Consider the following 57,671-nt stretch of genomic DNA (forward strand, 5'->3'; position numbering starts at 1 on the left):
CAGCCTGATCGAGGTTAGCTTGCCAATAAGCATCCAATGTACCTACATCACGCCAATAATCAGGGGCATCGGGTGAGGTGGAAACACAAGAGAGCGAGAACGGATGTGCCCAAACATAGCCTTGTTCAGTGATCTTCGGCAAGATATCTTTGCCAAAATCGTGGCTGCTGTTCTCATCGATATGATCATTTGTGAGTAATTCGAACAGGAATTCAGCGTTAAAAACATAAATCCCCATACTGGCCAGGCTGCGATCTGGTTTACCGGGCAGGGTTGGTGGCTCTTGCGGTTTCTCCCAAAACATCTTCACTTTCAGCTCTTCGGAAACCTCCATCACGCCGAAGGCATGAGTGTCCTCTTTCGGCACCTCAATACAGGCTACGGTGCAGGCCGCACCGCTTTCCGAATGGTCTAATAGTATGCGTGAGTAATCCATTTTATAGATATGATCCCCGGCCAAAATCACAATATATTCAGCTTTATAGCGGCGGATAATATCCAGGTTTTGGAAAACAGCATCGGCGGTACCGGTATACCAGTGTTCTCGCCCTTGGCGCTGTTGCGCGGGTAATAAATCAACAAACTCATTCATTTCTTCGCTAAGAAATGACCAGCCATGTTGAATATGTTGTACCAAAGTATGAGATTGATACTGCGTAATTACCCCGATACGGCGGATGCCTGAGTTGAGGCAATTAGATAATGCGAAGTCGATAATGCGGTATTTTCCGCCGAAGTGAACTGCGGGTTTCGCCCTGACGGATGTAAGATCTTTAAGACGTGAGCCACGACCACCCGCAAGAATCAGTGCTACGGCTTTGTTTGGAAGTTGTCTTGCCGACATGACTCTGTCGATATCGCCTGTTTTCCGCATGTCAAACTCCTTATGATTTATATGTATAGCCGTCGAATTAACGAGCTACACTCAACAATCCTAATATGACAAAGGCTTTCCGATGAGTAACCGGAGGGGATTTCTGCGTTATACCTCCTTATATGTATAAATGCTGTTAATACCATAATCAGCCAAATGCCAATCTCACAATGAGAAGAGAATCAAGTTTAGTGCAATTTATACTGTTTTTTGTCGTTCAACCGCGTGAGGAGGGATATTTTGCCGGGTTCGTTAAATATGTTAACTGCATAACTTTTTTCTGCTGCCATCTGACGGTTTGTTATTTCTGTGCATTGTTGGCCTAACGTTCGTCGACCATACTCGAACAGGTGAAAATATTGGCAGTTTTAATAAGGACATAAAATTATGACAGTATTAAAGAACAGCCTACAACTTTCCGGGCTGGTGTTGATGTTGAGCGGTTTCACAGTGACGGCGGCCCCGGCAGTAGCACAACCAGCCGGTTATACCTTAGAGCGGGTGGTTATCTTGAGTCGTCACGGTGTGCGCTCTCCGACCAAACAAACTCAGTTGATGAATGACGTCACACCGGATAAGTGGCCGCAATGGCCGGTAAAAGCAGGGTATTTAACGCCTCGCGGCGCGCAATTAGTGACGCTGATGGGGCAGTTCTACGGTGACTACTTTCGTAGCAAAGGGTTATTGCTTGCGGGCTGCCCGGCAGAGGGCGTTATCTATGCACAGGCAGATATTGATCAACGAACCCGCTTGACGGGGCAGGCATTTCTTGATGGCGTGGCTCCTGATTGCGGTCTGAAAGTACATTATCAAGCAGATTTGAAAAAAACAGACCCATTGTTCCATCCGGTTGAAGCCGGTGTATGCAAATTAGATGCTGTGCAAACTCAGAAAGCCGTTGAAGAGCATCTTGGTGGGCCGTTAAGTTCGCTGGGGGAGCGCTATACCAAACCTTTTGCTCAAATGGGCGAGGTGCTGAATTTCGCGAAGTCACCTTATTGCAAAACACGACAACAGAATGACAAAGCCTGTAATTTTGCCCATTTTGCCGCGAATGAAATTAAGGTTAATAAAGAGGGGAGTAAAGTGTCGCTCAACGGCCCACTCGCCTTATCATCGACATTGGGTGAAATCTTTTTACTGCAAAACGCGCAAAACATGCCAAATGTGGCCTGGAATAGGCTGAGTGGAACAGAGAATTGGGCCTCACTTCTGTCGCTTCACAATGTGCAATTTGATTTAATGGCAAAAACGCCGTATATCGCCCGCCATAAAGGGACGCCACTGTTACAACAGATTGATGCAGCCTTAACGCTCCAACCTGACGCACTTGGGCAAACGTTGCCGCTATCGCCGCAAAACCGGGTGCTATTCATTGGTGGCCATGATACCAATATCGCAAATATTGCAGGCATGTTGGGTGCCAGCTGGCAACTGCCGCAGCAACCAGATAATACCCCGCCCGGTGGTGGTTTAGTGTTTGAGTTATGGCAGAATCCCGATAATCATCAGCGTTATGTTGCGGTAAAAATGTTCTACCAAACAATGGATCAGTTGCGAAAGGCCGAGATGTTGGATTTGAAGAACAATCCAGCCGGCATGATTTCAGTTGCTGTTGAGGGGTGTGAAAACAGTGGCGATGACAAACTGTGCCAACTTGATACCTTCCAGAAGAGAGTCGCTCAGGTCATTGAGCCGGCTTGCCATATTTAGGGGGAGAGTATCCGGCTGATAGAAATGTCAGCCGGATATATAAAGTGTATTATTAGGTAATATATATGATTAAGCTAAATAGGCCGGGCGTAAATAACTTAGTCGGAGTGCTGTTATTGAAAATCCGCTAATAGTAATAACAAGCTAACCCCGGAAAATAAATGGCAATATTATAAAATAATATTATTTGCAGACAGAATATATTGATGAACAGACAATTAACCTAATCTGACCAAGTCAAAAGGAACATAGCGTTCACCGGTATGTTGCAACTCAACAACTTTTGCGCGTTCAGCCTGAACAGGGGCCAGCCCTTGTGCATGGATAGCCTTGGCAACATCAATCTCCCCGGTTTGTGCAACCATGACACGTTTCCCTGGGATAATCTGGTTTCTATTTCTGTCATAGACTTTAACCATATTAACCTCCAATGATAGGTGCTATTTCACACGGGGGGAAATAATATTAATTTTTATATCGGTGATCAAGATGCTGCGTTAATTTTTTTAGGCGGTTAAGCATATAAATAGTTTGGCAGGACAACCAAGTCTCGTCAAAGAAACCCGCTGATGCAGCGGGTTAGATCGCCAATAATACCTTCGTCGTTATATCAGCGTTTTATTTGTCAATGTTTCCAATATTTTTAGCGGTGAATGTTGGGGGTTTTTCATGCCATCAACTGGCAGTAGGAAGGTCTGCTCTAACATAAACTGCCCCCCCATTGCGGCGTGAGGTGTTTGATCAGAAAAACAGATCCAGCTACTGCCGGAGGGAAAATCAATTGCCTGTTGCAGGCCGTTTTGCTGATAATCCAAATCTGATTTCATTTTATCATGCAACTGAAGCATCAGATGATCGTAATGGCTGCGGCGGCGCTTGGTAATACCGAGCTTATGTTGCAACCAACTACTGAGGGGGGAATAGCGCTCAAGTTGCGGCAAATAACGGCGGGCGAGCTGAGTAAAGTCTTCACCTACGCGCCATGCACGAGGTTCGCCATACGGATTTATATTGGTAAATATGCGAATGATACGTTCACCGTAGTTGGGCCGAGAGGGAAACGCATCAACATGCAGGCGACTATCATCTTTTCGCCATGAGGTTTTGTCGCGCCAGGCTGTCACCGGGTGTAATCTGAGGCTATTGGTCGGGCTGCGCAGTACGGTGGTATATTCCGGCAGTAATTGCTTCACCAGGCTGAGGCAGCTCTGGTAATAACGCTCGAGTAACTGGCGGGTTAACGCAACTTTGCTTTCATCAGTGATACCCGTCAGTACGCCTTCTAATGGTTTGAAGCTGATGTTTTTGCGCTTTACGTCAACCAGTGTCGGGTCAAGCAGTTGTTTCTCCTGCTCACTTAGCCCAAAACAGAGATGCGGCAAAAAGAGTACCTTACCTTGCTCCAGGGGCTCAATAGCACTCAGATTGCCTGTTTCAATGCTCCAACTGTCGTAGGGCAGCGTTTGAATTAACGAGTCTTCTGGCGTCTGATTTAGGATATGGGTACTCATTGTGGGTCCATTTTAAATATCTATATAATTAGGTGAATGATAACTCTTTATTATAGGTAAAGTGAGTTTCATCACACAGATTTTAACTTTTTGTACTCTTTGTTGGCTGCACTAACGGGGGCAAGCGCCTTGTAACAGGCGACTTTTTGACAATCGAGGTATGGGTTTCTGCCTGTTCTGCCCAGCGGTCAATGATTGTATCTAATTGTTCTATCGAGTGAATATAGAGGCGACAGATAAAACAATCATCACCAGTCACCTTGTCGCACTCAATACATTCCGGTGTTTCCTGAATGATTTTCTCTACTTTATTCAGCATTCCTACTAAGGGCGTGACGCGAACAATGGCTTGTAAGCTATAACCGAAAGCTTGGGGATCTAAATCCAGGGTGTAGCTGCGGATAATACTGTGCTCTTCAAGACGACGCAGGCGTTCAGACGTGCTGGGGGAGGAGAGGTTTACCTGCTGAGATAATTCTTTCAGTGAGACTCGCGCATTCCCCACTAAAATTGCAATCAGTTGCTCATCAATTTTATCCATGACTACCCGCCTCTTATAATTAGGTTAAGCAGTGGATTATAGACAAAAATCTAATAAGTTGGCGGTATCTGCCTAACAATTTCTATCTATCAGATAAATCGGCCCACCAGATTTAGTTTTACGGTGGGCGTGAAGAGAGCGATAACGGGGATTATCTGAGGGCAGAAGTGCTGGTGAGTGGTGCATTAGCACTGGGTTCACTGATGTGTTGTGACTTTTTTGGCAGATAGGCCAAGTCGTAAACATCATAGAAATCTATTTCGCCTTTGTTATTAATTATATGTTTAAAACGAAGTTTAAAGTCATCACTGATATTTTTATTATTCAATATTTCATCAATTGCCTGAGCCGATAACGCACGACTAAAGAACCACTCTCCGTTGTAGCAAACACGTAAATCAAGAATACCTATATCTTCAAACTTAAATATCGGCTTGATTTCCATCATTAAAATGGCAGACATCAGTGCAAAGAAAACGGTAAAGGCAATCATATAGCCAGAACCGAAATAGGGCGTTAAGTACATTAAGACCAAGACAAAAACATAGGAAATCAACATCGCCAGACACAGGTAGGGATGTTTGTAGACAAAATCGCTGTTAAATTTTAACCGACCGTCTCTTTTTTCTTTTAGATTTATCCGTGCGATATCGTCGATTAATATTTTTTTAATTATGTCCATAATTATGACCTTGTGATTAATGACTTATTCAAATTAAACCATTACGGCTTGTTATAGATTAGCATGGAAGGTTGAATTCAAAGTATATCAGTTTAATAAATTAGTTAGCTAAACTGTTATAGGTCGTGGTGAGTTTCTATACCATAATACTATTATGTTATAGCTGAATCTGGGGGCAATGTGAATGTCTGCTATGGTCCATCCGATGAGATAATGCTGCTTACGCATTTTTTCTCACCGGCTGAAGGGGGATAGTGATTATCTTATAACGATTAATTTTACCGCTATTAGCCATTACAGCTATTAACGGCGCTAAACTGTCAGAACAATCTTGCCGATATGCGTGCTGCTTTCCATCAATTCGTGAGCTTTTGACACCTGCTCCAACGGGAAGGTGCGGAAGATTTGTGGTTTCATTTTACTCTCGCCCAATAGCGGCCACACTTGTTGCTCCAACTCTCTGGCAATCAATGCTTTTTCCGCAACACTGCGCGAACGTAATGTGGAGCCTGTATGTGTCAGGCGTTTTAGTAACATCAGCATAAGGTTAAGATCTTTAGCATTGCCATTCTGTGTGCCAATTTGAACAATGCGGCCATTCATGGCTGCCGCCTCGTAATTTCGCGCGACATAATCACCGGCAATTAAATCGACAATAACATCCACGCCTTTGCCTGCGGTGGCGTGTTTAGTTTCAGCCACAAAGTCGTGGGTGTGATAATTAATGGCAACATCAGCCCCCAGCGACAGGCAGGCCTGACGCTTCTCCTCCGACCCAACAGTCACGATAACCATCTTTGCGCCAAATGCCTTACTCAGTAGGGTGGCCGTTGTCCCTATGCCAGAAGACCCACCATGAATTAACACGGTTTCACCGGCGGTAAGATGCCCTCGTTGGAACAGGTTAGCCCAAACCGTAAAGAATGTTTCCGGTAAGGCCGCGGCTTCTATGGTAGTAAGCCCGGCGGGAATTCGTAAGGCATTTGTTTCGTGTATCGCGCAAAACTGTGCATAACCTCCTCCGGCGATCAATCCACACACTTTATCACCGATTTTAAAGCGGCTGACATCTGCGGCCATCGCGACAACTTCACCGGCGACTTCTAATCCTGGGATATCTGATGCCCCTGGTGGCGGTGCATAATGGCCACGGCGTTGCATGACATCGGGGCGGTTAACGCCGGCGGCTGAAACTTTAACCAAAATTTCGCCGGCGGCAGGCATCGGTGTTGGGCGAGTTACTGCGTTTAAGACTTCAGGCCCACCAAACTGGCTGATTTCTATCGCGACCATATTCGCCGGGAGATGAGTTAACGATGTCATAATATTCCTCTTATCGCGTGGCGGTGCTCAATCAGACACAATGCTGATGACTGAGTCAGTATCTTAGTCTGGTAAGCGAAACAATTCTGGTGTGAATGTGCGTAAGCTGCGGGAAAGGGCAGTCTGTAAGAACAGTAAGAGGCTAAAAAAAAGCGCCCAACAGTGTGGGCGCAGAAATTTTGCAAAAGAATAATGCATGTATGGCTTACTTGCATCTGACAATCAAGACTAAGAGAGACTTGGGGCACATTGATTGTATGAATATTCTATTTTTATCGATATAGGTATAAATCCGAAATTGCGTTAAGCCATTATAGTTATGTATCAATATGTTACTTATAATTCATTTCAGCTTTTGTATTGCCAGCATACCTGATACTGATAAATCTCATTGGTCAGCAGAGCGTCAGTATGGACACTGGGGCTCCATGAATCGTCACCACCGACCCCCATATGGAAGCCATCAATATTCAACCAGGTGCCTTGTTCTGGTTTTAGCTGATGTTGGTGGCTGGTGTTCATCAATTGCTGGGTGCTGTAACGACCTATCCCGAAATGGAACTGACCTGTTATTGCCCAGTGGCCATAATGCATCGCGTGGGTTCCGCAACGTAAGCCATTCTCGCTGGGGAATGTATATGGTGTATGCATTTGCTCCAGCGATTGTTTCCAATGACTGTACTGTGCTGCAAGCTGGCGGTCAGGGTAGTTCTCATGCGGCCCCATCCCTAACCAGCTCACGTCAGAATTGACCTCAGATAATTGGCAACACATGCCTATTCTGGCCGGTGCAGGCAGTGACGTTGCCACTTGTACATTGACATCAATGGTCATGCGGCCTTGATTATCAAAGGAGTACAACCAGCGGCTACGCAGCAGCTCCTGTTGCTCAAATTCATAACAGTACTCGGCACGAATTTGGATTGACTGAGATAACGTATCAGCCTGTAAAATGGCGCAACGCGGTGCTAATTGATACATACCGGCTTTTTTCCAGCGCTCAACCCAGGCATGGGGATCGATATGCGTTGCTTCACTGATACCGATATCATTATCGAGCGGTGCGCGAACAAACTGATCTTGTAATGGGCTGATTAGCAGCGCTTTGTCGCCCACCCACCATTGTTCTAGCAAGCCACTCTGGCGACTAAAGTGCCAGCGCTGGTGCTGATGAGATACAATAATCGTACTTTCATTGTGATGCAGTTGCAGCTCATTGTGCTCTTCTGCCGGGTTACGTTGTGTTATCGGTGAACGCAGTGGCTGAGGTAAACGCCACTGATGCCAGGCGCACCGATGATTAGCCGCTGACCAAGGCGTCTCTTCAGCCTGCCTTACTTCAACGTTCAGCCATAAGTGGCCTGATTTGTTGAGTGAGGGTAAGTGCTCTGCCAGCAAGTAACTTTGTGAGCTTTCAGGAGCGAGTTTCAGTGGCAGGTTACCCTCCAACACGGATTCACCATCTTGTTCAATTTGCCAATGCAAATGCTCATTGTCGCTGCTTCTAAATAGATATTCGCTGGTTACCTTTATCTGCAACGGGGCGGTACTGAGCAACTCGAACTGGAAGAATTGTTGTGCACACTGCGCTTCATATAAGCTTGGGTGTGGGCTACGATCGGGGAAGACCAATCCGTTCATACAGAATTGGCGGTCGTTAGGGCTATCGCCAAAATCACCACCATAGGCCCAATAAGGCTGGCCATTATCATCTTGGCGCGTCAGGTTTTGGTCGACCCAATCCCAAATAAACCCCCCTTGTAGACGTGGATATTGGCGAAACGCTTGCCAGTAACGGGCAAAACCGCCAAAACTGTTGCCCATTGCATGAGCGTACTCACATAAAATCAGCGGGCGTGATTCATTAGGTAGACCAATCCACTTTTTAATCGACCACTTTGGAACCGCCGGGAATGGCTGGTCTTCATCAACGCGGGCATACATCGGGCAAACGATATCGGTTGCTGGGGTATTCGCGCCGCCGCCTTCGTATTGCACCGGGCGCGTTGGATCGGTCGATTTAATCCAACGGTAAAGGGCATCATGGGTTGTACCGTGACCAGATTCATTGCCCAATGACCAGATAATGATACAAGGATGGTTACGATCCCGCTGCACCATGCGCGTGACCCGCTCACTGAACGCAGAAAACCACTGCGGATCGTCAGCCAACCGACTCATGGGTTGCATACCGTGCGTTTCAATATTCGCCTCATCAATAACATACAGGCCATATTGGTCGCACAGCCGGTACCATAAAGGGTGGTTTGGGTAGTGAGAACAGCGCACGGCATTAAAATTATGCTGTTTCATCAACATGATATCTTGCATCATGCTCGCTTTATCTACTGCCTGGCCTGTTTGTGGATGATGCTCGTGACGGTTTACCCCTCTTATCAAAACGGCTTTACCATTAATTTTGAGCAAACCTTGATCAATCGCCACCTGACGAAAACCGACATCATAAGCCTCCGCTTCTATTAATTCTTGTCGCTCATTGAGCAGCGAAATGACGGCGCGATAGAGTGTCGGTTGCTCGGCGCTCCATAATTGTGGCTGGGTGATTCGCAGCTTCAGGCAGGTACGGTCGCTATAGTGGCCCCGCTCATCAATGGTATCCGTCCCAAGAGGTTGTTGCAGGCTGCCCACTAACTCATCTGCCAACCAAAGCTCGAGGCGAATCTGATAGGTGGCGGTAATTAGTGGGTTATTGATATTCAGAAGGGGGATATTAACCGATGCCATTACCGCTAAATTGGCCGAACTGAATTCCGGAGATAAATGTGTTGTGACGTGAATATCACGTAAATGAATGTCTGGCTTATGCAGCAAACGGACATCGCGGAAAATGCCGCTCATGCGCCACATGTCCTGATCTTCCAGATAACTGCCATCACTCCAGCGTAACACCAAAACCGCAAGACGGTTATTCCCAACCTGCAAATGAGGGGTGAGATCAAACTCGGCCGGCAGGCGGCTGTCTTGTGAGTAACCCACCCATTTCCCGTTACACCACAGATAAAACGCCGAACTGACACCATCAAAAATAATGCGCGTTTGACCTGAGGCTAGCCAATCGGGTTGCAGCGTGAATTCACGCGAATAGCAGCCGGTCGGGTTCTGTTGTGGCACCCGTGGCGGATCAACCGGGATAGGGTACTGCACATTGGTATAAATTGGCGTGTCGTAACCATGCAGTTGCCAGTTGGCGGGAACCGGTATCGTTTGTGCTTCAGCCAAGTCCTGCTCAACCCAGTGGTCGGGCACTAACTCAGGTTGTGTGAAGTAGCTAAATGACCATTGGCCGTTGAGTGATTGCTGCTGTGCTGAGAGAGCATCGCGTTGGGCGTCTGTGGCGTGACGCCAACTGTGAAAAGGCGGGTGTGCTTCGAGGCGATGATAGTGCGTCACCTGCGGATTCTCCCAATCGCGGCGAGATAAAATGTGCGATAGGGGCAGGGCAGTCTGTTGTTGTGCCTGTAGTTGTGACGTCATGATGCGGCCTCATTGCTAAGATGACTGGTAAAACTGTGGTCGCGACATACTCGCGCTACACGCCATAAATTAATTTACAGTAATCCTGCTGATTATTCGGCATAAAAATGTGAAGCAAGTGTATAATAAGTAGCTTTTTTGGTTTCTTTTTAGGCATGAGAACCAGAATCTTCTGTTTGCTCGCTAAAAAGAGTTGCTATTAAAAGCCGGTCATGAGTTAATGCGTCTCGGCCTGTGGTACAGACCTATTTATGCACGACATCTTGAGTAAAGTGGTTCATATTTAAAGCGTTATCGTTGATAGCTCTTCACTGACGAATTTCCTTCATAGTGCCTCCATAAGTAACGACTGATAACCGGCTATAACACGCCCATGGTGGCAAAATTTTTTAATAAAGGAAATACACATGTCTAACATGATGAAAGGTCAAGTAAAGTGGTTCAACGAGTCTAAAGGCTTCGGTTTCATCACTCCAGCTGATGGCAGCAAAGACGTGTTCGTTCACTTCTCTGCAATCCAAGATCAAGGCTTCAAGACCCTGGCTGAAGGCCAGAATGTACAGTTCTCTATCGAGAACGGTGCTAAAGGTCCGTCTGCAGCAAACGTAACTGCAATCTAATTGGCCCTTGGCTGATTATAAAAAAACCCGCTAAGGCGGGTTTTTTACTTTGTACAATAAGCTAAATCTAAAACGCCTCCTCTCTTAGCCTTGTAACGCTCCATTGTCACTGCCCTCTTAGGTAAGAATCCTTTCTTGCTTCCTGATATTTGTTCTAAGAAGTATGTCGTTATCGCTACGTAAACCTTATCATTCTCACCTAATTCTGTACTACACTAGCAGCATTAATTGATTCAAAGGTAATAGCATGAAAGTTAATGATCGGGTGACCGTAAAAACCGACGGCGGCCCTCGGCGCGAAGGGGTTGTTTTAGAGGTAGAACAGTTTAGCGAGGGTGTCATGTATTTGGTTTCATTGGAAGATTATCCGGCAGGGGTCTGGTTCTTTAATGAAATTGATAGCCATGATGGCACCTTTGTTGAACCGCTACACAAGTAGCACTCATTCCTCTCTCTGTTTGTGCACAACCTGGCGCATTACATTGCCTTTTGTACTGAAATAAAACCGGAGGATGGTTTTCACCTTATCCTCCGGTTCTGCCTGGTACTCTTTCAATTTAGCTGGACTGATTTTTTGTTAACTCAGAACTTTTCCCAATTGAATGAATCATCATCTGTCTTCTTATTCACGCTGGTACTCTTCAGTTTGGTTGATTGTTTAACCGTTGGCGCAGGGCGATGGCCGTTTAGACGAAATACTGCGACAGCCTGAGTCAGTATTTCACCTTGTTGTTCCAAAGAGGCCGCCGCCGCTGAAGCTTCCTGAACCAAAGAGGCATTTTGTTGCGTAACGTCATCCATTTCAGATATTGCCTGCGCAACCTGGCTGATACCACGACTCTGCTCATCGGATGCTGATGCTATTTCGCCCATAATATCAGTAACATGAATAACAGCCGTCACGATCTCATTCATTGTTTTACCGGCATCTGAAACCAAAATGGAGCCATCACCAATGAGGTCAACTGACGCTTCAATCAAAGATTCGATCTCTTTGGCGGCATCTGCGCTGCGCTGTGCCAGATTGCGCACTTCACTGGCCACAACCGCGAATCCACGCCCTTGCTCACCGGCTCTTGCTGCCTCTACCGCTGCATTCAGTGCCAGGATATTTGTTTGAAAAGCGATGCTATTGATAACATTGGTTATTTCAGCAATTTTCATTGAACTGAGAGAGATTTTGTCCATCGTGCTGATAACATCATTCACAATATCGCCCCCTTGAACCGCTTTGCCTGACGCATTGGCTGCGAGTTGGCTGGCGTGATGGGCATTTTCAGCGTTCTGCTTCACGGTCGCGGTCAATTGTTCCATGCTGGCAGCAGTTTGCTCCAGTGCTGCCGCTTGTTGTTCGGTGCGAGCAGAAAGGTCGGTATTGCCTAATGCTATTTCGCTGGACCCCTTATAGATAGATTCAGCACTGCTACGAACGGCTTCAACCGTGGTAGATAAAGAGTCTTGCATCTGCTGAATGTTCTTACCTAACACCCCAATTTCATTACGACCAAATGAGCCGCAGGCTTGTGTCAGGTCACCTTGAGCAATGCGTTGAATACGTTCAACCAACCAATTAATCGGGTTGATAATAACTTTACTGATCACCAAAAAGGCAATGGCCGTCAGTACGATAGCCAGAATAAAGGCACTGCCCATCAGAATATAACCGAGGCGTGCTTCCTGTTGTGCGGTCTGATTAATCAGATTAGCTTGTTCAGTACGATATTTTACCGCTTTCAGCAATGGTTCATCATAAGCCTCATCCAGCGGATTGAGTTTTTCTGCCTCAAGTGAGATAACTTCTTCGAAATGGCCTTCTTTAGTCGATGCGAGCATGGGTTTTATCCCATCATCACGATACTGCTCGTAGGCTTTTTTCAGTGGGACATCCAAAGCGGTGTCAGTTTCAGATTTAATGGGGCGGTTATAGTAGAGATCAAACATTTGTTGTGACTGTGCAATGCGTTCTCCTGCATTCTTCAAACCCTGTTGATAACCGGTAGTGTCACCAATACGTGCGGATGATGCAGCCTGAATCAAGATCAGGCGGGCTGTGCGCAGATGATTTGAACTGTTAGACAGCCCCAAACGGATGTCCAGTTCTTGCGTCGCTTGCGCCAGTGATTGGTTACTCTGTTTTAAAAAGTAGCCAGAGGTACCGATTGCTGCGGCAAATAACAGCAGTATTCCCGCCAATATAGCGATAAACAAAGTAACCAGACGCATGTTATTAACAAATAATACTTTCGTATTATTAGGCTCTGGGGCTATTTTTATGTCCAATGGCTGATGTGTACTTCCACTTTTCATTGTTAGTTCCGTTTCTATAATCGCTGGAGGAAAATCCCTTGTCTGACGGGTATCGCTAGGTAAAGTTAATCCACCTCTTATCTTAAATTTTCTTAACAATCCTTTAAGAACCTATCGGCAACGGTCCTAAAATAGTTAGGGTTATAAATGAGATCTCAGTCGCAATTTGGCTTAATGATTCACTCTATTTCTGTAATTACGTCAATGACTTGATATGAGTCGTTGCCGACAGCGCGTGTGGTGGCAATATTTACTGCTGCTGTTGGGTAGAGAAGGGACGTTAGGTACACCAACACGGATTAGCTCAATAGATTACGATATCTTTTTCTGCTGCAACGATGGCATTAGGATGGCTCGATGAGATGATCCTTTGGCTGCGGCAAACGCAATTTAGTTTGCTTAAGGCATCGATGGTAATGCCAATTATTTTGACTATATATTCCTATGGTTAATACTATTATTTAATTTGTCCTCGCTGGTTTAAGCTTTGTTTAGAAATATAACCTTTACATAATTATCACTCGCAATTATACTCTTGAAAAATTTCGGTGGAGAAACTAATGGACACGCAAAGTACTAGTCAAATAAGCAAGGCAAGCTAACCGATCTTTCTTCTGATTTGTTGCTTGCCGAAAAATGGCGGGCAGCACCCTCTCTTATTCCCTGAGTTGTGCAACCCCAAATGACGATTTAACTCGATAATCATTTATCGAGGGTGTTAATTTGGAATTTTATTATGTTATTTAACAGCCACGCACTATTTCCTCCAGATAACCACACTGGTTACTGCTGAGTAATACCCTAGGGTATATAGCTCGGCACAATTACCTGTGTGCTAAATAGCACATGATTATTCTACCAATGATTATTTCATGGAGAGAATCATGGCATTAACTCCTTTTGTTGTGAATTTATTACTGGCGATGTGCTTGGGCGCATTAATTGGTGCCGAAAGACAATGGCGTCAGCGTATGGCGGGTTTGCGCACTAATGCATTAGTTGCTACCGGTGCCGCCGTCTTTATTCTTAGCTCTTATGCGACATCACCCGATAGCCCCGGTCGCATTGCTGCACAAGTTGTCTCTGGTATTGGCTTTCTGGGGGCCGGTGTCATTATGCGTGAGGGCATGAATATCCGCGGTCTTAATACGGCAGCTACGCTGTGGTGTTCTGCGGGTATTGGTGTGCTTTGCGGCCTTGGCTTGTATTGGAATGCGGTGGTTGCGACCGGTGTCATCCTGTGTGCCAATATATTATTACGTGAGGCTGCGCAGCGTATTAATATGCAGCCGCAGCAGCAAGCTGTGGATTTAGAAGTGCGTTATCGGATTCAGGTTACTTGTGGTGCCGAAGATGAAGTATTGGTTCGTACTCTAATATTACAAGCGCTAAATGGTATGGCATTACGGCTACAGTCACTCTGTAGTGCTGATATTGCCCGGCCTGGGCAATTGGAAGTCTGCGCTGAAATAATGGCGACACCAGCAGCACAAAAAGAAATTGAAAATATTGTTTGTCGCGTGAGTTTGGAACGCAGTGTTAGTGCTATTCATTGGCGTATTGCGTCTGAACTGCCTGTTTGACGGAGAATGAAATAGAGTACGAAAGTACGGTTCTATTTAATCGTAATTTCATTAGGTTATTTAAAATAACACTAACCCTTGTGGTAGTAAGGAGTTGTTATGGACGAGCACCCCGGAGTTAATTTAACTAGCTGCTGCTAATTAAATATAATATTGGCAGCGCAATGATAGTTCAGCACATTTACCTCTCAATAATAGAGCGGGTAAGTCCTGTGCGTTTAGAATTAAAAGAGAAGCGTTATGACCAAATTTAAAAAAACAGGAACCAGCCACAGTAATAATAAAAAGCCTTTTGTTATTGCGCGGGAGGCTAAAAATAGTCTGGATCAAACATTATCCAAACTGAATGCGAATTTAACCGGGCTGACAGAAGAAGATGCCAGAGAGCGGTTGGAGTTATACGGAATTAACGAAGTTGCTCATGAGAAAGCGCCGCCCGCACTGATCCAGCTTCTGGCAGCATTTAATAATCCTTTTATTTTTGTGTTAATGATTTTAGCGGCGATCAGTTTCTTTACTGATTATTGGTTACCGCTACAGAAAGGTGAAGAAACAGACTTGGTTGGCGTTAGCATTATTGTGACGATGGTGCTAATCAGTGGGCTGCTGCGTTTTTGGCAAGAATACCGGACGAATAAAGCGGCAGAAGCGCTAAAGTCAATGGTACGCACCACCGCAACAGTACTGCGTCGTAGTAGCCACAGCGCCCAACCGGTCAAACAAGAAATAGCCATTAAGGAGTTGGTACCGGGCGATATCATTCTGTTATCCGCCGGGGATATGATCCCTGCGGATTTACGCTTGATTAAATCCAGAGATTTATTTATCAGCCAGGCTATTCTGACCGGGGAAGCCATCCCGATCGAAAAGTATGATGCAATGGCTTCTATCAGCCACAAATCAGTCGATGGGGTGGCCAATAGTGAAAGTGAATTACTTGAGTTATCGAATATTTGCCTAATGGGAACCAACGTGGCCAGCGGAACCGCGATGGCAGTGGTGGTCGCCACGGGAGGGCATACTTATTTCGGGTCGCTTGCTAAGTCAATTGTCGGCAACCGCGCTCAAACCGCATTTGACCGTGGTGTTAACAGTGTTAGTTGGTTATTGATTCGTTTCATGTTGGTGATGGTACCAATTGTATTACTGATTAATGGTTTCACTAAAGGGGATTGGACTGAAGCGGCATTGTTTGCACTGGCGGTTGCCGTTGGGCTGACACCAGAAATGCTGCCGATGATTGTAAGTTCCAATCTGGCCAAAGGTGCCATTGCGATGTCACGGCGAAAAGTTGTGGTTAAGCGGCTGAACGCAATACAGAACTTTGGTGCTATGGATGTACTGTGTACAGATAAGACCGGCACCTTGACCCAAGATCGCATCATTCTGGAACACCATATAGACGTCTTTGGTAGTAATGACAGCACGGTGTTACAACTTGCGTGGCTGAATAGTTATCATCAAAGCGGTATGCGCAATCTGATGGATCAAGCGGTTATCAAATTCAGCCGTGGTAAACCAGAAATTGATGCCTTACGTAGCTTTAATAAAGTCGATGAGCTACCGTTTGATTTCATCCGTCGCCGTCTGTCTATTGTGGTAAAAGATGAGCATCAGCACCAACGGCTGATCTGTAAAGGTGCCGTGGAGGAGATGCTCAGTACCTGTACCCATGTGCGTGAAGGTGATGAAATATACCCACTGGATGACGCCCGTCGCGCTGCATTACTGGCACTTTCTACCCAATATAATGAAGACGGTTTTCGTGTCCTGTTACTTGCCACCCGTGAGTTGGGCACTGAACTGAGTAAATTGCCGTTAAATATTGGTGATGAGCGTGATTTGGTGGTTCAGGGCTTGCTGACTTTCCTTGACCCACCTAAAGAGAGTGCTGAAGAAGCTATTGCTGCATTGCGGGAAAATGGTGTCGCAATAAAAGTCCTGACCGGTGATAACCCGGTAATTACGGCGAAAATTTGCCGTGATGTAGGGCTTGATCCGGGCGAACCGCTGAGTGGACGTGATATCGAAATCATGGATGACGAGACGCTGGCACGCGAAGTCGAGTTGCGCACAGTGTTTACCAAACTGACTCCGATGCAGAAATCGCGCGTGTTGAAAATGTTGCAAAGCAATGGTCATACGGTCGGTTTCCTCGGTGACGGTATTAATGATGCTCCGGCGTTACGTGATGCAGATGTGGGGATCTCGGTCGATACTGGCACCGATATAGCCAAAGAGTCTGCGGATATTATTTTGTTGGAAAAAAATCTAATGGTGTTGGAAGAGGGGGTCATTATTGGCCGTGAAACCTTCGGTAATATCATCAAATATCTAAATATGACTGCCAGTTCTAACTTCGGTAACGTATTTTCAGTGCTGGTTGCCAGTGCTTTTATACCGTTTTTACCGATGCTAGCTATCCACTTGCTGCTACAAAATCTGATGTATGACATTTCGCAGCTTTCCCTGCCGTGGGATAAAATGGACAAAGAGTTTTTACGTAAACCACGTAAGTGGGATTCCAAAAACATTGGCCGTTTTATGCTCTGGATCGGGCCGACCTCCTCAATTTTTGATATTACGACATTTGCTTTGATGTGGTTCGTGTTTGCCGCCAACAGTGTTGAACATCAGGCCTTGTTCCAGTCAGGTTGGTTTATTGAAGGATTGCTGTCGCAGACGCTGGTGGTTCATATGCTTCGAACGCAAAAAATTCCGTTTATTCAAAGTACCGCAGCATTACCTGTGCTATTAACCACTGGAGTGATTATGGCGATTGGTATTTATATACCGTTCTCTCCATTAGGTACTTTAGTCGGATTGGTACCACTGCCGTGGGAATATTTCCCTTGGTTGGCCGGTACGCTGGTGAGCTACTGTATCGTTGCGCAACTGATGAAACAGTTTTACATCCGCCGTTTCGGTAAGTGGTTCTAACCGTTTCATTTATACCGATATAACATCAGTTGATAAAGCGCTATCCGGGGTCAGTTGACCCCGGAATCACAACTGCTATTCGTTACTCACCCGAATGACCAGTTTGCCAAAATTCTTGCCTTCAAGCAGGCCGATAAAGGCTTGCGGTGCATTCTCCAATCCTTCCACCAGATCTTCGCGGAATTTGATTTTCCCCTGATCAACCCACTGCGTCATTTGTTGTAGGAAATCATCATAATGGTGGCCGTAGTCATCAAAGATGATGAAGCCCTGCATACGGATACGTTTGCGCAAAATAATGCTTTGCAGCAATGGCAAGCGGTCTGGCCCGTCGGGAAGTCCAGTGTCGTTATAACGAGCAATCAAACCACAGACAGGAATCCGGGCGCGTGGGTTGAGTAATGGCAATACTGCGTCGAATACTGCACCACCGACATTCTCATAATAAATATCAATTCCCGCTGCGCAGGCTGTTGCCAGTTGTTGGGTAAAATCGGTTGACCGATGGTCGATACAAGCGTCGAAACCCAATTCTTCCACCACATAACGGCATTTTTCCGCGCCGCCCGCAATCCCGATGACTTTACACCCTTTCAGTTTACCCATTTGGCCCACCACAGAACCGACGGCCCCACTTGCGGCGGCGACAACCAATGTCTCTCCTGCTTTAGGTTGACCGATATCCAACAACCCCATATAAGCGGTAAAACCGGGCATTCCCAGTACACCCAAAGCCCGTGATGGGTGGGATAGTTGTGGGCCAAGATTGCGGATACCCGACCCCTCTGAAAGTGCATAATCTTGCCAACCACTCCCGGCCAGCACCCAATCACCCACCTGAAAATCAGGATGACGGGAAGCTTCAACCCGCGCAACTACCGCTCCAACCATTACTTCACCAATCTCAACGGGAGCCGCATAGGAGGGGGCATCACTCATCCGGCCACGCATATAAGGGTCAAGAGACAGATATCGGGTTCGAAGTAATATCTGACCGGCATCCGGTTGTGGAATAGGTTGGCTATCCAGGGTGAAGTTTTCACAACTTGGTGTGCCGTGTGGACGCGAGGCTAACAGAATTCGGCGATTGGTTGTTTTATCTTGAGGCATCAGATTCCCTTAGTTGTTTATTGAGTTAAAGGCCTATGTGTGATGAAAAGAAGGTGCGGAGTAAAAATGATCAATCGCAGTGCTATAAGACCAACTGACATATTAATGTAGAAAATAATAGTAGAACTCTGCGTAAAGGCTTCAGCTAATAGTGCTCACAGAGAACAACCACGATTTTTTCTTAGACAGATTTTTGAACGATGGAAAAGATGATCGCGGATTACAGTGGGACGATAAGCACATCCACCATGCTGGCGTTAATCAATCGGGCGGCGGAACAAGAAAACTTGTTCATTAGGTGGGTGCTGTGATTGCCACAAATCACCAGATCAATATGCTGCTGTTTGCAAATGTAAGCCATGCTATCGGCAAACTCGCCATGAACGATAGTTTTGTGCTCCATTGGGTAACTGGCGTTGACTTCCAACTCTTCCATAAATAGTTGAGCCTCTTCCTGCATCACTGCGCGAAGGTCGCCGAGCATAGGGGCTGCATAGCTATTGTACATTTCGGGTTCAGTCGTCAGCGTAATTAAAGAAATTACGCCATTGTATGGTTGAACAATGGAAACGGCTTTATTAACCAGTTTTTGGCTATCAGGCGAAAGGGCAACGGCGACCAATACATTTCTATATCCCATGATTTGGCTCCCATAAGCACAACTTTTAAAGAAAGGTTAGGGGATTGCACCATTTATAAATGAGATATCAGTCACAACTTAACGTTGGCTAAAAAAGAATACGATTTACAGCAATTAGTTAGTGAGAGTGTCGGTAACTTCGCGCCTGCTATGAGTTATTTTATAAACATTATTAATCAATATTACTTACATTTAATTTACAATTTTTGAGGTTTTAGGGATATGAATCCATGCTGAAAAAGAGCTATCGGAAAGATATGTAGTGTAGGTTGAGTGAAATATAGAGTTACCTTTATTGCCTTTTTTAATACGTTCTGGGGTTCTCTATAAAGATAAATAGTGATCAGATTAATTATTAGTCGCTAAAAGAGTATTTTTAATCTGCATAAATATTCGTAGAAATAAAATAGTTAGATTGCGTTATTATATGGTAATTAAGTAATGATAGCGGTATTCAGGCGTTAGTATGGATAATTTTAGGTTATGACAGATTTTTGTTCTGCTATTTTGGTTTAGGAATGCATTTGTTCGAATTGATCTCAAAATGATAAGAATTAGGCCGATATAGATAGCTTTTTAGCTACTTTCTGACTTATGGTTGTTTTTTGAACTTACAAGTGGGTGATAAGCAATCAAAAGTAACGGGGTGAAACAACTTTATATTTTATCTTTGTGATGTGCGTCACATTACATTTAAAATGAATCGCTAGTTACATTGTATGTGCTAACGATTCGGGAGTAGAGTTGGGCCTCTTTAGGAATAATCCTAATGCTTTGTAAGTAAAGTTTTATGTCGAAGGCGAGCGTTTAGATCAACGTAATATGTACAACAGCCATACCTCTTGACATGTTATTTCATACCGGAATGGTATTTTTGTAACCTAACGCCACTAGGCTGTAATTACCTTTAGTTTTATAGGTTCAAATTAACTGTATAACGGGAAGGATCCCAGGTCTTGGGTGATGAATTCTATCATCCAACTTATGTTTTAAAACATAATCAGTCGGGATGTGTAAGATGAGTACATCTGAATTACTCAAACATATTTATGATATTAATTTATCGTATTTGCTATTAGCACAACGGTTAATTAACGATGAAAAGGCCTCTGCGATGTTCCGTTTAGGTATTACGGATGCAATGGCCGATGCATTATCACAGTTAACTTTGCCGCAAATAGTGAAATTAGCAGAAACTAACCAATTGGTCTGCCATTTCCGTTTCAGCGATCATAATACTATCCATCATTTGACGAAAGAATCTCGCGTGGATGATTTACAGCAAATCCATACCGGTATTTTATTGTCTAGTCACTTACTCCACGAACTATCGTTAAAAGACGGTAGCTCACCTAAAAAAAGAGCATGACTAATGGCTGAGAAAAGTATTGTTCAGGAAGCCAAAGACATTCATTTAGCGATGGAGTTAATTACTTTAGGTGCGCGTTTGCAGATGCTTGAGAGCGAAACGCAACTCAGCCGAGGCCGTCTGATTAAGCTTTATAAAGAGCTGAGAGGCAGTCCGCCACCTAAGGGAATGCTACCATTTTCGACAGATTGGTTTATGACTTGGGAACAAAATATTCACTCATCGATGTTTTATAACGCCTATAGCATCTTGCTAAAAAGCGGTCAATGCACCGGTGTCGAAGCGGTAGTTAAGGCTTATCGTCTTTATTTGGAACAGTGTCCTGAGCAGTCCGGAGTGCCGCCATTACTGGCGTTGACCCGTGCCTGGACGCTGGTTCGCTTCGTTGACAGTGGCATGTTGCAACTTTCTGGTTGCAGTTGCTGTGGTGGTACTTTTATCACTCATGCACACCAACCGCGTAACAGTTTTATTTGTAGTCTTTGCCAACCACCTTCCCGCGCAGTAAAAAAACGTAAACTTTCCCCGCAACCTGCCGATATTACTTCACAACTGCTGGATGAGCAGGTTAGACGCGCAGTTTGAGTTTCTTTGAGTTATCAGAATTTTTGGCTACAGCATCGGTATGGATACCGTTGCTGTAATGTTCTAAGACAACTCATTGCCCTCAAAGGGTGCTAACGCCTCACCTTCCACCCACACACTTTGCTAAGGATGTCGCGTGTTAGTTATTTTGGGTTATATCGTGGTCTTAGGTGCGGTTTTCGGTGGCTACATGATTGTCGGCGGCCACCTTGGTGCACTTTATCAACCCGCTGAATTTTTAATTATCGGCGGAGCAGGGATTGGCGCATTTATTGTGGGTAATAACGGCAAAGCGATAAAAGCCACAATGAAAGCCATGCCAAAATTGATGCATCGCTCTAAATATAACAAAGTTCTTTATATGGATTTAATGGCGCTGCTTTATCGCTTATTAGCAAAGTCTCGCCAACAGGGAATGTTGTCATTGGAGCGCGATATAGAAAATCCACTGGAAAGTGAAATTTTTTCTAATTATCCACGAATTTTGGCCGATAAGTTATTAGTGGAGTTTATTACCGATTATTTACGGTTAATTGTCAGCGGGAATATGAATGCTTTTGAAATTGAAGCATTGATGGATGAAGAAATAGAAACACATGAACAAGAGTGTGAAGTTCCTGCGGGTAGTTTGGCAATGGTCGGCGATTCTCTTCCCGCATTCGGTATCGTGGCTGCGGTAATGGGAGTGGTTCATGCCCTTGCATCTGCGGATCGGCCTGCGGCCGAACTTGGAGCGTTGATTGCTCATGCGATGGTGGGGACGTTCCTGGGTATTTTGCTGGCATATGGATTCATTTCACCTTTGGCGACATTACTGCGCCAACAAAGTGCTGAAACCACGAAAATGATGCAATGCATCAAGGTGACTTTGCTGTCCAGTTTGAATGGGTACGCGCCACAAATCGCGGTGGAGTTTGGTCGTAAAACACTCTATACCACAGAGCGTCCGTCGTTCATTGAGCTCGAAGAGCATGTGCGCAGAGTGAAATCACCTGCACCGCAAGCGACAGAAGAGGACGCATGAAGCATCAGAACCATCCCGTTATTCTGGTCAAAAAGCGAAAAGCCAAGCATGGCGCGGGTCATCACGGTGGCTCATGGAAAATCGCTTACGCTGACTTTATGACAGCGATGATGGCTTTCTTTCTGGTGATGTGGTTGCTATCGGTTTCCAGCCCACAGCAGTTGACGCAAATTGCAGAATATTTTCGTACACCGCTGAAAGTGGCCTTAACCAGTGGTGATAAGAGCAGTGATAGTACCAGCGTCATTCCCGGTGGTGGTGATGACCCGACGCAACAAATAGGCGAAGTACGCAAGCATATCGATTCGGAAGAAAGCAGGAAAGAAGAGTACCGACTCAATAAATTACGGGAAAAACTGGACCAATTGATCGAATCTGACCCAAGACTGAAAGCATTACGGCCACATCTGTTGATTAACATGATGGATGAGGGGCTAAGGATTCAAATAATTGATAGTCAGAACCGGCCGATGTTCAAGATGGGGAGCGCTCAGGTTGAGCCTTATATGCGCGATATCTTACGCGCTATCGCCCCGATTCTTAACGATATACCGAACAAAATCAGTTTATCAGGCCACACCGATGACTTGCCATATGCCACTGGTGAGCGAGGTTACAGCAACTGGGAGCTATCGGCTGATCGGGCCAATGCCTCACGACGTGAGCTACTGGCGGGTGGGTTGGACGATGGAAAAGTTTTACGCGTGGTGGGTATGGCCTCAACAATGCGACTAAAAGAACAAACGTCGGACGACCCGGTCAACCGTCGTATCAGTATTTTAGTCCTCAATAAGCAAACCCAACACGATATTGAGCACGAGAATCTGGATAACAAAGCATTGGATATCGAAAAAGCGGCAAGTCTAAAGCAGCTTGATACCAGTGCTAGTGCGCCAGCCGTGGCATCACCAACCGAACAACCTGCTACGGTTGCACCAGTAGCGGTGGCTCCAGCGCCGACCGTACCGGTAGCTGCCAGTTCAGCAACGGCAGTAGCGGTTGATGCGGTAAAAACAGCATCACCCGTGGTCACTGATGAACCGGTGAAACCAGCGCTACCGTCTGCAACAGTAACGCAGATACAACAATCGAGCACGGTGATTATTACCTCAGCGCCCCGACCAACGACATCGTTGCCAGCGGCACCTGCAAGTGATACTCCGGTCTCTCCGACAAGCCGCGACGCACAGTAGAGGTGACACCGTGAGCATGGATATTACCGCGTTTTATCAGACATTTTTTGATGAAGCAGACGAATTGCTGGCAGATATGGAACAGCATCTGTTATTGCTGGACCCGCTAGCTCCTGATAATGAACAACTCAATGCCATTTTTCGTGCTGCTCATTCGATCAAAGGTGGCGCAGCAACGTTTGGTTTTACGGTATTACAAGAGACAACCCATCTGTTGGAAAACCTGTTGGACGGTGCCCGCCGCGACGAAATGCGCCTGAGCACTGATATCATCAACCTGTTTTTGGAAACGAAAGATATTATGCAAGAACAGTTGGACGCCTATAAAACCGCTCAGGAACCCAATACGGAAAACTTTGAGTACATCTGTCAGGCATTACGGCAACTGGCGCTTGAAGCTTTAAAGCAACAAGAGGCTGCTACTCAGGTATCAGAATTAGCCAACGGCACGCCGCTATCTGCTGATACAAAAGTTGCCGGTAAGTCCCCGGCGCTGGTTCAAGGCGGAATGCGCATCCTTCTGTCTGGCTTGAAAGAACAAGAAATCCCGTTAATGCTGGAAGAATTGGGCAATCTGGGAGAAGTGAAAGATCCTCTCCAGGGCAGCGATAGCCTTGAAGCGACCTTGATTACCTCTGTCAGTGAAGACGATATCAGCGCGGTATTGTGCTTTGTGCTGGAACCTGAGCAAATCACTTTCATTCAGGCCGATACAGGAAAACAGACAGACATTGAACCGATTGTGGCACCGGTCGCCAGCGCGCCAACGCCCGCAATTCCCACCGCCGTTGCGACTATGCCGAGCGGTGCGGAACACGTAAAACCTAAAGCAAAAGCCAGCGAATCTACCAGTATTAGAGTTGCCGTTGAGAAAGTTGACCAACTCATCAATCTGGTTGGTGAATTAGTGATCACCCAATCTATGCTTGCTCAACGCTCCAGTTCACTGGACCCGGTGATTAACGGTGATTTGCTCAATAGCATGGGCCAATTGGAACGTAATGCGCGCGACTTGCAAGAGTCGGTAATGTCTATTCGTATGATGCCAATGGAATATGTGTTTAGCCGTTTCCCGCGTCTGGCCCGTGATTTGGCCAGCAAGCTTAATAAGCAGGTTGAACTGACCCTATTAGGCAGTTCAACCGAACTGGATAAAAGCCTGATTGAACGCATTATCGACCCCCTAACGCATTTGGTGCGTAACAGCCTTGACCACGGTATTGAAAGCCCGGAAACCCGCATCGCTGCCGGTAAACAACCCATCGGTAACCTGACACTGTCCGCCGAACACCAGGGTGGCAACATTTGTATCGAAGTGCTTGATGATGGAGCAGGGCTTAACCGGCAAAAAATTCTGGCAAAAGCGCAATCTCAGGGGATGGCAGTCAATGATCATATGAGCGACGAAGATGTCGGGATGCTGATTTTTGCACCGGGCTTCTCCACCGCTGAACAGGTGACCGACGTTTCTGGCCGCGGTGTTGGGATGGATGTGGTTAAACGTAATATTCAAGAGATGGGCGGCCATGTGCAGGTCAGCTTCCAGGCAGGTTTGGGGACTTCTATTCGTATCCTGCTGCCATTGACGCTGGCTATTCTTGATGGGATGTCCGTAAAAGTCAGTGACGAGGTATTCATCTTGCCATTGAATGCCGTGATGGAGTCACTGCAACCATTGGCAGAAGATCTCCATCCGTTAGCCGGCGGTGAACGCGTGCTGCAAGTGCGCGGTGAATACCTGCCATTGGTCGAGTTGTACCGGGTGTTTGATGTTGAAAACGCAAAAACTGAAGCCACTCAGGGTATCGTTGTGATACTGCAAAGTGCCGGACGCCGCTACGCATTGTTGGTAGACCAATTGATTGGTCAACATCAGGTGGTAGTGAAAAATCTGGAAAGTAACTACCGGAAAGTACCGGGTATTTCCGCCGCGACCATATTGGGAGATGGCAGTGTGGCACTCATTGTTGATGTGTCAGCGTTACAGGCATTAAACCGGGAAAAGCGTGTTGTGGCGGATGATGTTGTCGCAGCATAGCCGATACACCTGTATAAAACCCGTATAAAAACAGGTATGGGGGCAAGACCTGCCCTCAGCCTTAAAAACAAACATAAACACAACCTATTGATTTAAGGGTGAAAACATGGCAGGACTAGCAACCGTCACGAAGCTGGCTGGCGAAACGGTAGGACAAGAGTTCCTGATTTTTACACTGGGCGATGAAGAATACGGCATCGATATTCTGAAAGTACAAGAGATCCGTGGTTATGACCAGGTAACGCGTATTGCTAATACTCCATCGTTCATCAAGGGCGTGACTAATTTACGCGGTGTCATTGTTCCCATTATTGATTTACGTGTCAAATTTGCACAACAAGGCGTCACTTATAACGAAAATACAGTGGTGATCGTGTTGAATTTAGAGCAGCGCGTCGTGGGCATTGTGGTTGATGGCGTATCTGATGTGCTGTCATTAACCAATGAACAAATTCGCCCGGCACCTGAGTTCGCCGTGACGCTGGCGACAGAATATCTAACGGGTCTAGGCTCGCTTGGCGAACGTATGTTGATTTTGGTCGATATCGAGAAGTTGCTGAGTAGTGAAGAGATGTCGTTGATTGATGCCGTGGCAAAGGGCTAGGGTGCTCAGATTTCAGTTAATGATAATCTTGGTTGAACCCATATCATCAGACCTCCGATAAGCGCCATCGGAGGTCTGTCGTAAAGGTAAAATATATCCATAACTCTGCATATTTTGGCTTAGAATTATCGCGTTAATGGTGTATGAATTATTTTAATAAGGCCCGCATAAAAATTTCCCTGCGCATTTAATTTAAAATATTCATTTGGTTTTATTTGTTTTGCTTCACTTGTCGTTTTTGAAAACTGGCTTGTGATGGTCCCTGGTCTAGTGAGTTGACGGCCTTGGTTGATCCCTGCGAATTGAGTTCCAAAACGATTTGTTACTGAATTCACTCTCTCTTTTAATGATTCAGATGTTTTTTGTCCTTCTGTACTGCGACGGTTATGGGAGATAGTCGGTGCAGTATATGCTTTAAAAAACATGGATTTCCCCTCTATTCTTTGAAAAAAGACTTTACTATCAGCCGTGATAGTAAAGTGGTTTGCAGATGGGGGGTATCAAAAAACGCATCACTTCCGGGGTTCCGGGTTGCCTATCCTCATAATACAAACTGAATTAACGTCCCATATCAAAATAAGCCAGAACCGCTAAACAGGTTCCTCAAAATGCCAATATCGGGTATTGCCTGGCTAAAATAATCCCTCTCTTCGGTAAAGTTCCTCGATTTGATGCCGATAATACTAGTAATTGGCGTCTGGTATTTGGCGCACTCGTATTTTGACGTACTTATGAAGGGATAACATGTTCAAGCGTATGAAAGTGGTCACCAGTTTGCTGCTGGTGTTAGTGCTATTTGGTGCCTTGCAATTGGTTTCTGGCGGACTTTTCTTCAACTCGTTGAAAAATGACAAAGAAAACTTTGCTGTTTTGCAAGTTATCCGTCAGCAACAGTCGGTTTTGAATGAGAGTTGGGTAAGTCTGCTGCAAACACGCAATACACTAAACCGTGCTGGTATCCGTTACATGATGGATGTGAACCATACCGGCAGTGGCCCTACGGTCAATGATCTTTTAGCATCAGCCAAAGGGACATTAGGTGTGGCGGCGGAGCGGTTTAAAAGTTACGAACAGATCCCGTTGGATAGCCAACAGAATCCGGATGCCGCACAAAAATTAAAACAAACGTATGATCAATACTTCGGCGCACTGACCGAACTTATCCAGTTGATGGAAGCGGGCAAGATCAATGAATTCTTTGACCAGCCAACCTCCAGTTTTCAAAATGCTTTCGAGAAAGATTACAACACTTATCTAGTACAAAATGACAGCCTGTATGCCTCCGCCGTTGAAGACAGTAACCAATCCTTTAGCTTTGCGATGGGGGTGATTATTGCTGTCCTGATCGCAGTAACCACCGTGATCGTAATTGTGTGGCTGGGGATGCAGCGCATCCTAATTAACCCGCTAAAACACTTGATTGGACATATCAAATATATCGCCAATGGTGATTTAACCCAGAACATTGAAGTGCATAGTCACAACGAAATGGGCATCTTGGCTGCCAGCTTGAAACATATGCAAGCTGAATTGATAACGACGGTCAGTCATGTGCGTTTAGGTGCGGATGCTATCTACAGTGGCGCGTCAGAAATTGCAGCGGGAAACAATGATTTGTCTGCCCGCACGGAGCAGCAGGCCGCATCATTGGAAGAAACGGCTGCCAGTATGGAGCAGTTGACCGCCACAGTGAAACAAAATGCTGAGAATGCGCGTCAGGCCAGCCAATTGGCCTTGAGCGCTTCAGAAACGGCACAAAAAGGTGGCAAGGTCGTGGCGAATGTGGTTCAGACCATGCACGACATTGCCGGAAGTTCACAGAAGATTGCCGACATTACCAGCGTAATCGACGGTATTGCGTTTCAAACGAACATTCTGGCATTGAATGCTGCGGTGGAAGCTGCGCGTGCTGGTGAGCAGGGCCGTGGCTTTGCGGTGGTCGCCGGTGAAGTGCGTAATCTGGCGCAACGCAGCGCGCAGGCAGCAAAAGAGATCAAAGGGCTGATTGAAGACTCAGTCAACCGTGTAGACATGGGATCAGTGCTGGTTGAAAGTGCCGGTGAAACGATGGGCGATATCGTGAGTGCGGTAACCCGCGTGACTGACATTATGGGCGAAATCGCATCCGCCTCCGATGAACAAAGTCGCGGTATCGATCAAGTTGGTCAGGCGGTAACGGAAATGGACCGTGTGACACAACAAAATGCTTCATTGGTGGAAGAATCAGCCTCTGCCGCCGCCGCACTGGAAGAACAAGCCAGTATGTTGACCCAATCCATGTCCGTATTTGTTCTGCGTATGGATAACGGTAATTCCACAAAAGATGTCAGAAAAACAAAGCAGCCGGCACAGGACTTGAGCATCACGGCTAAAAAAACACTGGGAAGTGACCTGCAAGACAATTGGGAAACTTTCTAGCCCCTACACAAAATATATACCCTAAATAATTCGAGTTGTAGGAAGGCGGCAACTGGGTAAATTCCTGGGAGCTTACATTAAGTAAGTGACCGGAGTGACAAATTTGCAGGGAGCCGATTTGAATGCTGCTTGCAGAGGTGAGGCCCACGGATGGGGCGAGTAGCGAAGGTAGCCAACGTACATGCAGCTTGAAATATGACGGGATAGATAAAGCCGGCCAATGAGCCGGCTGAGAAGAGGTTACGATGTTTGGCCGAATCCGGATTTCTACCAGCTTTTTCCTGTTACTGATGTTTATTTGCTCTATACAGTTAATCTCAAGTGGTCTGTCATTTACGGCGTTTCGCTCAGACTATCAAAATTTAAACCGTGTGGATCTGAGCAGTCAGCAACGGGATGCATTAAGTCTCAGTTGGGTATCCTTGCTTCAGGCGCGTAATACCTTAAATCGAGCGGGGACTCGCTCGGCTCTCAAAGTCCCACAGGAGCAAGTCAATGCATTAATGGGCAACGCACGTAGCTCATTACAGAAAGCAGATCTCTATTTTAATCAGTTCCTGGCTGTGCCGCGCCTTGATGCGAGCGATACCGGCGCAGAAATGCTGGAGGCTACCAAAAACAGTTATCAGAACTTACGTACTTCGTTACGACAATTAATCGATTTTCTGGAAGCCGGTAATCTACAAGGTTTCATGGATCAACCTACCCAGAAAACGCAGGACTTGTTCGAAGCTGATTTTGTGCAGTATTTGCAGTATGCCAATGATGTCATAGCCAAAGCAGGTACTCAGAACCAGCAGGCTTATCATCTCTCCATGTGGATATTTGGTGGCGCGATTCTGATGGTGATAGTGATGGCCATTTCATCTCTTATTTGGTTGCGTAATATGTTTATGAAACCACTGACGACGATGGGGCAGCATTTTGATCGCATAGCACAAGGGGACTTGTCAGGCAGGATCTCGGTGTCAGGCCGTAATGAAATTAGTCAACTGTTTGCCAGTTTGCACATTATGCAGCAGTCGCTGATTACCACGGTCAGCCATGTGCGTGACGGTACCGAATCCATGCTTACCGGCATCCAGGAAATTTCGGCCGGTAACAATGACTTATCAGCAAGAACTGAGCAACAGGCAGCGTCATTGGAACAAACAGCGGCCAGCATGGAACAACTGACGGCTACGGTAAAACAGAATGCCGACAACGCCCGGCAGGCAACACTGTTGGCAAAAGATGCGTCAGGTACTGCCGCACGAGGCGGGGAGCTGACGAGCAGTGTAGTGACAACTATGCATGATATCGCCACCAGTTCGCAGAAAATTGGCGCTATTACCAGTGTGATTGACGGTATTGCCTTTCAAACTAATATTCTGGCACTGAATGCGGCGGTTGAAGCTGCCCGCGCTGGCGAACAGGGCCGGGGCTTCGCGGTGGTCGCCGGTGAAGTGCGTAATTTGGCACAGCGCAGTGCGCAGGCGGCAAAAGAGATTAAAGGGTTGATCGATGAATCGGTCAGCCGTGTTCGCCAGGGCTCCACACTGGTTGAAAATGCGGGGACGACTATGGAAGAGATCGTTCGCTCAGTGACTCGGGTTACCGACATTATGGGTGAAATCGCTTCCGCTTCGGATGAGCAAAGCCGGGGCATTGAGCAGGTTTCACTCGCAGTAACTCAGATGGATCAGGTCACTCAGCAAAACGCCGCATTAGTGGAAGAGGCTGCGGCTGCGGCCAACGCATTAGAGGAGCAGGCAAGTATGCTCTCCGATGCAGTGTCCGTTTTTCGTTTGGAGCAGGATAGCGACAGCGGTGAGGGGCAGGCGGCAGATGGCAGAGATAAGCAACGGGTTGTAAAAGCAACTGCCTCAAAGGAAAACCCAGATTGTCAAACGGCGTAACGAAGGCTTTGCAGTGGGGTGAGGGCGGATGAAACCATCATCGATGAAACAATCATCTTTAAATCTGGCTCCCCAGCCATCACCCCAAGAGTCAGGTTCGATACTGACCCAGATGGTTCAACGGCTGCCGCTGTCGGATGTCCACTTCCGGCGTATCTGCCAACTTATTTATCAACGGGCCGGCATCGTTCTGGCCGATCACAAGCGGGAAATGGTCTATAACCGGCTAGTTCGGCGGCTAAGATTGCTGGGCATTAACGATTTTGGTCAGTATCTGGCATTGCTGGAATCTGATCCGAATGGTGCGGAGTGGCAGGCATTTGTTAATGCCTTGACCACTAATCTGACGGCATTTTTCCGTGAGGCGCACCATTTTCCGATTTTGGCTGAACATGCACGTCAGCGGTCGGGAACGTATTCTGTCTGGAGCACCGCGGCATCTACCGGTGAGGAGCCTTACTCCATCGCCATGACTCTGAGTAATGCGTTGGGGAATCGGGCCGGATCTTGTCAGGTATCGGCCAGTGATATTGATACTCAGGTACTGGAAAAAGCCACCAGTGGCGTGTATCGGCAGGATGAGTTGCGTTCGTTATCGGCACAGCAGATGCAACGTTATTTTCTGCGTGGTACTGGTCCGCATCATGGCATGGTGCGGGTGCGGCCAGAGCTTGCCAATATGATTCAGTTCCAGCAACTCAATCTGTTGGCACCAGAGTGGGCATTACCGGGGCAGTTTGACGCTATTTTTTGCCGCAATGTGATGATTTATTTTGATAAAGAGACGCAGGAACGCATTCTTCGTCGCTTTGTCCCTTTACTAAAACCTGGCGGCTTGATGTTTGCAGGCCACTCGGAGAATTTCAGTCAAATCAGTCGGGAATTTTATTTGCGCGGGCAGACCGTTTATGGACTGACCAAGGAGAGGTGATGAGTAAAATCAGAGTATTGTGCGTTGATGATTCTGCACTGATGCGTCAGCTAATGACTGAGATTATCAACAGTCACCCGGATATGGAGATGGTTGCTGCGGCACCGGACCCGCTGGTTGCCCGTGATTTAATTAAAAAATTCAACCCGCAGGTTTTGACCCTCGATGTTGAAATGCCACGGATGGATGGGCTGGATTTTCTCGAAAAGTTGATGCGCTTACGGCCAATGCCGGTGGTGATGGTTTCATCATTAACTGGTAAGAACTCTGAGATAACCATGCGTGCGCTGGAATTGGGGGCAATCGATTTTGTCACCAAACCTCAGTTGGGTATTCGGGAAGGGATGCTGGCATACAGCGAGTTAATTGCGGAGAAAATTCGCACCGCAGCCAAAGCCCGATTACCGCAGCGCGGCCCAGAACATGCACCGGTTATGCTTAGTCATACGCCGCTGCTCAGTAGTGAAAAGTTAATTGCGATTGGTGCATCAACCGGTGGTACTGAAGCGATACGTATGGTGTTGCAGCCGTTGCCGCCGACCAGCCCGGCGCTACTGATTACTCAGCATATGCCGCCAGGTTTTACCCGTTCGTTTGCAGAACGGCTTAATAAGTTGTGCCAAATCACCGTCAAAGAGGCAGAAGACGGTGAACGAGTATTACCGGGACATGCCTATATAGCACCAGGTGATCGGCATATGGAACTGGCTCGCAGTGGGGCGAACTATCAAGTGCGCATTCACGACGGGCCTGCTGTTAATCGCCATCGTCCCTCAGTGGATGTTCTTTTCCGCTCAGTTGCGCAATACGCTGGGCGTAATGCGGTTGGTGTGATTCTGACGGGAATGGGCAATGACGGTGCGGCGGGCCTGCTGGAAATGCATCGGGCAGGAGCCTATACCATCGCGCAAAACGAGGCCAGTTGTGTGGTCTTCGGGATGCCACGCGAAGCTATAGGTATGGGCGGTGTGAATGAAGTTCTGGAGTTGAATCAGATAAGTCAGCGTATGTTGGCACAGATAAGCAGCGGCCAAGCCTTGCGAATCTAGTCCCCTGATTCCTTGACTTACAGCGGTGTTAGCAGCGCGCACTTACCTGAATCACTTACTTATGTAAGCTTATCGGGATTTGTTTGCTTGTTCCCTTGCTGTAACACCAATGTCTTTGGGGCGAAATTTTTCCGGTGTAAATCGGGCGTGGTATTTAATCGCTCAGCGGTGAGCAACAAACCTTAGGAGTTGGTATGGCGGATAAGAATCTCAGATTTTTGGTGGTAGACGATTTTTCGACCATGCGTCGTATTGTCCGAAACCTGCTTAAAGAGCTGGGTTTTAACAATGTGGAAGAGGCCGAAGATGGCGTAGACGCATTGAATAAATTACGTGCGGGGGGTTTTGATTTTGTGGTTTCAGATTGGAACATGCCAAATATGGATGGCCTGGACCTGTTGAAAACTATCCGTGCCGATGGTGCTCTTGGCTCTTTGCCGGTGTTGATGGTGACTGCCGAAGCTAAAAAAGAGAATATCATCGCAGCAGCACAAGCCGGTGCCAGTGGTTATGTAGTGAAACCTTTCACTGCCGCTACCTTGGAAGAGAAGCTCAATAAGATTTTTGAAAAGTTGGGTATGTAAGGAGGCGAGATGAGTAACCATCAAATGCCCGCAACAGATGCGGCATCAGCCAGCGATATCATAAGCCGCATTGGTCAACTGACGCGGATGTTACGCGACAGTTTGCGCGAGTTAGGGCTGGATCAGGCGATTGCGCAGGCAGCAGAAGCGATTCCAGATGCGCGTGACCGCCTGGATTATGTAGTTCATATGACGGCCCAGGCTGCTGAAAGGGCACTAAACTGCGTCGAAGCGGCGCAACCGCGCCAAAATGAGTTAGAATCATCGGCAAAGGCGCTTACAGTTCGCTGGGATGAATGGTTCGCCAACCCAATCGAGTTATCAGATGCCCGCTCGCTGGTGAGCGACACGCGTGAATATCTGGATGTGGTGCCACAACATACCTCATTTACCAATGCGCAATTGTTGGAAATCATGATGGCGCAGGATTTCCAGGACCTTACCGGTCAGGTTATCAAGCGCATGATGGACGTGGTGCAAGAGATTGAGAAGCAACTATTGATGGTGCTGATGGAGAATATTCCAGATATGCCAGCAAAACCGCAAAAACCGGCAGACAGCCTACTCAATGGGCCACAACTGGATAAAAATGGTGCTGGCGTTATTGCCAACCAGGATCAGGTTGATGATTTGCTCGACAGTTTGGGTTTCTAAGCTGACAGTCACTTATAAAGTGCAGATGAGGAACCCCTCATCTGCCATTATCATCTTGATTTATTTATCTTTGCGATAAGCTCGTTTGATTTAAGTTGTTCTTAGCCCTCTCAAACCACATCGCTGTCATCTTTTTTCCATTCTCTGCCAGACTTATTTTATATAACACTCAGCCTGTCTATTTCCTCAACAGGGGCATTTAAATGTCGACCAAGGCCGGTTACCCATTGTCAACTAACGGCACTCATTCGTGAAATAACCGCCTAATTGTCGCTTTGTTCCAACCATAGACTTGATGAATATTTGTCATCCTAGACAACAATTTTGTTATTTATTCATTTTCCGACATGGAAGCGCTCACGCTGAACAGTAACATTTACGCCAACAGAGGCCATTGCTGTGGCTGAAGATAGCGATGCAGAAAAAAGCGAGGAACCCACAGCACATAAGCTGGAAAAGGCTCGCGAAAAAGGACAGATCCCGCGCTCGCGTGAATTGACCTCGATGCTGATGCTCGGAGCCGGTTTGGCTATCTTGTGGATATCCGGTGAGTCGATGGCGCGCCAGTTGGCCGCCATGATTTCCCAAGGACTGCATTTTGATCACGCCATGGTCAGTGATGATAAGCAAATGTTGCGGCAAGCCGCCATGCTATTAAAGCAAGCTGTTATGGCTTTGCTACCGGTCTTTGCGGGATTGGTTATTGTGGCATTGGCAGTACCGATGCTGCTGGGTGGCGTGCTATTTAGCGGCGAATCCTTCAAGTTTGACCTGCAACGCATGAGTCCTCTGGCCGGGCTAAAGCGGATGTTTTCCTCACAATCACTGGCTGAACTATTAAAGGCTATCCTCAAAGCGACGCTGGTCGGTTGGGTTACAGGGTTATTCCTTTGGCACAACTGGCCACAAATGATGCGGCTGATTTCCGCACCACCTATTGCCGCATTGAGCGATGCGCTTAATTTGATTATTTTTTGCGGATTTGTGGTGGTCTTAGGGCTACTACCGATGGTTGGTTTTGACGTATTTTACCAGATAACCAGCCATATCAAAAAGTTACGTATGACCAAACAAGAGATACGTGATGAATTTAAAGATCAAGAAGGGGACCCGCACGTCAAAGGACGTATCCGCCAGCAGCAACGGGCAATGGCTCGTCGCCGTATGATGGCTGATGTGCCCAAAGCCGATGTGATAGTCACCAACCCGACTCACTATGCGGTGGCATTGCAATATAACGAATCGAAAATGAGTGCGCCAAAAGTGCTGGCAAAAGGCGCGGGCGCGGTAGCACTGCGTATTCGTGAGCTGGGTGCCGAGCACCGTATTCCTTTATTAGAAGCCCCCCCACTGGCGCGGGCATTGTTTCGCCACAGTGAGGTCGGGCAACATATTCCTGCCACCCTTTATGCGGCGGTCGCCGAGGTCCTTGCCTGGGTTTATCAGTTGAAACGCTGGAAGCGGGAAGGCGGGCTGGTACCGAAAAAACCTGAACATCTGCCGGTGCCGGAAGCATTGGATTTTGCAACAGAGAGTGAGACTGACTAATGGCTAATTTGGCTGCCCTGCTACGTTTACCGAGCAATTTCAAAGATACGCAGTGGCAAATCCTCGCAGGACCGATCCTGATCCTGATGATTTTGTCGATGATGGTATTGCCACTGCCTCCCTTCGCGCTGGATTTGCTATTTACCTTTAATATCGCACTTTCCATCATGGTGCTATTGGTCGCCATGTTTACCCAGCGCACGCTGGATTTCGCGGCTTTCCCCACTATTTTGCTGTTTTCTACATTGCTGCGTTTATCGCTCAACGTCGCATCCACCCGTATCATTTTGATGGATGGTCACACCGGAGCCGCTGCTGCTGGACGGGTTGTCGAAGCTTTCGGCCACTTCCTGGTTGGGGGCAACTTTGCTATCGGCATTGTGGTGTTCATCATTTTGGTGATCATCAACTTTATGGTGATTACCAAAGGGGCTGGGCGTATTGCCGAAGTGGGGGCGCGCTTCGTATTGGATGGGATGCCCGGTAAACAGATGGCGATTGATGCTGACCTGAATGCCGGACTGATTGGCGAAGATGAAGCGAAAAAGCGCCGTTCAGATGTGACACAAGAAGCTGACTTCTACGGTTCGATGGACGGTGCCAGTAAGTTTGTGCGTGGTGACGCGGTCGCCGGATTGCTTATCATGGTAATAAACGTGGTCGGCGGCTTGTTGGTCGGGGTGATTCAGCATGGCATGGCGCTAGGACATGCCGCTGAAACCTATACCTTGCTGACCATCGGTGACGGCCTGGTCGCCCAAATCCCCGCGTTGGTTATCTCAACTGCCGCCGGTGTGATAGTGACCCGCGTTAGTACCGATCAGGATGTCGGTCAGCAGATGGTGACTCAGCTATTTAACAACCCGCGAGTGATGGTCTTGAGCGCCAGCGTGCTGGGTCTGCTGGGTATGGTTCCAGGGATGCCTAACTTTGTCTTCTTGCTGTTCACCGCCGCACTGCTGGCATTAGCCTGGCGTTTGCGCGGCAAACAAATGCAGCAACCTGTCGCTGAGCAAGCGCCGGTCGTCCAAGACCAACAACAGGCCGCAGAAGCGACCTGGTCAGATGTGCAACTGGAAGATCCTCTCGGAATGGAGGTGGGTTACCGGCTGATTCCAATGGTTGATTTTCAGCAAAATGGTGAGTTGCTGGGGCGTATTCGCAGTATTCGCAAGAAGTTTGCTCAGGAAATGGGGTATCTGCCGCCAGTGGTGCATATTCGCGACAATTTGGAGCTGCCACCGGCGAGTTATCGGATATTGATGAAAGGGGTTGAAATCGGCAGTGGCGAGGCTCATCCAGGGCGCTGGCTGGCGATTAACCCCGGTAATGCCGCCGGAACACTGCCCGGTGAAACAACCCATGATCCTGCCTTTGGCCTGGCAGCGGTATGGATTGAAAGCGCCTTACGTGAGCAGGCGCAGATTCAGGGCTTTACGGTGGTTGAGGCCAGCACGGTGGTGGCAACGCATTTGAATCACTTGATTAGCCAGTATGCCAGTGAGCTGTTTGGTCGTCAGGAGACGCAGCAACTGCTGGACAGGGTTACCCAGGAAATGCCTAAGCTGACCGAAGATTTCGTCCCCGGCGTGGTGACACTCACTATCTTGCATAAGGTACTGCAAAATCTGCTGATGGAACGTGTTTCGATTCGCGATATGCGCACCATTATCGAGACATTGGCTGAACATGCGCCTAACCAAACGGACCCCTATGAATTAACCGCAGTGGTGCGGGTGGCATTAGGGCGCTCGATTGCCCAGCAGTGGTTCCCTGGCAGCGGTGAAATTCAGGTTATCGGGCTGGATGCGGCATTGGAGCGTCTATTATTACAGGCGTTGCAAGGCGGTGGCGGGTTAGAACCGGGTTTGGCAGACCGGCTACTGGAGCAATCCAAACAAGCGCTACAGCGGCAGGAAATGCTAGGCGCACCACCGGTATTACTGGTTAACCATGCACTGCGGGCGTTACTGGCGCGCTTCCTGCGTCGTAGTTTACCGCAGATGGTGGTGCTATCTAATCTGGAAATTGGCGATAACCGCCAGATCCGCATGACTTCAACGATAGGAGCCGCCTGATGCTGATTCGCCCCTTGGCTTTTGTGATTGGTGTGCTGCCATTATTTGCCTGTGCGGTGTCCGGCACTTGGGTGGCGGACGGTATTGGTGTCACGCAGAGCCTACGCGGAGTGGTGACCTCATCGGCAGCGCTGCAATCGCCGGTTGCACTGGCCGATAAAGATGCGCGGATCGTTTCGATAGGATGGCGCTACCAGCTCATGTCAGCAGCGCCAAATGGTTTGGAAGTGAGGCTCTGTACGTCAACCCGTTGTATGCCTCTTGACGGGGGGAGTGGACAGAGCAGTATGCTGGCAGGTGAAGCCGCCGCGAATCAACTGTTCTTTGTTTATTTCATTGCGGGCAAAGGCAGGGTGAATCCACCGCTGCAAGTGATCAGCAACCAAGTGCTGGTCAACTATCGCTAAAACCATACAAATGGGTGATAGCAAGTGATACAGAAATAGACCGGTTGTTCGGCCGCATCAGCGGCCCGTGCTGTTTGACTGATTGAGAGTGCTATCGCACCACAAAAAAACCATCCCAATAGGATACTTACACGCTGTTTTTTCATTTACCCTCTTTGTAACCAAGCATTGTTGCCTGGTTTCAGCAGACTAACGCATTACAAGCAAACAGAAAAAACCATTTTGTGAATAGGTAGGAAGCATTGGTGTGGTGATTGAATTAGACGAAATTGGGGTGCCAGGCGGATATAATCCCCGGCAGTGCGGCGGGTTATATCCGTAGGGATAGTCTGTTAAATCCCAATCTTACGGCCCAGCAAACTGGCACCTTTGGATTGGCCATCGGGGCCATACAGTGATTGGCCATGACGGGTGTTCAAGACAGCCAGAGCCTGAGTGTTATGCTCAATGTGCTGTTGTAGCAACAATCCATTATGTAAGTTGCCGTAGTGCAATTCTTCGGCTAATTGCAAAATACGTTGCCAGCGGTCGGCTAATGCCGCGGCTTGGTTGTAAGGTGCTTGTACATTGATTGCTGCTTGCGTGGTGAGTCGGGCCTGATCCAGATAAGCCAGCGTGGCTAAGATTGAGCTTTTTTGCTCCGTAACACCTTGTAGTACCACGCCTTGAATCCGGCCAGAGCACAGTAACTGCTGTTCTTGTGCCACCACGGTTTTCAGTGATTCGAGCAGTTCCAGCTGCTGGTCCAGATTGGTCTGTAATCTTTCCACCACCACGTATCCTTTTATGTTTACGGCGAGCTATTTGTTGCAACTAACTGTTCTTGAGGTCATCCGCCACATTTTTTAGCAAGGCATCGGCAATTTTACCGGTGTCCATCGTCAATTGACCGGAGCGAATGGCCTGTTTTAAGGTTTCTACGCGTTCAACGTTGATGTCCTGGCTGCCCGGTTGCATCAGCTTAGCCTGCGCATCACTCAATTTAACCTCGGTACCACTGACGGGTGTTTTTGTCTGGGTTGCCGGTTTGCGCGTTTGTTGCGCGATGTCACTGGTTTCCCGTGGCTGCACTTGTGTTACCGGTAATAGCGGCTGAGTGCGATCAATACTCATGGTGTTGCTCCCTTTATAGCGGGATTGACGTTTATCGACCCGCAAGACTTTTATCTTTCAGTAAAAGAATGGCGGGATTGTCACTTTTTACCCGCAGATAACTGCATAACAGTGTTATCGGCACCGGTTAAAAAAACTTTAATCACTATAACATTATCTGAATCGTACCATTGTCGGCCACAGTTCCACTGACGATTTGCCCAGACGCCATGCGTACCCGGACACTATCTTGCACCGCTGCGTTGTTCATGGCCTTGCCTGTGCTGTTAATATTGAACCCTTCGCCCTGCGCTAATATTTGTACATCCTGCCCGGCTTTAATTACCCACAGGCGGCGTAACATATTGCGCGTTAGCGGTTGCCCGGCATTAATTTGTCGCAAGCTAACCGCACCCTGTGCAAAATGCGTATCGAGCAGCGCACCCGGCGGCAGGGTATCGAGGCGGCCTTGTTTCATTTCAATATCCGGCATACTAATTTTCTCACCCGCAGCCAGCCGTCGAGTGGCAACGGCATAACGCCCGCTGACTTGCACCTGGGTTTGAATAAAGCGCCGTTGGCCATTACAACGAACCGACAAACTGACATTCCCCCAAGGGCGGGAATGGGTTGGCAGGGTGATTTCAGGCATCTCACATTGTGGCCATTGGCTTTGGGGCGTTTTGATAATAACTGCGACCTGACTTTCTTTATCGGGATATTGCTGCTGGAAAAATTGATTTACCTGCGCCGATAAATTTGCCGCCAAAGCCTGATGGGGGGCAGCTTGACTAGCAAGTAGCAGCCCAAGAGCCAATGTCATGACACTATTACTTTTCATTATCATCAGTTTTCTTTTTGCCCCCGCTATTTGCTAAACCCTCGATCCCGTTAAAGACGGCTATTACCTCTTCTGCACACTAGTGTACCTGTACCTCGCTAAGGTTAAGGGAACAAATAGCGACGCATTTTGCCCTTATTCTGGCGATAGGCTTACCTATACGGCGTTTATGCTGTCGACTCCAAATTCTAACCTTGCGGGGGGACTATGCTCGACAAACTGGACGGTGCTCTGCGTTTTCAACAAGAGGCGCTTAACTTGCGCTCTCAACGCCAGGAAGTCCTGTCATCCAATATTGCAAATGCGGATACACCCGGCTTTCAGGCACGCGATATCGATTTCTCCAGCCAACTGAAAAAAGTGATGGAGCAAGGGCGAGTCAATGGTACTGGGGTATCGCTCAGTTTAACGTCAGCTCGACATATCCCGGCAAGTACGGTTCAACCGCCGGATCTGGACTTGTTATTCCGCGTACCAGACCAACCGGCGATGGATGGTAATACAGTTGATATGGACCGCGAACGTACCAACTTTGCCGATAACAGCCTGAAATATCAGACCAGCCTGACCGTTCTTGGCAGTCAGATCAAAGGGATGATGTCAGTGTTACAACAAGGATAAGACGTATGTCTTTACTGAATATTTTTGATATTGCCGGTTCTGCATTATCGGCTCAATCGCAGCGGTTGAACGTCAGCGCCAGTAACATGGCCAATGCCGAAAGTGTGACCGGCCCGGATGGTCAGCCTTATCGTGCCAAGCAAGTGGTGTTTCAGGTTGCCGCTCAGGCGGGGCAGGAGACCGGCGGTGTTCGTGTGTCTCAAATCGTTGATGATCCGGCACCGGACCGTTTGGTGTTCCAGCCGGGTAACCCGCTGGCTGATGCCAAGGGCTATGTACGTATGCCTAACGTTGATGTAACCGGTGAAATGATTAACACCATTTCTGCTTCACGTAGTTATCAGGCCAACGTTGAAGTTCTGAATACTACAAAATCCTTGATGCTTAAGACGCTGACACTGGGTCAATAACAGGAGCCTGCATAGATGGCCATTACTAATTCCCTGACCAATAGCGATTACGGTATTAACAGTACTGCTGGCACCAGCTCTACCTCTGGTAGTGGCAGTACCAGTCAGGATCTGCAAAACAGCTTTTTGACCTTGCTGGTGGCGCAGTTGAAAAACCAAGACCCGACTAATCCAATGCAAAACAACGAATTGACTACGCAATTAGCGCAGATCAATACCGTGAGTGGCATTGAAAAACTGAATACCACTCTGGGTTCAATTTCCGGCCAGATTGATAGCAGCCAGTCGCTGCAAGCCAGTAGTTTGATTGGTCACGGCGTGATGATACCGGGTACGGCAATATTTACCGGCAGCAAAGATGGCACGGTGACTACCACGCCATTCGGCCTTGAGCTGGAACGTCCTGCCGATAAAGTCACCGCGACTATCAGTGACGGCAATGGTCAGGTGGTGCGTACCATTGATATCGGTAGCCTAACAGCGGGCGTGCACTCATTTACCTGGGATGGCTCACTGGACGCGGGTGGCAATGCGCCAGATGGCGCTTACACAGTAAGCATTGCCGCCAGCAATGGTGGTGAATCGTTGGTGGTAACGCCGCTGAGCTATGCCGTGGTCAATGGTGTAACCCGTGGTAGCGATGGCTCCAAGTTAGATCTCGGTCTGGCTGGCACCATCACTATGGATAAAGTGCGGCAGATTTTGTAATTCAGTGATGGCACTTATGAGTCATCACTGAAGTGGTAAGCGAACCGTGTGGTGAGCCATTCAGATGCAATGGCTGGCTTCAAATTTTAAAAATAGCGTTTGATATCTTATCAATACGTCAGGTCTGTAACGGACCCCCGAATCTAACGGAGAAGAAAATGGGCTTTTCTCAAGCTGTCAGCGGTTTGAACGCAGCATCCAGTAATTTGGATGTGATCGGTAACAACATCGCCAACTCGGCGACATCAGGTTTTAAAGCCGGCTCAGTTTCTTTTGCCGATATGTTTGCGGGTTCCCAAACCGGTATGGGCGTGAAGGTTGCCGGGATTACTCAGGACTTCAATGACGGTACCCCAACCACCACCAACCGCCGTTTGGATCTGGCTATCAGCCAGAACGGTTTCTTCCGTATGCAAGACAGCAGCGGCGGTGTTTACTTTGCCCGTAACGGCCAGTTCAAACTCGATGAAAACCGCAATATCGTCAACATGCAAGGTTTGAGTTTGACCGGTTATCCGGCAACCGGCACACCACCAACCGTTCAGCAAGGCGCGAATCCGGTGCCGCTATCTATTCCACAGGACATGATCACGGCCAAAGCAACCACATCAGGCAACATGGTCGCTAACCTGACCTCTACCCATAAAGTGATTACCGACGCATTCGACCCGCAAAAGCCAGATACCTACAGCTTTGTTAATAATATGACTACGTTTGATAGCTTGGGTAACCGCCACGATATCAATGTGTATTTTGTTAAGACCGCTGAAGATTCCACCGGTGGTAACACCTGGACGGTGTATACCAAAGACAGCAGCGCGACACTGAAAGATGCCACTAAGCCATATGATCCAACTGATCCGGCCGCCGCATCAGCGCGTGGCACAATGGTATTTGATACCAATGGTGCGCTGAAAAGTGTGACCCCAACCGGCGGTACTACCAGCACCACCGACTTCAATATGACTATCCCGATGGGTGTGGTTAATGGTGCTCCGGCACAAACCTTTGATCTGAATGTGGCGGGCAGCAAACAGCAGAACACCGGTACTGACAGTATCACGGCACAAAACCAGACGGGCTATGCCGCAGGGGAATTCACCGGTTTCCAGGTCAATAAAGACGGTTCCGTAGTAGGAACATACTCCAACCAACAAACCCAGTTACTGGGCCAGATAGTACTGGTTAACTTCTCTAACCCTGAAGGCTTGGCCTCTCAAGGCGATAACGTCTGGAAAGAAACCCAGTCATCCGGTAACCCAATCCTTGGGACGGCGGGCGGTGGTGGTTTTGGCTCATTGACCAGTGGTGCGTTGGAATCCTCTAACGTGGATTTGAGCAAAGAACTGGTAAACATGATTGTGGCGCAGCGTAACTATCAGTCTAACGCGCAAACCATCAAAACCCAGGATCAGATCTTACAAACTCTGGTTAACCTGCGTTAATCAAACTGACGGGGCTAGCTCATGGATCACGCAATATACACCGCAATGGGGGCTGCCCGGCAGTCACTGGAAAAGCAGGCGGTTACGGCGAATAACCTGGCTAATGTGGCAACGCTAGGATTTCGCGCACAGCTAACTGCGATGCGAGCAATACCTATTGATGGACCGAGCTTGATGACCCGCACGATGGTCGCCGCATCGACGCCCGGTGTCAATATCAGTCAGGGTACGATGAACTACAGTGGCCGCCCATTGGATGTCGCCTTGCAGCAAGATGGCTATCTGGCAGTGCAACTGCCCGATGGCACTGAAGCCTATACCCGTAACGGTAACATTCAGATTTCATCCAATGGGCAAATGACGGTGCAGGGCTATCCGCTGATGGGGGATAACGGCCCGATTGAAGTGCCACCGCAGGCCGCGGTCACCATTGCCGCCGATGGCACTATCTCAGCACTCAACGCTGGCGACTCACCCAATACCATTGCTCAGCTTGGTCAGATCAAACGGGTCAAGGCGACGGCGGGTGAAGTGATGCATGGTGATGATGGGTTGTTCCATTTAACACCGGCAACACAACAGGCGCGTGGCGCGCAACTGGCAAATGATCCGCTGATCAAGATAATGCCGGGAGTGTTGGAGGGCAGCAACGTGAAAGCGGTTGAAGCCATGACAGACATGATTGCCAATGCCCGCAGTTTCGAAATGCAGATGAAAGTCATTCACAGCGTGGATGAAAACGAACAGCGCGCTAATCAGCTGTTAGCAATGGGTTAAGCGCGCAGGCGCAGAGGAATAAACTGATGATCCCATCATTATGGATTGCCAAAACCGGTTTGGATGCACAACAAACCAATATGGACGTCATCGCCAACAACCTGGCGAACGTCAGTACCAATGGTTTTAAACGCCAGCGGGCGGTTTTTGAAGATTTACTGTACCAAACCATGCGCCAACCGGGGGCGCAATCCTCCGAGCAAACTACCTTGCCATCTGGCTTACAGATTGGTACCGGGGTTCGCCCGGTGGCGACCGAGCGTTTGCACAGCCAGGGTAATCTGTCCAAAACGGATAACTCGAAAGATATCGCAATTAAAGGCGAAGGGTTCTTTCAGGTGCAAATGCCCGATGGCACCAATGCTTATACTCGCGATGGGTCTTTTCAGGTGGACCAAAACGGCCAGTTAGTGACATCAGGCGGTTTTCAGATTCAACCGGCGATCACCATTCCGGCGAATGCGCTGAAAATGACCGTGGGGCGTGACGGGATAGTCAGTGTCACTTTACCGGGGCAAACCGCCACCCAGCAGGTTGGGCAACTTACCCTCACCACATTCATTAACAACAGTGGGCTGGAAAGTGTCGGTGAGAACTTATATCAGGAAACCGCCAGCTCTGGTGCGCCGAATGAAACCACGCCAGGTCTGAACGGCGGTGGCTTGCTGTATCAAGGCTATGTTGAAACCTCTAACGTCAATGTGGCGGAAGAGTTAGTTAACATGATCCAGACGCAGCGAGCCTATGAAATCAACAGTAAAGCAGTTTCAACCTCAGATCAGATGTTGCAAAAACTGACTCAACTGTAAATCCGCTTTCAGGGGGCAATTTAGCCCCCTGACGGCCACAGAATAATGCGTATTTGAGGCTGGCTATCGCGGCCTCCAACAGGTTACAGGACTGATAATCAGAGATGGACAGAAAGCCGCTGCGCAAATCAGGTGAATTGAAATGGATCTGTATGCCGTTGACGGCGATGCTGCTCAATGGTTGCGCGTATATTCCGCATAAACCTCTGGTGGAAGGCACCACCTCAGCCCAGCCCGCCCCCGCCAGTGCGCCATTGCCAAATGGTTCTATTTTTCAGGCAGCTCAGCCGATGAACTATGGTTATCAGCCTTTATTTGAAGACCGTCGCCCACGTAATATCGGTGACACGTTAACCATCACTTTGCAGGAAAACGTCAGTGCCAGCAAAAGCTCTTCAGCCAATGCCAGCCGCAATGGTTCCAGCAAATTTGGTGTGGCGACCGCGCCGCGTTATCTGGAAGGATTATTGGGTAATGCGCGTGCTGATATGGATATCTCTGGTGACAATACCTTTGGTGGCAAGGGTGGCGCGAATGCCAACAACACGTTCAGCGGTACTATTACCGTGACCGTCGATCAGGTGCTGGCTAACGGCAACCTGCATGTGGTCGGTGAGAAACAGATTGCAATCAATCAGGGAACCGAATTCATCCGCTTCTCTGGGGTAGTTAACCCACGCACCATCAGCGGCAGCAATACCGTTACCTCAACCCAGGTTGCGGATGCACGTATCGAGTATGTGGGTAATGGTTATATCAATGAAGCGCAAACCATGGGCTGGTTACAGCGGTTCTTCCTTAATATCTCACCGTACTAAGAGGCCCAATGATGCGCAAACAGTCACTCTTCATTTTATGTATTACCTTGATTTCGCTGGTGTGGATACCGGCGAAAGCCGAGCGTATCCGCGATTTGGTGACCGTTCAGGGTGTGCGGGATAACGCGTTGATCGGTTATGGCCTGGTGGTCGGGCTGGATGGTTCTGGCGACCAGACCATGCAAACGCCGTTTACCACGCAAAGTCTGAGCAACATGTTGTCGCAATTGGGGATTACTGTGCCACCGGGCACCAATATGCAGTTGAAAAATGTGGCTGCGGTGATGGTGACGGCCAAATTACCACCATTCTCCCGCGCCGGGCAGACCATTGATATTGTGGTTTCTTCAATGGGTAACGCTAAAAGTATTCGCGGCGGCACATTGCTGATGACCCCATTGAAAGGGGTGGATAATCAGGTCTATGCATTGGCTCAGGGGAACGTGTTGGTGGGCGGTGCCGGTGCTTCATCGGGGGGGAGCAGTGTTCAGGTAAACCAATTAACCGGTGGTCGGATCAGCGGTGGGGCCACCATTGAGCGTGAATTGCCAACCACTTTTGGTACCGATGGCGTGATTAATCTGCAACTGAATAATGAAGATTTTACCCTGGCGCAGCAGGTGAGTGATGCCATTAACCGTCAGCGCGGATTTGGCTCCGCCACGGCGCTCGATGCGCGAACTATTCAGGTGCGGGTTCCGCGTGGTAACAGTTCTCAGGTGCGTTTCCTGGCTGATATCCAAAATATCCCGGTGAATGTCGATGCCGGTGATGCCAAGGTGATTATCAACTCCCGCACCGGTTCGGTAGTGATGAACCGCAACGTGGTATTGGATTCCTGTGCCGTGGCGCAAGGGAATCTCTCCGTGGTGGTGGATAAACAAAATACTGTCAGTCAGCCAGATACGCCATTTGGTGGTGGCCAGACCGTGGTGACACCTAATACCCAGATTTCGGTACAGCAGCAAGGTGGTGTGCTACAGCGGGTTAATGCCAGCCCGAACCTGAACAATGTCGTTCGCGCATTAAATTCACTGGGGGCAACGCCGATCGATCTGATGTCCATTTTGCAAGCGATGCAAAGTGCCGGCTGCTTACGGGCTAAATTGGAAATTATCTGATGAGTGATTTGATGGCTATGTCCGGGGCGGCTTATGACGCCCAATCACTGAATTCACTAAAGCGCGATGCCGCCATCGATCCACAGGGCAATCTGAAGCGGGTTGCCCAGCAGGTGGAGGGGATGTTTGTGCAGATGATGCTGAAAAGTATGCGCTCCGCGTTGCCGCAAGATGGGGTGATGAACAGTGAGCAGACCAAACTTTACACCTCGATGTACGATCAACAAATTGCGCAGCAGATGTCGGCTAAAGGATTAGGGCTGGCCGACATGATGGTTGAACAGCTCTCCGGCACCACCTCGCCGAGCGAAACCGCAGGTACGGTGCCAATGATGCTGGATAACGACGTGCTGCAAACGCTACCGGCACATTTGCTGGCGCAAATGATGCGCCGCGCGATACCGACGCCACCGGCCAATAATATGGTGGTATTGCCGCAGAGTACCGGTAACTTTGTCGCGCGGATGTCTATTCCGGCGCAAATTGCCAGCCAGCAAAGCGGAATCCCGCATCAGTTGATTGTGGCTCAGGCAGCGTTGGAGTCCGGTTGGGGGCAACGTGAAATCCCAACCGCTGATGGTAAAACCAGTTACAACGTCTTTGGTATCAAAGCGGGGAGTAACTGGGATGGGCCAGTCAGCGAAATTACTACCACCGAATATGAACAGGGTGTGGCGAAGAAAACCAAGGCGCGTTTCCGGGTGTATGGCTCTTACGTGGAGGCGGTGAGTGATTATGTTAAATTGCTAACCCAGAACCCACGCTACGCCAATGTTGCTGCCGCCCAAAGCCCAGAGCAGGGGGCGCACGCTCTGCAAAAAGCGGGCTACGCAACAGATCCGCAATATGCGCAGAAACTGGTCAGTGTTATCCAGCAAATGAAGAATGCCGGCGAGCAAGCAGCAAAAGCATACAGCAGCGACCTAAATCAGTTGTTCTAAATAGGCTATTTTACTTGCCGCTTTGGGATTGGACAGTGCTCGGCACCGTTACGTAGCCATAATTTACAAAGTCATGGTGATCGCTCTGTTACCTGTGCGCTGACCGTACCTAAACTGTCTGCGGCAATAACGCCTATTGGATTGGTGATGATCGAGTTTTACCCCCATATTTTTACTCAAGTTTTCCTAAGTCTGGCCGATAATCATGACAGGCTGTGCGGGGGCTTAGGTCTCCTCAGGCAGTATCCCAATATTAATTAATGCAGGCGCTGCGTTGCTCGTCGTCTGCGGTAAAAGGATTTCTTTATGTCCAACAGTTTAATGAATACTGCGATGAGTGGTCTGAGCGCCGCGCAATATGCCCTGAGCACCGTCAGTAATAACATCACCAACTTTCAGGTGGCAGGTTACAACCGTCAGAACGCTATTTTTGCCCAAAATGGCGGAACGCTAAGTCCGGCCGGTTTTCTGGGTAACGGCGTGACGATTACCGGTGTTAATCGTGAATATAACGCCTTTATTACTAACCAGTTACGTTCTTCACAAACGCAAAGCAGCGGGTTGACTACCTATTATCAGCAAATTTCGCAAATTGATAACTTGCTGTCAAATAGCTCAAACAACCTCTCTACCACCATGCAGGGTTTTTTCAGTAACCTGCAAAATCTGGTGAGTAATGCCGGTGATGACGCTGCCCGTAAAACGGTGTTGGGTAAAGGCGAAGGTCTGGTTAACCAGTTCCAGAATGCAGACAAATATCTGCGTGATATGGATGTTGGTGTAAACCAAAAGATTACCGAGAGTGCCACGCAAATCAATAACTATGCTGAGCAAATTGCTAAGTTGAATGACCAAATTACCCGCCTACGGGGTAGCAGTGGCAGCGAACCGAATGCGTTACTTGACCAGCGCGATCAACTGGTAACAGAACTGAACCAGATTGTCGGCGTGACGGTGACCCAGCAAGATGGCGATGCTTATAACGTCTCTTTTGCCGGGGGGCTGTCACTGGTACAAGGGCCGAATGCGTATAAAGTTGAAGCTATTCCGTCCAGCGGGGATGCGACCCGTTTAACCCTTGGCTACAAATATGGCAGCGGCGATACACTCGAAGTCGATGAAAGCCGCCTGACGAACGGTAGCCTTGGTGGAACCTTGAAATTCCGCAGTGAAGCCCTGGATAGCGCCCGTAATCAATTGGGGCAACTGGCGCTGGTAATGGCTGACAGCTTCAACACCCAGCATAAAGTCGGGTTTGATGCTAACGGCGATGCCGGTACTGATTTCTTCAGTTTTTCCGACCCGACCACGCTGAAAAATGCCCGCAATCAGGGTGATGCCGGTTTGAGTGTGTCTTACACTGATACCTCAAAGGTGAAGGCCAGTGATTACAGCGTTGAGTTTGACGGCACTAATTGGCAGGTTACCCGCTTATCTGATAATACCAAAGTGCCAGCGAACCCTGTGCTTGATGGCAGTGGTAAAACCACCGGTCTAAGCTTTGATGGCGTGGCGGTCAGCATCGATAACGGCACTGTTGGCCCGCAGGCAAAAGACAAATTCACCGTGAAAACGGTATCTAACGTAGCGGCCAATTTGCAGGTTGCTATTTCTGACTCCAGCAAGATTGCGGCTGCGGGAACCAAAGACGGCGGTGCCAGCGATAATACTAACGCACAAGCGTTATTAGATCTGCAAACCAAGAAACTGGTGGATGGCAAAGCGACACTCTCGGGTGCCTATGCCGGTTTAGTCAGTAACGTCGGTAACCAGACCGCTACTGCGAAAACCAACAGCACGGCGCAGGCTAATATCGTCAAACAGTTGACCGCCGAGCAGCAATCTATTTCTGGGGTAAACCTGGATGAAGAGTACGGCGATTTGCAGCGTTTCCAGCAATATTATCTGGCGAATGCGCAGGTTATTCAAACTGCCTCGACGCTATTTAATGCGCTTCTGGGTCTGCGTGGTTAAGTGATTACCTGCGGTTATTTGTCGTGCCGTAACTTATTTTATATCGAGTTAAGCCCGTATTATTGTTGAGAGACATTTGCGGGCTTGGCAATTGCTAAAAGGAACTGACATCGTGCGCTTAAGTACCAGCATGTTGTATCAGCAAAATATGCAGGGCGTGACTAACGCCCAATCACTTTGGATGCAGTCGGGCCAACAACTTTCTACGGGTAAGCGCGTCGTCAACCCATCGGATGACCCGATGTCCGCTTCTCAGGCCGTTATGGTATCGCAAGCTGAGTCAGAAAATAGCCAATACGCACTCGCACGCAGCTTTGCACGCCAGAGTTCATCATTGGAAACAACGGTTTTGGCACAAGCTACCAGTACCATTCAGTCGATTCAAAGTATTATTATCAGTGCTAAAAGTGACATATTGAGTGACGATGATCGCGCTTCTTATGCCACTCAGTTACAGGGTTTGAAAGACCAGTTAGTCAATCAGGCTAACACCACTGATGGCAACGGTCGTTACATCTTTGGTGGCTTCAAAAGTGACAAGCCTCCTTTTGCGGTCAGCGCAACTGGTGCGGTAACTTATCAAGGTGGCGATGTAGCGATTGAACAAAAAGTGGATGCCAATCGCTCAATTACGGTTGGGCATACCGGTTCCAGTGTTTTTATGGCTCTGACCAGTAACGCAAAACCAGAGCCTGATGACGCGATGGGGACACCGGTTGCCTCTGAAGCTAATATCTTCAATACCATTGATACCGTGTTGAACTCGCTGAAGGTGCCTTTGCAGGGTGCAACAGATGCAGTTAAAGATCAGGCCAATGCGGATATGGACAAAGGTATCCGCGGGATGGCTAACTCATTGAATAATGTCTTGTCTGTGCAGGCAGAGATTGGTACTCAACTACAAGAACTGGATAATCTGGACAGTTTGGGCAGTGACCGCACGCTTATCAATAAACAACGATTAAGCGATTTGGTGGATGTCGATTGGACTGCGACCATCTCATCCTATGTGATGCAGCAGGCGGCGTTACAGGCCTCGTATACCACGTTCACCAATATGCAGGGCTTGTCGCTGTTCCAACTGAATAAGTAACTCGTCTATGGCCCGTAGGCTTGCCCTGCGGGTTGTATCCCCTCAATAGCGTTAACCCGCCATACCACTCAACACCCCAGCCAGCCGGTCAAAAATTTCGCCGAATAAATGTTCTGCGAAGGGGGCCAGCAGCGGCATCATTAATCCCATTGAAATAATACCAATGGTTAAGGTGAGCGGGAAACCTATCACGAACACCGAGAGTTGTGGTGTCATGCGGTTGAGCATCCCTAACGCCATATTCAGGGTTAGCAACAGGGTTATCATTGGCAACGCCAACATTAGCCCGCTCATAAAGATTAAAGAACCGACTTGAGTTAATGCCAGAAAACCGTTGCCATTGAGGGGTTCTAATTGAATAGGAATCGTATGAAAACTGTCTGCCAGCAGTGAAATTAACCATAAGTGGCCATCAAAGGATAAGAACAGCAGCATTGCCAGTAAGTTAAGGAGTCGTGCCAGTACCGGCATATTCGGGCCGCCGGAGGGGTCGAAGAAGGTCGCAAAGGATAATCCCATTTGCAAACCAATCACTTCACCGGCCAGGCGGATCGCGGCAAAGGCAAATTGCATGGTCAGGCCAATCGCAACACCAATAAGCACTTGTTGGCCCGCAACCCAGATAGCGCCAATGGAGGCGATAGGAATATTGACTGGCGGCAGGGAGGGGGCAATCAGAAAGGTAATCAATACGCCTAAGCCGATCTTAACTTTGCGGTTTATCTGCTTCTCATTCAATATCGGCGCAGTGCTGATCAGCGCCAGTACGCGGATAAGTGGCCAGAAATACTGGCTGACCAATGCGCTAAGTTGAGTGGTATCAATAGATAACATGTTTAACCAATCAACGTGGGCAGGCTGGTAAACAGATTACGCATGTAGTCCAGAATTAGATTTAGCATCCACGGGCCGGCAATCACCATTGTGGTAAAAACAGCCAGTATTTTGGGAATAAACGACAGCGTCATTTCGTTAATCTGGGTGGCGGCCTGTAACAGACTGACAATCAGGCCGCTTATCAGTGCGGCTAATAATAAGGGTGCCGCCAGAGCAAGGGCGATTTTCATTGCCTCAACGCCGAGGGCCATTACTGATTCAGGTGTCATGACAGTCTACCTTAGCTATAAAAACTCTGTGCCAGAGAACCCAGTAGCAACTGCCAACCATCAACCAGGACAAATAGCATTAGCTTGAAGGGCAGCGAAATACTGGCCGGGGGCACCATCATCATCCCCAATGCCATTAGCACGCTGGCTACCACCAGATCGATAATCAGGAAGGGAATAAACACGGTAAAACCGATTTGGAAGGCGGTTTTTAGCTCGCTGGTGACATAAGCAGGTAGCAGAATGCGCATCGGTACCACCTCCGGCCCTTCCAATGGCGGTAGATTGGCTAAACGGGCGTACAGGGCTAGATCAGATTCACGCGTTTGGCGCAGCATAAATTCACGCAACGGTTGCGAGCCTTTGTCTATTGCGACTTCCATGCTTATTTTGTCCTGACTGAATGGCAGATAAGCATCCTGATACACCTTGTCAAACACCGGTGACATAATAAAAAAGGTCAGAAATAGCGTCAGACCGAGCATCACCTGATTCGGTGGCGCTGAAGGGGTGCCCAAGGCGTTGCGCAGCAAGCCAAGCACGATAATGATGCGGGTAAAACTGGTCATCATCAGCAAAGCGGCGGGCAGGAAGCTCAGCGTGGTGATAAAAACCAGCGTTTGCACCGGTAAAGACCAGCTTTGGCCACCGTTTGCCAGTGGCTGGCTGATAATGCCGGGCAATTGAGCCAAGGCCGCCGGAGAGCAGAGTAGGGTGAGCAGCAGCAAAGAGACTTTATTTATGAATGGACGTAAAGACATCATGCTGATTTTTCCGGATGTTTCAGGATCTTGTTCAGTAACTGGCGGAAATCAGCCGGTTTTGTGCCGCCTACCGACAACGGATTATCTGTCTCTTCGACCGGCGGGCGCACCAGCGTGTGCAGTGGTGTAACTTGTTGTGCGGTAACACCCAGCACCAGCCAGGTATTATCCACTTCGACAATGACCACCCGCTCACGCTGGCCAACTTGACAACTGGCGCGTACATTCAATAGCTTGCTGTTACGTGCCTGCGGCGCAAAACCTAAACGGCGCACCAGCCAGGCGGCGCACAGAATGAGCAGTAAGATCCCCCCCAGCACACTGCCTACTTGCGTTAAAACACTACCGGCAGGCATCGCAGCAGGGGCTGATTGCACCGCAATACCAGGGTGGCTGGCGGCAAAGCCGGTTGTCGGTGTTTGCTGTAGGGCGGCGGTTGTCTCTGCCACCGAGCTAACAGGTTGTATCTCAGCGCTCATTAGCGGCTCAGGCGACGCATACGTTCGGACGGTGTAATAATGTCTGTGATGCGCACGCCGTATTTGTCAGCGACCACCACGACTTCACCTTGAGCAATCAGATAACCGTTAATCAGAATATCCAGTGGCTCACCCGCCAGGCCATCGAGGGAGACTACCGAACCCTGGGACAGGCGCAGTAACTCTTTAATGGTCATTTTGGTGCGGCCCAGTTCCACGGTTAGTTTTACCGGAATATCCAGAATCAAATCGATATCTTGCAGGTTACCCAGTGCGTCCGGCGCTTCCAGCGATTTGAATACGCCTTCGGTTGTGGCCGCTGGTTTCTCTGCTGCTTGCTGCTCATCAAACGCATTAGCCCACAGATCGTCCACGGATTCCTTTCCATCACCAGACGGAAGCTTAGGGTCACTCATTGGGCTGTTCCTCATTCAGAGCATTCAAAATAGGGTTAATCAAATGTTCAACTCGCAGGGCATATTGTCCGTTTAATGTCCCGTACTGACTGGTCAGCACCGGTACACCGTCGACATGGCCAATCAGTCGATCCGGTTTATCTATCGGTAACACATCACCCGGTTGTAGCTTTAGGATCTGCGACAGGCGCAGGGGGATATCGACGAAATTTGCCACCAACTCCAGCTCGGAATGCTGCACCTGTTTAACCAGCGTTTCACGCCAGTGGCTATCTTCCTGACGCGAGTTTTCCAGCGGCGGATTGGTTAGCAATTCACGCAACGGTTCTATCATGGCGAACGGAATACAGATGTTGAACTCGCCGCTCAACGCCCCGATTTCCACCTGGAAAGGGGTCGTGACCACAATGTCATTGGGGGAGGTGGTGATATTGGTGAATTTCACCTGTATCTCTGAACGGACATATTCCACATCTATTTTATAGATAGGGGCCCAGGCATCACGATAGGCATCCAATGCCAGCCGTAACATACGGTTAATCACGCGTTGTTCGGTGTGGGTAAACTCACGGCCTTCCACTTTGGTCGGGAAGCGACCATCGCCGCCAAACAGGTTATCAACCGCAATAAACACCAGGCTTGGGGCGAAAACGAACAACGCCGTTCCCCGTAGCGGTTTGAGGTGAATCAGGTTGAGGTTGGTTGGTACTGGCAGGTTGCGGGCAAAGTCATGATATGGCTGAATTTTTATCGGGCCAACGGTGATGTCTGGACTGCGGCGCAACAGGTTAAACAGCCCCATGCGGAACTGACGGGCAAACCGTTCATTGATGATCTCCAGCGCATGTAGGCGCTCGCGCACTACACGTCGCTGGGTGGTCGGATCGTAAGGTTTAACGTCTGTTTCATTACCGGCCACCGCCACTGGCTCTTCGCCACCGCTATCACCGTTTAACAGTGCGTCAATCTCTGCTTGTGAAAGAATGCTATCGCCCATAATGATTATCGCAGTATAAATGCGGTAAACAGCACATCGCTGATTACCTGATTAGGTTGACCTTTAACCATTGGCGGGCTAAGTACGTTTTTAATTTCAGCCACTAAGCGCTGTTTGCCTTCCTCATTAGAGAGACTATCGGCTGACTGACGGGAAAGCAGCAATAGCAAGCGGCTACGTACTTCGGGCAGGTAGTCGTTGAGTTTGGCGCGCGTGGTATCATCTGGCAGCCTTAACGTTAATCCGATATAAAGCACGCGATCCAGATTGTTATCTGGTGTGATCAGGTTGACCGTAAAGGTTTCCAACGGCATAAATACCGGGATAACAGGAACCGCTTTCGCTGTGGTGGGTTTACTCTTATTGAGAACCCACCAGCTATAACCGCCGCCCGCACTGGCTGCGACCGCAACCAGCACCAGCAGAATCACCCAAATCGAACTTTTACGCTTGGCCGGGAAGGTATTATCAGACATGGAGAAGACAAATTCCTGTTTCGGTATCAAACCGGTGAATCACGATAATATCTTGGGGCAACTTACCCCAAGGTATCCGAATTATTACTGACGATTATCCCGCGTATCTTCAATGCCAATAGGCAGAATAGGCGGAGAAAAACGGCCCAACTTGCCCGTTTGTCCTTTTTTGGCGAGAATCACCTCAATATTAGGCGAAAATATCAACGCCCCCATTGCCGTTAGCTAATGACTGCAACGCCGCAGGGGTGACCAATGGCGTTGAGGCGAGCGAGTCAGCGGTTGCCAATTCGCCATAAGCGGGCTGCCGGCCGGAGGCAAAGCCTTGCTGATTCTGCTGGTTTTGCTGTTGCGCCTGCTGCCATTGGCCTTCGCTACCAACGCTGCTTTGACCCAATTGAATTCCACTTTCGGCCAACGCACTGCGTAAGCTCGGCATTGCGGCCTCAAGTGCAGCACGCACCTGACTGTGTGCTGAGGCAAAATGCAATTGTGCCTGGTTATCGTCCATTTTCAGGCTGATCTGCAATGCCCCCAATTCTTGCGGATGCAGGCGTAATTCGGCATTTTGCTGGCCATTACGACTGAACATCACCACCTGTTGATTCAGTGATTGCTGCCACTCCTGACTACCCAATAGCGCACTTAAATGACCGCTGACCGGTGCACTGACCAACGAACTCGTCGTCGCAGGCATCACCGGGCTGGAAACTGGCGGCAGAGAGGGGGTGATCGTCGTTGATGTTAAAAGTGTTTTATCGGCACTGGCTCCGCTGAGGGCGTTTTCTACCTGCGCGGTCAACGGGGTTGCTTTGGCGGTGATACTGCTATCAACATCTTGTGCATTCAAACGCAGCAATTTATCTTGTGCGGTTGTTTTGGTTTTAGCCGAGATACCCGGTAGCAAGTCACTGCCTGCTGTGGTTTTATCACCCTTTACATTGCCCACGGTGCCGCCAATCAGTGCCGCCAGGCCTTTGTCCTGCGAGGTTAGTCCGATCAGTGTAGCCGCATCTTGTTTGGTACTGCCTGCATTGCTCAGGCTGCTGCTATCCGCTATTGCAGTTTTTTGCCCACGGCTGGCGCTGCCAAGCGTGGTGGCAACCTGATGCGGTAGCATTGCCAGCAAGGTTTGCAATGCGCTAAGAGAGGCGCTATCGGTGGTTTTATCTGAGGCACTATCATCTTTGACGGTGGTTTTTTTTACATCCGCCGAGTCACCAGTTTGCCCAGCATGGGTCAGACCAGCAGGCAGGGTGGCGCTGATGTCGCCTAGCGCGGCCAATAACTGATTTAGTTTGCTGCTACCGGTGGTTGATTTCCCACCATCATCATCAGCAGTGATATCGGTTGTTGCTGCCAAAGAGGACTTTAGCGTCGAGGCATCCAGCGCCGTTAACTCTTTGCCTAACTGGTCACCCAATAATCGGGCAAAATCGGCGGGCAAACCTGCATCGGTGAACAATGCGGCAATAGATGAAGACGATGCACCTTCAGTTTCACTGGTGGTCACCGTGGCAGGCAATAGGGACAGATTCATTAATTAGGACTCCTTTGTGAGGCGCGCTGAGCGAACTCATCCATCAATTTTTGATCCAAACGGTTTTCAAGCAGGCGCTGTGAGGTGTCAGCCCGTTCCTGCAAGGTTTCAAACGCATTCAACCGCTGCTGCTTTTCTTGCCAATGCTTCACCGCCTGTTCAACTTTGTCATTCCACTGCGCCAACTGAGTACGGTGTTGGTCGATAGCCAGTTCTAATGTCTGGATAAACTGCTGATAATTCTGCCAACTGGACGATGCCATGCCGTTGCTTAGCGTGTCATTTAACCGCATCCGGTACTCATCCTGATAAGTCAGTAACATCGTCAGTTGCTGTTCAGCATTTTGGTACGAGAGGCGTACCTGCCCCAATCGGGTGCTCGCTTGTTCGACCGCCTTCTGGGCCAGTTCGCACAAGGTGACGAGAGGTGATTGACTTTTCATCGTATTATTCCTATGACAAAGTGCAGCATTCCGAGTACCGGCTATCATCTTGATTCCGGTTTATTAGCCAGGAAACAGGCTTTTCAGGTGCTGGCAGGCATCGTCGTAGCTGCTGCGCTCAAACATGCCTTGCTGCAAGAAGATCTCCATTTGTGGATAGAGGGCGATTGCCTTGTCCAATAATGGGTCACTACCGGCGGCATAGGCTCCGACGCTCACCAGATCGCGGTTACGCTGGAAACTTGCCAGCAGTTGTTTAAATTGGCGAACCTGGCTGTAATGGTTTTCATCTATCAGTGAGGTCATGGCACGGCTGATGGAGGCTTCAATATCGATGGCCGGATAGTGGCCGGATTCGGCCAGGCGGCGGGACAACACCACATGCCCGTCAAGGATGGCGCGCGCTGAGTCAGCAATCGGGTCTTGTTGATCATCGCCTTCAGTCAGTACCGTATAAAATGCTGTAATCGAACCGCCACCGGAGACGCCATTACCCGCTCGTTCAACCAGCGCCGGTAATTTGGCAAATACGGAGGGCGGGTAACCTTTGGTGGCTGGAGGCTCACCGATCGCCAGTGCTATCTCACGTTGTGCCATCGCATAGCGGGTCAGGGAGTCCATAATCAGCAGCACATGTTGGCCACGGTCGCGAAAATCTTCGGCAATCCGCGTGGCATAAGCCGCACCCTGCATACGCAGTAACGGCGATACGTCAGCTGGAGCCGCGATGACGACGGAGCGTGCACGCCCCTCAGCACCTAAAATATTCTCGATAAAATCTTTGACTTCACGACCACGTTCACCAATCAGGCCAACCACAATCACATCGGCTTTGGTGTAACGGGCCATCATCCCCAACAGCACACTCTTACCGACACCGGAGCCGGCGAACAACCCCATACGCTGCCCGCGCCCCACTGTGAGCAGGGCGTTAATGGTGCGCACGCCAACATCTAATACCTGCTCGATAGCGGTACGCTGTAATGGGTTAATTGGTGGAGTGATGAGCGGTGCACGATAGCCGGTTTCAGGTGCCGGTAGGCCGTCGAGGGGTTTGGCGCTGCCATCCAGTACCCTTCCG

Annotated in this window: 55 protein-coding genes (2 of these 55 cut by a window edge); 31 read left to right on the forward strand and 24 right to left on the reverse strand. The window is 48.6% G+C overall.

The window, feature by feature from the left end; genetic code table 11:
• Positions 1–874 carry the 5' portion of a glucose-1-phosphate adenylyltransferase gene (gene glgC / locus AT01_RS00245; protein ID WP_042545627.1) on the reverse strand. It extends 404 nt beyond the left edge of the window, so the window shows 874 of its 1,278 coding nt (coding positions 1–874); it begins with the start codon at positions 872–874; its stop codon lies off the left edge, out of view.
• 387 nt (positions 875–1,261) lie between these two features.
• Here glgC and AT01_RS00250 point away from each other — a divergent pair, with 387 nt between their 5' ends.
• A complete protein-coding gene (locus AT01_RS00250; protein ID WP_042545628.1) occupies positions 1,262–2,587 on the forward strand; it encodes an AppA family phytase/histidine-type acid phosphatase in 1,326 nt (441 codons plus the stop codon).
• A 218-nt stretch (positions 2,588–2,805) separates the two neighbouring features.
• Here AT01_RS00250 and ydfZ read toward each other — a convergent pair whose 3' ends face one another.
• The 6 genes from ydfZ to AT01_RS00280 form a co-directional block, all read right to left on the reverse strand.
• Complete coding sequence (gene ydfZ / locus AT01_RS00255) at positions 2,806–3,006, reverse strand: putative selenium delivery protein YdfZ (protein ID WP_042545629.1); 201 nt, start codon at positions 3,004–3,006, stop codon at positions 2,806–2,808.
• 186 nt (positions 3,007–3,192) lie between these two features.
• The gene (locus tag AT01_RS00260; protein ID WP_042545630.1) at positions 3,193–4,098 is read right to left on the reverse strand and encodes a Kdo hydroxylase family protein; all 906 of its coding nucleotides are present in this window, start codon (positions 4,096–4,098) and stop codon (positions 3,193–3,195) included.
• Between the two features lie 82 nt (positions 4,099–4,180).
• Positions 4,181–4,639, reverse strand: coding sequence for an Lrp/AsnC family transcriptional regulator (locus AT01_RS00265; protein WP_004701020.1), 459 nt, complete (start codon positions 4,637–4,639; stop codon positions 4,181–4,183).
• Between the two features lie 151 nt (positions 4,640–4,790).
• Positions 4,791–5,321: a YlaC family protein gene (locus AT01_RS00270; RefSeq protein ID WP_042545631.1), complete on the reverse strand. Its 531-nt coding sequence runs from the start codon at positions 5,319–5,321 to the stop codon at positions 4,791–4,793.
• A gap of 312 nt (positions 5,322–5,633) precedes the next feature.
• Entirely contained in the window at positions 5,634–6,644 is a 1,011-nt protein-coding gene (locus AT01_RS00275; protein ID WP_042545632.1) for an NAD(P)H-quinone oxidoreductase, read from the reverse strand.
• A 348-nt stretch (positions 6,645–6,992) separates the two neighbouring features.
• The gene (locus tag AT01_RS00280; RefSeq protein ID WP_042545633.1) at positions 6,993–10,139 is read right to left on the reverse strand and encodes a beta-galactosidase; all 3,147 of its coding nucleotides are present in this window, start codon (positions 10,137–10,139) and stop codon (positions 6,993–6,995) included.
• A 407-nt stretch (positions 10,140–10,546) separates the two neighbouring features.
• Between AT01_RS00280 and cspE the strand changes: the two genes are divergently transcribed.
• Together cspE and dsrB are read left to right on the forward strand one after the other, a co-directional pair.
• A complete protein-coding gene (gene cspE, locus AT01_RS00285; protein ID WP_002210893.1) occupies positions 10,547–10,759 on the forward strand; it encodes a transcription antiterminator/RNA stability regulator CspE in 213 nt (70 codons plus the stop codon).
• A 247-nt stretch (positions 10,760–11,006) separates the two neighbouring features.
• Positions 11,007–11,198 (forward strand): protein DsrB, encoded by a 192-nt coding sequence (dsrB, locus tag AT01_RS00290; RefSeq protein WP_004701013.1) that lies wholly within the window; start codon positions 11,007–11,009, stop codon positions 11,196–11,198.
• Positions 11,199–11,341: 143 nt separating this feature from the next.
• On the opposite strand, the gene AT01_RS00295 is transcribed toward dsrB, so the two are convergent.
• Positions 11,342–13,066 (reverse strand): methyl-accepting chemotaxis protein, encoded by a 1,725-nt coding sequence (locus tag AT01_RS00295; RefSeq protein WP_042545634.1) that lies wholly within the window; start codon positions 13,064–13,066, stop codon positions 11,342–11,344.
• An 884-nt stretch (positions 13,067–13,950) separates the two neighbouring features.
• Between AT01_RS00295 and AT01_RS00300 the strand changes: the two genes are divergently transcribed.
• Together AT01_RS00300 and mgtA are read left to right on the forward strand one after the other, a co-directional pair.
• Positions 13,951–14,649: an MgtC family protein gene (locus tag AT01_RS00300; protein WP_004701006.1), complete on the forward strand. Its 699-nt coding sequence runs from the start codon at positions 13,951–13,953 to the stop codon at positions 14,647–14,649.
• Between the two features lie 240 nt (positions 14,650–14,889).
• Positions 14,890–17,589, forward strand: a complete 2,700-nt coding sequence (gene mgtA / locus AT01_RS00305; RefSeq protein WP_042545635.1) for a magnesium-translocating P-type ATPase — start codon at positions 14,890–14,892, stop codon at positions 17,587–17,589.
• A 75-nt stretch (positions 17,590–17,664) separates the two neighbouring features.
• Here mgtA and AT01_RS00310 read toward each other — a convergent pair whose 3' ends face one another.
• On the reverse strand, positions 17,665–18,699 hold the full coding sequence (locus AT01_RS00310; protein ID WP_042545636.1) for an NADP-dependent oxidoreductase: 1,035 nt from the start codon (positions 18,697–18,699) through the stop codon (positions 17,665–17,667).
• A 220-nt stretch (positions 18,700–18,919) separates the two neighbouring features.
• Positions 18,920–19,339: a universal stress protein UspC gene (gene uspC, locus AT01_RS00315; RefSeq protein ID WP_042545637.1), complete on the reverse strand. Its 420-nt coding sequence runs from the start codon at positions 19,337–19,339 to the stop codon at positions 18,920–18,922.
• A 1,018-nt stretch (positions 19,340–20,357) separates the two neighbouring features.
• Between uspC and flhD the strand changes: the two genes are divergently transcribed.
• The 6 genes from flhD to cheW all read left to right on the forward strand — a co-directional run bounded on the left by flhD (position 20,358) and on the right by cheW (position 26,152).
• A complete protein-coding gene (gene flhD, locus AT01_RS00320) occupies positions 20,358–20,708 on the forward strand; it encodes a flagellar transcriptional regulator FlhD (RefSeq protein ID WP_004700998.1) in 351 nt (116 codons plus the stop codon).
• A 3-nt stretch (positions 20,709–20,711) separates the two neighbouring features.
• Positions 20,712–21,293, forward strand: a complete 582-nt coding sequence (gene flhC, locus AT01_RS00325; protein WP_004700996.1) for a flagellar transcriptional regulator FlhC — start codon at positions 20,712–20,714, stop codon at positions 21,291–21,293.
• Positions 21,294–21,429: 136 nt separating this feature from the next.
• A complete protein-coding gene (gene motA, locus AT01_RS00330) occupies positions 21,430–22,317 on the forward strand; it encodes a flagellar motor stator protein MotA (protein WP_004700993.1) in 888 nt (295 codons plus the stop codon).
• The gene (gene motB / locus AT01_RS00335; RefSeq protein WP_042545638.1) at positions 22,314–23,510 is read left to right on the forward strand and encodes a flagellar motor protein MotB; all 1,197 of its coding nucleotides are present in this window, start codon (positions 22,314–22,316) and stop codon (positions 23,508–23,510) included. The genes motA and motB overlap by 4 nt, the downstream gene beginning before the upstream one ends.
• Before the next feature lie 16 nt (positions 23,511–23,526).
• Positions 23,527–25,548: a chemotaxis protein CheA gene (gene cheA / locus AT01_RS00340; RefSeq protein ID WP_042545639.1), complete on the forward strand. Its 2,022-nt coding sequence runs from the start codon at positions 23,527–23,529 to the stop codon at positions 25,546–25,548.
• 106 nt (positions 25,549–25,654) lie between these two features.
• Entirely contained in the window at positions 25,655–26,152 is a 498-nt protein-coding gene (gene cheW, locus AT01_RS00345; protein WP_004700989.1) for a chemotaxis protein CheW, read from the forward strand.
• A 125-nt stretch (positions 26,153–26,277) separates the two neighbouring features.
• On the opposite strand, the gene AT01_RS00350 is transcribed toward cheW, so the two are convergent.
• Positions 26,278–26,577: a hypothetical protein gene (locus AT01_RS00350; protein ID WP_042545640.1), complete on the reverse strand. Its 300-nt coding sequence runs from the start codon at positions 26,575–26,577 to the stop codon at positions 26,278–26,280.
• A gap of 319 nt (positions 26,578–26,896) precedes the next feature.
• On the opposite strand from AT01_RS00350, the gene AT01_RS00355 reads away from it, so the two are divergent.
• The 9 genes from AT01_RS00355 (at position 26,897) to AT01_RS00395 (ending at position 37,719) form a co-directional block, all read left to right on the forward strand.
• Positions 26,897–28,570 carry a methyl-accepting chemotaxis protein gene (locus AT01_RS00355; RefSeq protein ID WP_042545641.1) on the forward strand — a complete coding sequence of 558 codons (1,674 nt, stop codon included), beginning with the start codon at positions 26,897–26,899 and terminating at the stop codon, positions 28,568–28,570.
• Between the two features lie 245 nt (positions 28,571–28,815).
• Entirely contained in the window at positions 28,816–30,468 is a 1,653-nt protein-coding gene (locus AT01_RS00360; RefSeq protein ID WP_042545642.1) for a methyl-accepting chemotaxis protein, read from the forward strand.
• A gap of 112 nt (positions 30,469–30,580) precedes the next feature.
• Positions 30,581–31,399, forward strand: a complete 819-nt coding sequence (gene cheR / locus AT01_RS00365) for a protein-glutamate O-methyltransferase CheR (protein WP_042548437.1) — start codon at positions 30,581–30,583, stop codon at positions 31,397–31,399.
• A complete protein-coding gene (locus AT01_RS00370) occupies positions 31,399–32,448 on the forward strand; it encodes a protein-glutamate methylesterase/protein-glutamine glutaminase (protein WP_004700983.1) in 1,050 nt (349 codons plus the stop codon). Before cheR ends, AT01_RS00370 begins: the two co-directional genes overlap by 1 nt.
• Positions 32,449–32,642: 194 nt before the next feature.
• Positions 32,643–33,032 carry a chemotaxis response regulator CheY gene (cheY, locus tag AT01_RS00375; RefSeq protein ID WP_004700981.1) on the forward strand — a complete coding sequence of 130 codons (390 nt, stop codon included), beginning with the start codon at positions 32,643–32,645 and terminating at the stop codon, positions 33,030–33,032.
• Between the two features lie 9 nt (positions 33,033–33,041).
• Positions 33,042–33,686, forward strand: coding sequence for a protein phosphatase CheZ (gene cheZ / locus AT01_RS00380; protein ID WP_004700978.1), 645 nt, complete (start codon positions 33,042–33,044; stop codon positions 33,684–33,686).
• 399 nt (positions 33,687–34,085) lie between these two features.
• On the forward strand, positions 34,086–35,234 hold the full coding sequence (gene flhB / locus AT01_RS00385) for a flagellar biosynthesis protein FlhB (RefSeq protein ID WP_042545643.1): 1,149 nt from the start codon (positions 34,086–34,088) through the stop codon (positions 35,232–35,234).
• Complete coding sequence (gene flhA, locus AT01_RS00390) at positions 35,234–37,312, forward strand: flagellar biosynthesis protein FlhA (protein WP_004700977.1); 2,079 nt, start codon at positions 35,234–35,236, stop codon at positions 37,310–37,312. Before flhB ends, flhA begins: the two co-directional genes overlap by 1 nt.
• Positions 37,312–37,719 (forward strand): flagellar protein FlhE, encoded by a 408-nt coding sequence (locus AT01_RS00395; protein ID WP_042545644.1) that lies wholly within the window; start codon positions 37,312–37,314, stop codon positions 37,717–37,719. Before flhA ends, AT01_RS00395 begins: the two co-directional genes overlap by 1 nt.
• A gap of 332 nt (positions 37,720–38,051) precedes the next feature.
• Here the strand turns inward: AT01_RS00395 and AT01_RS00400 are convergent, their stop codons facing one another.
• The 3 genes from AT01_RS00400 to flgA all read right to left on the reverse strand — a co-directional run bounded on the left by AT01_RS00400 (position 38,052) and on the right by flgA (position 39,658).
• The gene (locus tag AT01_RS00400) at positions 38,052–38,492 is read right to left on the reverse strand and encodes a flagella synthesis protein FlgN (RefSeq protein WP_042545645.1); all 441 of its coding nucleotides are present in this window, start codon (positions 38,490–38,492) and stop codon (positions 38,052–38,054) included.
• 40 nt (positions 38,493–38,532) lie between these two features.
• A complete protein-coding gene (gene flgM, locus AT01_RS00405) occupies positions 38,533–38,832 on the reverse strand; it encodes a flagellar biosynthesis anti-sigma factor FlgM (RefSeq protein ID WP_042545646.1) in 300 nt (99 codons plus the stop codon).
• Positions 38,833–38,977: 145 nt separating this feature from the next.
• Positions 38,978–39,658, reverse strand: a complete 681-nt coding sequence (gene flgA, locus AT01_RS00410) for a flagellar basal body P-ring formation chaperone FlgA (RefSeq protein WP_042545647.1) — start codon at positions 39,656–39,658, stop codon at positions 38,978–38,980.
• A 201-nt stretch (positions 39,659–39,859) separates the two neighbouring features.
• Between flgA and flgB the strand changes: the two genes are divergently transcribed.
• The 11 genes from flgB (at position 39,860) to flgL (ending at position 50,369) form a co-directional block, all read left to right on the forward strand.
• Positions 39,860–40,273 carry a flagellar basal body rod protein FlgB gene (flgB, locus tag AT01_RS00415; protein ID WP_004700969.1) on the forward strand — a complete coding sequence of 138 codons (414 nt, stop codon included), beginning with the start codon at positions 39,860–39,862 and terminating at the stop codon, positions 40,271–40,273.
• A gap of 5 nt (positions 40,274–40,278) precedes the next feature.
• On the forward strand, positions 40,279–40,683 hold the full coding sequence (gene flgC / locus AT01_RS00420) for a flagellar basal body rod protein FlgC (RefSeq protein WP_004700967.1): 405 nt from the start codon (positions 40,279–40,281) through the stop codon (positions 40,681–40,683).
• A gap of 15 nt (positions 40,684–40,698) precedes the next feature.
• On the forward strand, positions 40,699–41,391 hold the full coding sequence (gene flgD, locus AT01_RS00425) for a flagellar hook assembly protein FlgD (RefSeq protein ID WP_042545648.1): 693 nt from the start codon (positions 40,699–40,701) through the stop codon (positions 41,389–41,391).
• 158 nt (positions 41,392–41,549) lie between these two features.
• A complete protein-coding gene (flgE, locus tag AT01_RS00430; protein ID WP_042545649.1) occupies positions 41,550–42,836 on the forward strand; it encodes a flagellar hook protein FlgE in 1,287 nt (428 codons plus the stop codon).
• A gap of 21 nt (positions 42,837–42,857) precedes the next feature.
• Positions 42,858–43,613: a flagellar basal body rod protein FlgF gene (locus tag AT01_RS00435; RefSeq protein ID WP_042545650.1), complete on the forward strand. Its 756-nt coding sequence runs from the start codon at positions 42,858–42,860 to the stop codon at positions 43,611–43,613.
• 26 nt (positions 43,614–43,639) lie between these two features.
• Positions 43,640–44,422 (forward strand): flagellar basal-body rod protein FlgG, encoded by a 783-nt coding sequence (gene flgG, locus AT01_RS00440; RefSeq protein ID WP_004700956.1) that lies wholly within the window; start codon positions 43,640–43,642, stop codon positions 44,420–44,422.
• Positions 44,423–44,526: 104 nt separating this feature from the next.
• Complete coding sequence (flgH, locus tag AT01_RS00445) at positions 44,527–45,240, forward strand: flagellar basal body L-ring protein FlgH (protein WP_042545651.1); 714 nt, start codon at positions 44,527–44,529, stop codon at positions 45,238–45,240.
• An 11-nt stretch (positions 45,241–45,251) separates the two neighbouring features.
• Positions 45,252–46,361 carry a flagellar basal body P-ring protein FlgI gene (locus AT01_RS00450; protein ID WP_042545652.1) on the forward strand — a complete coding sequence of 370 codons (1,110 nt, stop codon included), beginning with the start codon at positions 45,252–45,254 and terminating at the stop codon, positions 46,359–46,361.
• A complete protein-coding gene (gene flgJ, locus AT01_RS00455) occupies positions 46,361–47,302 on the forward strand; it encodes a flagellar assembly peptidoglycan hydrolase FlgJ (RefSeq protein WP_042545653.1) in 942 nt (313 codons plus the stop codon). Before AT01_RS00450 ends, flgJ begins: the two co-directional genes overlap by 1 nt.
• A 306-nt stretch (positions 47,303–47,608) precedes the next feature.
• Positions 47,609–49,276: a flagellar hook-associated protein FlgK gene (flgK, locus tag AT01_RS00460; protein WP_042545654.1), complete on the forward strand. Its 1,668-nt coding sequence runs from the start codon at positions 47,609–47,611 to the stop codon at positions 49,274–49,276.
• A gap of 112 nt (positions 49,277–49,388) precedes the next feature.
• Positions 49,389–50,369 carry a flagellar hook-associated protein FlgL gene (flgL, locus tag AT01_RS00465; RefSeq protein ID WP_042545655.1) on the forward strand — a complete coding sequence of 327 codons (981 nt, stop codon included), beginning with the start codon at positions 49,389–49,391 and terminating at the stop codon, positions 50,367–50,369.
• Between the two features lie 51 nt (positions 50,370–50,420).
• Here the strand turns inward: flgL and fliR are convergent, their stop codons facing one another.
• The 10 genes from fliR to fliI form a co-directional block, all read right to left on the reverse strand.
• The gene (gene fliR, locus AT01_RS00470; RefSeq protein WP_004700942.1) at positions 50,421–51,203 is read right to left on the reverse strand and encodes a flagellar biosynthetic protein FliR; all 783 of its coding nucleotides are present in this window, start codon (positions 51,201–51,203) and stop codon (positions 50,421–50,423) included.
• 2 nt (positions 51,204–51,205) lie between these two features.
• Positions 51,206–51,475 (reverse strand): flagellar biosynthesis protein FliQ, encoded by a 270-nt coding sequence (gene fliQ / locus AT01_RS00475; protein WP_004700941.1) that lies wholly within the window; start codon positions 51,473–51,475, stop codon positions 51,206–51,208.
• Positions 51,476–51,486: 11 nt separating this feature from the next.
• Complete coding sequence (gene fliP / locus AT01_RS00480) at positions 51,487–52,239, reverse strand: flagellar type III secretion system pore protein FliP (RefSeq protein WP_042545656.1); 753 nt, start codon at positions 52,237–52,239, stop codon at positions 51,487–51,489.
• The gene (gene fliO / locus AT01_RS00485; RefSeq protein WP_042545657.1) at positions 52,236–52,718 is read right to left on the reverse strand and encodes a flagellar biosynthetic protein FliO; all 483 of its coding nucleotides are present in this window, start codon (positions 52,716–52,718) and stop codon (positions 52,236–52,238) included. The genes fliP and fliO overlap by 4 nt, the downstream gene beginning before the upstream one ends.
• On the reverse strand, positions 52,718–53,134 hold the full coding sequence (gene fliN, locus AT01_RS00490; RefSeq protein WP_042545658.1) for a flagellar motor switch protein FliN: 417 nt from the start codon (positions 53,132–53,134) through the stop codon (positions 52,718–52,720). Before fliN ends, fliO begins: the two co-directional genes overlap by 1 nt.
• On the reverse strand, positions 53,127–54,131 hold the full coding sequence (gene fliM, locus AT01_RS00495) for a flagellar motor switch protein FliM (protein WP_004700939.1): 1,005 nt from the start codon (positions 54,129–54,131) through the stop codon (positions 53,127–53,129). Before fliM ends, fliN begins: the two co-directional genes overlap by 8 nt.
• A 5-nt stretch (positions 54,132–54,136) precedes the next feature.
• The gene (fliL, locus tag AT01_RS00500) at positions 54,137–54,607 is read right to left on the reverse strand and encodes a flagellar basal body-associated protein FliL (protein WP_004700936.1); all 471 of its coding nucleotides are present in this window, start codon (positions 54,605–54,607) and stop codon (positions 54,137–54,139) included.
• A 190-nt stretch (positions 54,608–54,797) separates the two neighbouring features.
• The gene (locus AT01_RS00505) at positions 54,798–56,147 is read right to left on the reverse strand and encodes a flagellar hook-length control protein FliK (RefSeq protein ID WP_042545659.1); all 1,350 of its coding nucleotides are present in this window, start codon (positions 56,145–56,147) and stop codon (positions 54,798–54,800) included.
• Complete coding sequence (gene fliJ, locus AT01_RS00510; protein WP_042545660.1) at positions 56,147–56,590, reverse strand: flagellar export protein FliJ; 444 nt, start codon at positions 56,588–56,590, stop codon at positions 56,147–56,149. Before fliJ ends, AT01_RS00505 begins: the two co-directional genes overlap by 1 nt.
• A 63-nt stretch (positions 56,591–56,653) precedes the next feature.
• Positions 56,654–57,671: the 3' portion of a flagellar protein export ATPase FliI gene (gene fliI, locus AT01_RS00515; RefSeq protein ID WP_004700931.1), read on the reverse strand. The gene runs 347 nt beyond the window's last position; the window shows 1,018 of its 1,365 coding nt (coding positions 348–1,365); its start codon lies beyond the right edge, outside the window; it ends in the stop codon at positions 56,654–56,656.

Source organism: Yersinia aldovae 670-83 (assembly GCF_000834395.1).
GTDB classification, from domain to species: Bacteria; Pseudomonadota; Gammaproteobacteria; order Enterobacterales; family Enterobacteriaceae; genus Yersinia; species Yersinia aldovae.

Bases quoted from the DNA above. Each gene is read 5' to 3' on its own strand.
- fliP (WP_042545656.1), bottom strand. From the start codon at position 52,239: ATGATGTCTTTACGTCCATTCATAAATAAAGTCTCTTTGCTGCTGCTC.
- cheW (WP_004700989.1), top strand. From the start codon at position 25,655: ATGGCAGGACTAGCAACCGTCACGAAGCTGGCTGGCGAAACGGTAGGA.
- fliR (WP_004700942.1), bottom strand. From the start codon at position 51,203: ATGTTATCTATTGATACCACTCAACTTAGCGCATTGGTCAGCCAGTAT.
- fliQ (WP_004700941.1), bottom strand. From the start codon at position 51,475: ATGACACCTGAATCAGTAATGGCCCTCGGCGTTGAGGCAATGAAAATC.
- flgD (WP_042545648.1), top strand. From the start codon at position 40,699: ATGGCCATTACTAATTCCCTGACCAATAGCGATTACGGTATTAACAGT.
- uspC (WP_042545637.1), bottom strand. From the start codon at position 19,339: ATGGGATATAGAAATGTATTGGTCGCCGTTGCCCTTTCGCCTGATAGC.
- flgA (WP_042545647.1), bottom strand. From the start codon at position 39,658: ATGATAATGAAAAGTAATAGTGTCATGACATTGGCTCTTGGGCTGCTA.
- AT01_RS00360 (WP_042545642.1), top strand. From the start codon at position 28,816: ATGTTTGGCCGAATCCGGATTTCTACCAGCTTTTTCCTGTTACTGATG.
- ydfZ (WP_042545629.1), bottom strand. From the start codon at position 3,006: ATGGTTAAAGTCTATGACAGAAATAGAAACCAGATTATCCCAGGGAAA.
- flgG (WP_004700956.1), top strand. From the start codon at position 43,640: ATGATCCCATCATTATGGATTGCCAAAACCGGTTTGGATGCACAACAA.
- flgJ (WP_042545653.1), top strand. From the start codon at position 46,361: ATGAGTGATTTGATGGCTATGTCCGGGGCGGCTTATGACGCCCAATCA.
- fliL (WP_004700936.1), bottom strand. From the start codon at position 54,607: ATGTCTGATAATACCTTCCCGGCCAAGCGTAAAAGTTCGATTTGGGTG.
- flgE (WP_042545649.1), top strand. From the start codon at position 41,550: ATGGGCTTTTCTCAAGCTGTCAGCGGTTTGAACGCAGCATCCAGTAAT.
- cheZ (WP_004700978.1), top strand. From the start codon at position 33,042: ATGAGTAACCATCAAATGCCCGCAACAGATGCGGCATCAGCCAGCGAT.
- AT01_RS00270 (WP_042545631.1), bottom strand. From the start codon at position 5,321: ATGGACATAATTAAAAAAATATTAATCGACGATATCGCACGGATAAAT.
- AT01_RS00265 (WP_004701020.1), bottom strand. From the start codon at position 4,639: ATGGATAAAATTGATGAGCAACTGATTGCAATTTTAGTGGGGAATGCG.
- mgtA (WP_042545635.1), top strand. From the start codon at position 14,890: ATGACCAAATTTAAAAAAACAGGAACCAGCCACAGTAATAATAAAAAG.
- cheY (WP_004700981.1), top strand. From the start codon at position 32,643: ATGGCGGATAAGAATCTCAGATTTTTGGTGGTAGACGATTTTTCGACC.
- motB (WP_042545638.1), top strand. From the start codon at position 22,314: ATGAAGCATCAGAACCATCCCGTTATTCTGGTCAAAAAGCGAAAAGCC.
- AT01_RS00310 (WP_042545636.1), bottom strand. From the start codon at position 18,699: ATGCCTCAAGATAAAACAACCAATCGCCGAATTCTGTTAGCCTCGCGT.
- AT01_RS00505 (WP_042545659.1), bottom strand. From the start codon at position 56,147: ATGAATCTGTCCCTATTGCCTGCCACGGTGACCACCAGTGAAACTGAA.
- AT01_RS00295 (WP_042545634.1), bottom strand. From the start codon at position 13,066: ATGAAAAGTGGAAGTACACATCAGCCATTGGACATAAAAATAGCCCCA.
- AT01_RS00275 (WP_042545632.1), bottom strand. From the start codon at position 6,644: ATGACATCGTTAACTCATCTCCCGGCGAATATGGTCGCGATAGAAATC.
- fliN (WP_042545658.1), bottom strand. From the start codon at position 53,134: ATGAGTGACCCTAAGCTTCCGTCTGGTGATGGAAAGGAATCCGTGGAC.
- flgB (WP_004700969.1), top strand. From the start codon at position 39,860: ATGCTCGACAAACTGGACGGTGCTCTGCGTTTTCAACAAGAGGCGCTT.
- AT01_RS00250 (WP_042545628.1), top strand. From the start codon at position 1,262: ATGACAGTATTAAAGAACAGCCTACAACTTTCCGGGCTGGTGTTGATG.
- cspE (WP_002210893.1), top strand. From the start codon at position 10,547: ATGTCTAACATGATGAAAGGTCAAGTAAAGTGGTTCAACGAGTCTAAA.
- cheA (WP_042545639.1), top strand. From the start codon at position 23,527: ATGGATATTACCGCGTTTTATCAGACATTTTTTGATGAAGCAGACGAA.
- fliO (WP_042545657.1), bottom strand. From the start codon at position 52,718: ATGAGCGCTGAGATACAACCTGTTAGCTCGGTGGCAGAGACAACCGCC.
- flgK (WP_042545654.1), top strand. From the start codon at position 47,609: ATGTCCAACAGTTTAATGAATACTGCGATGAGTGGTCTGAGCGCCGCG.
- AT01_RS00395 (WP_042545644.1), top strand. From the start codon at position 37,312: ATGCTGATTCGCCCCTTGGCTTTTGTGATTGGTGTGCTGCCATTATTT.
- AT01_RS00280 (WP_042545633.1), bottom strand. From the start codon at position 10,139: ATGACGTCACAACTACAGGCACAACAACAGACTGCCCTGCCCCTATCG.
- flhA (WP_004700977.1), top strand. From the start codon at position 35,234: ATGGCTAATTTGGCTGCCCTGCTACGTTTACCGAGCAATTTCAAAGAT.
- AT01_RS00260 (WP_042545630.1), bottom strand. From the start codon at position 4,098: ATGAGTACCCATATCCTAAATCAGACGCCAGAAGACTCGTTAATTCAA.
- flhD (WP_004700998.1), top strand. From the start codon at position 20,358: ATGAGTACATCTGAATTACTCAAACATATTTATGATATTAATTTATCG.
- flgM (WP_042545646.1), bottom strand. From the start codon at position 38,832: ATGAGTATTGATCGCACTCAGCCGCTATTACCGGTAACACAAGTGCAG.
- fliJ (WP_042545660.1), bottom strand. From the start codon at position 56,590: ATGAAAAGTCAATCACCTCTCGTCACCTTGTGCGAACTGGCCCAGAAG.
- fliM (WP_004700939.1), bottom strand. From the start codon at position 54,131: ATGGGCGATAGCATTCTTTCACAAGCAGAGATTGACGCACTGTTAAAC.
- flhC (WP_004700996.1), top strand. From the start codon at position 20,712: ATGGCTGAGAAAAGTATTGTTCAGGAAGCCAAAGACATTCATTTAGCG.
- AT01_RS00370 (WP_004700983.1), top strand. From the start codon at position 31,399: ATGAGTAAAATCAGAGTATTGTGCGTTGATGATTCTGCACTGATGCGT.
- AT01_RS00350 (WP_042545640.1), bottom strand. From the start codon at position 26,577: ATGTTTTTTAAAGCATATACTGCACCGACTATCTCCCATAACCGTCGC.
- flgH (WP_042545651.1), top strand. From the start codon at position 44,527: ATGGACAGAAAGCCGCTGCGCAAATCAGGTGAATTGAAATGGATCTGT.
- dsrB (WP_004701013.1), top strand. From the start codon at position 11,007: ATGAAAGTTAATGATCGGGTGACCGTAAAAACCGACGGCGGCCCTCGG.
- AT01_RS00300 (WP_004701006.1), top strand. From the start codon at position 13,951: ATGGCATTAACTCCTTTTGTTGTGAATTTATTACTGGCGATGTGCTTG.
- AT01_RS00355 (WP_042545641.1), top strand. From the start codon at position 26,897: ATGTTCAAGCGTATGAAAGTGGTCACCAGTTTGCTGCTGGTGTTAGTG.
- AT01_RS00450 (WP_042545652.1), top strand. From the start codon at position 45,252: ATGCGCAAACAGTCACTCTTCATTTTATGTATTACCTTGATTTCGCTG.
- AT01_RS00435 (WP_042545650.1), top strand. From the start codon at position 42,858: ATGGATCACGCAATATACACCGCAATGGGGGCTGCCCGGCAGTCACTG.
- flgC (WP_004700967.1), top strand. From the start codon at position 40,279: ATGTCTTTACTGAATATTTTTGATATTGCCGGTTCTGCATTATCGGCT.
- cheR (WP_042548437.1), top strand. From the start codon at position 30,581: ATGGTTCAACGGCTGCCGCTGTCGGATGTCCACTTCCGGCGTATCTGC.